This is a genomic window from Sedimentitalea sp., assembly GCF_039973035.1.
GTDB lineage: Bacteria > Pseudomonadota > Alphaproteobacteria > Rhodobacterales > Rhodobacteraceae > Sedimentitalea.
In genome coordinates this window covers 1-55,988 of the sequence record NZ_JBDWLR010000091.1, presented here as the reverse complement: position 1 = coordinate 55,988, position 55,988 = coordinate 1, and the positions used below count along the sequence as shown (strand labels likewise).

The 55,988-nt window shown below is 57.7% G+C and carries 57 protein-coding genes and 1 pseudogene (1 of these 58 running past the window's edge); 29 read left to right on the top strand and 29 right to left on the bottom strand.

The window, feature by feature from the left end; translation table 11 throughout:
- On the bottom strand, window positions 1-93 hold the beginning of the coding sequence (locus tag ABJO75_RS24455; RefSeq protein WP_348130716.1) for an NmrA family NAD(P)-binding protein. It extends 735 nt beyond the left edge of the window; 93 of the gene's 828 nt are visible here — the first part of the coding sequence; its start codon is at window positions 91-93; its stop codon lies off the left edge, out of view.
- Window positions 94-242: 149 nt separating this feature from the next.
- Between ABJO75_RS24455 and ABJO75_RS24450 the strand changes: the two genes are divergently transcribed.
- Window positions 243-1,238, top strand: a complete 996-nt coding sequence (locus ABJO75_RS24450) for an AraC family transcriptional regulator (RefSeq protein ID WP_348130713.1) — start codon at window positions 243-245, stop codon at window positions 1,236-1,238.
- A gap of 138 nt (window positions 1,239-1,376) precedes the next feature.
- Here the strand turns inward: ABJO75_RS24450 and ABJO75_RS24445 are convergent, their stop codons facing one another.
- Entirely contained in the window at window positions 1,377-1,709 is a 333-nt protein-coding gene (locus tag ABJO75_RS24445; protein ID WP_348130727.1) for a helix-turn-helix transcriptional regulator, read from the bottom strand.
- A gap of 72 nt (window positions 1,710-1,781) precedes the next feature.
- Window positions 1,782-2,330: pseudogene (locus ABJO75_RS24440) on the bottom strand (AraC family transcriptional regulator ligand-binding domain-containing protein); the annotation flags it as partial.
- A gap of 139 nt (window positions 2,331-2,469) precedes the next feature.
- Between ABJO75_RS24440 and ABJO75_RS24435 the strand changes: the two are divergent.
- The 3 genes from ABJO75_RS24435 to ABJO75_RS24425 are packed head-to-tail and all read left to right on the top strand — an operon-like array spanning window position 2,470 to window position 3,921.
- Window positions 2,470-2,634 (top strand): hypothetical protein, encoded by a 165-nt coding sequence (locus ABJO75_RS24435; protein ID WP_348130710.1) that lies wholly within the window; start codon window positions 2,470-2,472, stop codon window positions 2,632-2,634.
- 37 nt (window positions 2,635-2,671) lie between these two features.
- Window positions 2,672-3,547, top strand: coding sequence for an SDR family oxidoreductase (locus ABJO75_RS24430; RefSeq protein ID WP_348130708.1), 876 nt, complete (start codon window positions 2,672-2,674; stop codon window positions 3,545-3,547).
- Window positions 3,544-3,921, top strand: coding sequence for a hypothetical protein (locus ABJO75_RS24425; protein WP_348130705.1), 378 nt, complete (start codon window positions 3,544-3,546; stop codon window positions 3,919-3,921). The genes ABJO75_RS24430 and ABJO75_RS24425 overlap by 4 nt, the downstream gene beginning before the upstream one ends.
- 361 nt (window positions 3,922-4,282) lie before the next feature.
- On the opposite strand, the gene ABJO75_RS24420 is transcribed toward ABJO75_RS24425, so the two are convergent.
- Genes ABJO75_RS24420 through ABJO75_RS24405 form a run of 4 tightly spaced genes read right to left on the bottom strand, consistent with a single transcriptional unit; the run spans window position 4,283 to window position 6,867 of the window.
- The gene (locus ABJO75_RS24420; RefSeq protein ID WP_348130702.1) at window positions 4,283-4,924 is read right to left on the bottom strand and encodes a DUF1523 family protein; all 642 of its coding nucleotides are present in this window, start codon (window positions 4,922-4,924) and stop codon (window positions 4,283-4,285) included.
- Window positions 4,925-4,935: 11 nt separating this feature from the next.
- A complete protein-coding gene (locus ABJO75_RS24415) occupies window positions 4,936-5,202 on the bottom strand; it encodes a hypothetical protein (protein ID WP_348130699.1) in 267 nt (88 codons plus the stop codon).
- A 1-nt stretch (window position 5,203) separates the two neighbouring features.
- Window positions 5,204-6,553, bottom strand: coding sequence for a DUF6638 family protein (locus tag ABJO75_RS24410; RefSeq protein ID WP_348130696.1), 1,350 nt, complete (start codon window positions 6,551-6,553; stop codon window positions 5,204-5,206).
- Window positions 6,550-6,867, bottom strand: coding sequence for a hypothetical protein (locus ABJO75_RS24405; protein WP_348130693.1), 318 nt, complete (start codon window positions 6,865-6,867; stop codon window positions 6,550-6,552). Before ABJO75_RS24405 ends, ABJO75_RS24410 begins: the two co-directional genes overlap by 4 nt.
- A 260-nt stretch (window positions 6,868-7,127) precedes the next feature.
- Between ABJO75_RS24405 and dapE the strand changes: the two genes are divergently transcribed.
- From dapE to rnr, 3 genes are read left to right on the top strand one after another with little or no spacing between them, the layout of a single operon-like run.
- Window positions 7,128-8,273, top strand: a complete 1,146-nt coding sequence (dapE, locus tag ABJO75_RS24400) for a succinyl-diaminopimelate desuccinylase (protein WP_348130690.1) — start codon at window positions 7,128-7,130, stop codon at window positions 8,271-8,273.
- Window positions 8,274-8,279: 6 nt separating this feature from the next.
- Window positions 8,280-8,915 (top strand): TIGR04282 family arsenosugar biosynthesis glycosyltransferase, encoded by a 636-nt coding sequence (locus ABJO75_RS24395; RefSeq protein WP_348130687.1) that lies wholly within the window; start codon window positions 8,280-8,282, stop codon window positions 8,913-8,915.
- Window positions 8,912-11,164 (top strand): ribonuclease R, encoded by a 2,253-nt coding sequence (gene rnr, locus ABJO75_RS24390; protein WP_348130685.1) that lies wholly within the window; start codon window positions 8,912-8,914, stop codon window positions 11,162-11,164. The genes ABJO75_RS24395 and rnr overlap by 4 nt, the downstream gene beginning before the upstream one ends.
- On the opposite strand, the gene ABJO75_RS24385 is transcribed toward rnr, so the two are convergent.
- Together ABJO75_RS24385 and ABJO75_RS24380 are read right to left on the bottom strand one after the other, a co-directional pair.
- Window positions 11,161-11,559 carry a DUF1801 domain-containing protein gene (locus tag ABJO75_RS24385; RefSeq protein ID WP_348130682.1) on the bottom strand — a complete coding sequence of 133 codons (399 nt, stop codon included), beginning with the start codon at window positions 11,557-11,559 and terminating at the stop codon, window positions 11,161-11,163. The two genes, rnr and ABJO75_RS24385, sit on opposite strands and share 4 nt — an antisense overlap.
- Window positions 11,556-12,254 carry a glutathione S-transferase family protein gene (locus ABJO75_RS24380; RefSeq protein WP_348130680.1) on the bottom strand — a complete coding sequence of 233 codons (699 nt, stop codon included), beginning with the start codon at window positions 12,252-12,254 and terminating at the stop codon, window positions 11,556-11,558. Before ABJO75_RS24380 ends, ABJO75_RS24385 begins: the two co-directional genes overlap by 4 nt.
- 85 nt (window positions 12,255-12,339) lie before the next feature.
- Here ABJO75_RS24380 and ABJO75_RS24375 point away from each other — a divergent pair, with 85 nt between their 5' ends.
- Window positions 12,340-13,035 (top strand): YafY family protein, encoded by a 696-nt coding sequence (locus ABJO75_RS24375; protein ID WP_348130677.1) that lies wholly within the window; start codon window positions 12,340-12,342, stop codon window positions 13,033-13,035.
- Between the two features lie 100 nt (window positions 13,036-13,135).
- Window positions 13,136-14,461 carry a lytic murein transglycosylase gene (locus tag ABJO75_RS24370; RefSeq protein WP_348414022.1) on the top strand — a complete coding sequence of 442 codons (1,326 nt, stop codon included), beginning with the start codon at window positions 13,136-13,138 and terminating at the stop codon, window positions 14,459-14,461.
- A 6-nt stretch (window positions 14,462-14,467) separates the two neighbouring features.
- On the opposite strand, the gene ABJO75_RS24365 is transcribed toward ABJO75_RS24370, so the two are convergent.
- The 6 genes from ABJO75_RS24365 to ABJO75_RS24340 all read right to left on the bottom strand — a co-directional run bounded on the left by ABJO75_RS24365 (window position 14,468) and on the right by ABJO75_RS24340 (window position 20,387).
- A complete protein-coding gene (locus ABJO75_RS24365; RefSeq protein WP_348130672.1) occupies window positions 14,468-14,860 on the bottom strand; it encodes a lysozyme inhibitor LprI family protein in 393 nt (130 codons plus the stop codon).
- A 47-nt stretch (window positions 14,861-14,907) separates the two neighbouring features.
- A complete protein-coding gene (locus ABJO75_RS24360) occupies window positions 14,908-15,420 on the bottom strand; it encodes a DUF805 domain-containing protein (RefSeq protein ID WP_348130670.1) in 513 nt (170 codons plus the stop codon).
- Window positions 15,421-15,509: 89 nt separating this feature from the next.
- Window positions 15,510-16,688, bottom strand: coding sequence for an ABC transporter permease (locus tag ABJO75_RS24355; protein WP_348130667.1), 1,179 nt, complete (start codon window positions 16,686-16,688; stop codon window positions 15,510-15,512).
- 4 nt (window positions 16,689-16,692) lie between these two features.
- Window positions 16,693-17,967 carry an ABC transporter permease gene (locus ABJO75_RS24350; RefSeq protein WP_348130664.1) on the bottom strand — a complete coding sequence of 425 codons (1,275 nt, stop codon included), beginning with the start codon at window positions 17,965-17,967 and terminating at the stop codon, window positions 16,693-16,695.
- A 101-nt stretch (window positions 17,968-18,068) separates the two neighbouring features.
- Window positions 18,069-19,172 (bottom strand): extracellular solute-binding protein, encoded by a 1,104-nt coding sequence (locus tag ABJO75_RS24345; RefSeq protein ID WP_348130661.1) that lies wholly within the window; start codon window positions 19,170-19,172, stop codon window positions 18,069-18,071.
- Between the two features lie 114 nt (window positions 19,173-19,286).
- Entirely contained in the window at window positions 19,287-20,387 is a 1,101-nt protein-coding gene (locus ABJO75_RS24340) for an ABC transporter ATP-binding protein (protein WP_348130658.1), read from the bottom strand.
- A gap of 287 nt (window positions 20,388-20,674) precedes the next feature.
- Between ABJO75_RS24340 and argE the strand changes: the two genes are divergently transcribed.
- The gene (gene argE, locus ABJO75_RS24335; RefSeq protein ID WP_348130655.1) at window positions 20,675-21,853 is read left to right on the top strand and encodes an acetylornithine deacetylase; all 1,179 of its coding nucleotides are present in this window, start codon (window positions 20,675-20,677) and stop codon (window positions 21,851-21,853) included.
- Here argE and ABJO75_RS24330 read toward each other — a convergent pair.
- Complete coding sequence (locus tag ABJO75_RS24330) at window positions 21,850-23,247, bottom strand: aspartate aminotransferase family protein (protein WP_348130652.1); 1,398 nt, start codon at window positions 23,245-23,247, stop codon at window positions 21,850-21,852. The genes argE and ABJO75_RS24330 overlap by 4 nt on opposite strands.
- 64 nt (window positions 23,248-23,311) lie before the next feature.
- On the bottom strand, window positions 23,312-23,998 hold the full coding sequence (locus ABJO75_RS24325; protein ID WP_348130649.1) for a GntR family transcriptional regulator: 687 nt from the start codon (window positions 23,996-23,998) through the stop codon (window positions 23,312-23,314).
- A gap of 145 nt (window positions 23,999-24,143) precedes the next feature.
- Here ABJO75_RS24325 and ABJO75_RS24320 point away from each other — a divergent pair, with 145 nt between their 5' ends.
- The 6 genes from ABJO75_RS24320 to ABJO75_RS24295 all read left to right on the top strand — a co-directional run bounded on the left by ABJO75_RS24320 (window position 24,144) and on the right by ABJO75_RS24295 (window position 30,840).
- Entirely contained in the window at window positions 24,144-25,223 is a 1,080-nt protein-coding gene (locus ABJO75_RS24320; protein WP_348130724.1) for a polyamine ABC transporter substrate-binding protein, read from the top strand.
- A gap of 67 nt (window positions 25,224-25,290) precedes the next feature.
- Window positions 25,291-26,418, top strand: a complete 1,128-nt coding sequence (locus tag ABJO75_RS24315; RefSeq protein ID WP_348130646.1) for an ABC transporter ATP-binding protein — start codon at window positions 25,291-25,293, stop codon at window positions 26,416-26,418.
- Window positions 26,418-27,299: an ABC transporter permease subunit gene (locus ABJO75_RS24310; protein ID WP_348130644.1), complete on the top strand. Its 882-nt coding sequence runs from the start codon at window positions 26,418-26,420 to the stop codon at window positions 27,297-27,299. Before ABJO75_RS24315 ends, ABJO75_RS24310 begins: the two co-directional genes overlap by 1 nt.
- Window positions 27,296-28,114, top strand: coding sequence for an ABC transporter permease subunit (locus ABJO75_RS24305; protein ID WP_348130641.1), 819 nt, complete (start codon window positions 27,296-27,298; stop codon window positions 28,112-28,114). Before ABJO75_RS24310 ends, ABJO75_RS24305 begins: the two co-directional genes overlap by 4 nt.
- Window positions 28,111-29,439 carry an FAD-dependent oxidoreductase gene (locus ABJO75_RS24300; RefSeq protein WP_348130638.1) on the top strand — a complete coding sequence of 443 codons (1,329 nt, stop codon included), beginning with the start codon at window positions 28,111-28,113 and terminating at the stop codon, window positions 29,437-29,439. The genes ABJO75_RS24305 and ABJO75_RS24300 overlap by 4 nt, the downstream gene beginning before the upstream one ends.
- Window positions 29,440-29,514: 75 nt before the next feature.
- Entirely contained in the window at window positions 29,515-30,840 is a 1,326-nt protein-coding gene (locus ABJO75_RS24295; protein ID WP_348130635.1) for a UDP-glucose/GDP-mannose dehydrogenase family protein, read from the top strand.
- Window positions 30,841-30,863: 23 nt separating this feature from the next.
- On the opposite strand, the gene ABJO75_RS24290 is transcribed toward ABJO75_RS24295, so the two are convergent.
- Window positions 30,864-32,096, bottom strand: a complete 1,233-nt coding sequence (locus tag ABJO75_RS24290) for a YcaO-like family protein (RefSeq protein ID WP_348130633.1) — start codon at window positions 32,094-32,096, stop codon at window positions 30,864-30,866.
- Between ABJO75_RS24290 and ABJO75_RS24285 the strand changes: the two genes are divergently transcribed.
- Window positions 32,096-34,552, top strand: coding sequence for an adenylate/guanylate cyclase domain-containing protein (locus tag ABJO75_RS24285; RefSeq protein WP_348130630.1), 2,457 nt, complete (start codon window positions 32,096-32,098; stop codon window positions 34,550-34,552). The genes ABJO75_RS24290 and ABJO75_RS24285 overlap by 1 nt on opposite strands.
- Here ABJO75_RS24285 and ABJO75_RS24280 read toward each other — a convergent pair.
- The 4 genes from ABJO75_RS24280 to ABJO75_RS24265 all read right to left on the bottom strand — a co-directional run bounded on the left by ABJO75_RS24280 (window position 34,549) and on the right by ABJO75_RS24265 (window position 38,672).
- Window positions 34,549-35,019, bottom strand: a complete 471-nt coding sequence (locus ABJO75_RS24280) for a hypothetical protein (RefSeq protein ID WP_348414021.1) — start codon at window positions 35,017-35,019, stop codon at window positions 34,549-34,551. The genes ABJO75_RS24285 and ABJO75_RS24280 overlap by 4 nt on opposite strands.
- A 115-nt stretch (window positions 35,020-35,134) precedes the next feature.
- Window positions 35,135-36,457: a hypothetical protein gene (locus ABJO75_RS24275; protein ID WP_348130625.1), complete on the bottom strand. Its 1,323-nt coding sequence runs from the start codon at window positions 36,455-36,457 to the stop codon at window positions 35,135-35,137.
- Window positions 36,458-36,906: 449 nt separating this feature from the next.
- Window positions 36,907-37,707 (bottom strand): SDR family oxidoreductase, encoded by an 801-nt coding sequence (locus ABJO75_RS24270; protein WP_348130622.1) that lies wholly within the window; start codon window positions 37,705-37,707, stop codon window positions 36,907-36,909.
- A 107-nt stretch (window positions 37,708-37,814) separates the two neighbouring features.
- The gene (locus tag ABJO75_RS24265) at window positions 37,815-38,672 is read right to left on the bottom strand and encodes a sugar phosphate isomerase/epimerase (protein ID WP_348130620.1); all 858 of its coding nucleotides are present in this window, start codon (window positions 38,670-38,672) and stop codon (window positions 37,815-37,817) included.
- Window positions 38,673-38,944: 272 nt separating this feature from the next.
- Here ABJO75_RS24265 and ABJO75_RS24260 point away from each other — a divergent pair, with 272 nt between their 5' ends.
- The 4 genes from ABJO75_RS24260 to ABJO75_RS24245 are packed head-to-tail and all read left to right on the top strand — an operon-like array spanning window position 38,945 to window position 42,750.
- A complete protein-coding gene (locus tag ABJO75_RS24260) occupies window positions 38,945-39,832 on the top strand; it encodes a sugar phosphate isomerase/epimerase (protein WP_348130617.1) in 888 nt (295 codons plus the stop codon).
- A gap of 58 nt (window positions 39,833-39,890) precedes the next feature.
- Window positions 39,891-41,060 carry a mandelate racemase/muconate lactonizing enzyme family protein gene (locus tag ABJO75_RS24255; protein WP_348130614.1) on the top strand — a complete coding sequence of 390 codons (1,170 nt, stop codon included), beginning with the start codon at window positions 39,891-39,893 and terminating at the stop codon, window positions 41,058-41,060.
- A 1-nt stretch (window position 41,061) separates the two neighbouring features.
- Window positions 41,062-41,760 (top strand): FadR/GntR family transcriptional regulator, encoded by a 699-nt coding sequence (locus tag ABJO75_RS24250; RefSeq protein WP_348130611.1) that lies wholly within the window; start codon window positions 41,062-41,064, stop codon window positions 41,758-41,760.
- A 9-nt stretch (window positions 41,761-41,769) separates the two neighbouring features.
- Entirely contained in the window at window positions 41,770-42,750 is a 981-nt protein-coding gene (locus ABJO75_RS24245; RefSeq protein WP_348130608.1) for a hydroxyacid dehydrogenase, read from the top strand.
- Between the two features lie 45 nt (window positions 42,751-42,795).
- On the opposite strand, the gene ABJO75_RS24240 is transcribed toward ABJO75_RS24245, so the two are convergent.
- The 6 genes from ABJO75_RS24240 to ABJO75_RS24215 all read right to left on the bottom strand — a co-directional run bounded on the left by ABJO75_RS24240 (window position 42,796) and on the right by ABJO75_RS24215 (window position 48,502).
- Complete coding sequence (locus ABJO75_RS24240; RefSeq protein ID WP_348130605.1) at window positions 42,796-43,866, bottom strand: ABC transporter ATP-binding protein; 1,071 nt, start codon at window positions 43,864-43,866, stop codon at window positions 42,796-42,798.
- Window positions 43,866-44,954 carry an ABC transporter ATP-binding protein gene (locus tag ABJO75_RS24235; RefSeq protein WP_348130602.1) on the bottom strand — a complete coding sequence of 363 codons (1,089 nt, stop codon included), beginning with the start codon at window positions 44,952-44,954 and terminating at the stop codon, window positions 43,866-43,868. Before ABJO75_RS24235 ends, ABJO75_RS24240 begins: the two co-directional genes overlap by 1 nt.
- On the bottom strand, window positions 44,954-45,244 hold the full coding sequence (locus ABJO75_RS24230; protein WP_348130599.1) for a hypothetical protein: 291 nt from the start codon (window positions 45,242-45,244) through the stop codon (window positions 44,954-44,956). Before ABJO75_RS24230 ends, ABJO75_RS24235 begins: the two co-directional genes overlap by 1 nt.
- Window positions 45,241-46,203 carry a carbohydrate ABC transporter permease gene (locus ABJO75_RS24225; protein ID WP_348130596.1) on the bottom strand — a complete coding sequence of 321 codons (963 nt, stop codon included), beginning with the start codon at window positions 46,201-46,203 and terminating at the stop codon, window positions 45,241-45,243. The genes ABJO75_RS24230 and ABJO75_RS24225 overlap by 4 nt, the downstream gene beginning before the upstream one ends.
- Window position 46,204: 1 nt before the next feature.
- Window positions 46,205-47,110: a sugar ABC transporter permease gene (locus ABJO75_RS24220; RefSeq protein WP_348130593.1), complete on the bottom strand. Its 906-nt coding sequence runs from the start codon at window positions 47,108-47,110 to the stop codon at window positions 46,205-46,207.
- Window positions 47,111-47,191: 81 nt separating this feature from the next.
- A complete protein-coding gene (locus ABJO75_RS24215; protein ID WP_348130590.1) occupies window positions 47,192-48,502 on the bottom strand; it encodes an extracellular solute-binding protein in 1,311 nt (436 codons plus the stop codon).
- Between the two features lie 222 nt (window positions 48,503-48,724).
- On the opposite strand from ABJO75_RS24215, the gene ABJO75_RS24210 reads away from it, so the two are divergent.
- The 7 genes from ABJO75_RS24210 (at window position 48,725) to ABJO75_RS24180 (ending at window position 54,059) form a co-directional block, all read left to right on the top strand.
- Complete coding sequence (locus ABJO75_RS24210) at window positions 48,725-50,020, top strand: Tm-1-like ATP-binding domain-containing protein (protein ID WP_348130587.1); 1,296 nt, start codon at window positions 48,725-48,727, stop codon at window positions 50,018-50,020.
- Between the two features lie 8 nt (window positions 50,021-50,028).
- The gene (locus ABJO75_RS24205) at window positions 50,029-50,877 is read left to right on the top strand and encodes a phosphoenolpyruvate hydrolase family protein (protein ID WP_348130585.1); all 849 of its coding nucleotides are present in this window, start codon (window positions 50,029-50,031) and stop codon (window positions 50,875-50,877) included.
- A gap of 2 nt (window positions 50,878-50,879) precedes the next feature.
- Window positions 50,880-51,308, top strand: a complete 429-nt coding sequence (locus tag ABJO75_RS24200) for a cupin domain-containing protein (RefSeq protein WP_348130582.1) — start codon at window positions 50,880-50,882, stop codon at window positions 51,306-51,308.
- A 1-nt stretch (window position 51,309) separates the two neighbouring features.
- Window positions 51,310-52,473 (top strand): Xaa-Pro peptidase family protein, encoded by a 1,164-nt coding sequence (locus tag ABJO75_RS24195; protein WP_348130579.1) that lies wholly within the window; start codon window positions 51,310-51,312, stop codon window positions 52,471-52,473.
- A 270-nt stretch (window positions 52,474-52,743) separates the two neighbouring features.
- Window positions 52,744-53,073, top strand: coding sequence for an aldehyde dehydrogenase family protein (locus ABJO75_RS24190; RefSeq protein ID WP_348130576.1), 330 nt, complete (start codon window positions 52,744-52,746; stop codon window positions 53,071-53,073).
- A gap of 89 nt (window positions 53,074-53,162) precedes the next feature.
- Window positions 53,163-53,639 carry a hypothetical protein gene (locus tag ABJO75_RS24185; protein ID WP_348130573.1) on the top strand — a complete coding sequence of 159 codons (477 nt, stop codon included), beginning with the start codon at window positions 53,163-53,165 and terminating at the stop codon, window positions 53,637-53,639.
- Window positions 53,640-53,885: 246 nt separating this feature from the next.
- Window positions 53,886-54,059: a hypothetical protein gene (locus ABJO75_RS24180; RefSeq protein ID WP_348130570.1), complete on the top strand. Its 174-nt coding sequence runs from the start codon at window positions 53,886-53,888 to the stop codon at window positions 54,057-54,059.
- 27 nt (window positions 54,060-54,086) lie between these two features.
- Here the strand turns inward: ABJO75_RS24180 and ABJO75_RS24175 are convergent, their stop codons facing one another.
- Window positions 54,087-55,049 carry an IS1595 family transposase gene (locus ABJO75_RS24175; protein ID WP_348130567.1) on the bottom strand — a complete coding sequence of 321 codons (963 nt, stop codon included), beginning with the start codon at window positions 55,047-55,049 and terminating at the stop codon, window positions 54,087-54,089.
- A gap of 105 nt (window positions 55,050-55,154) precedes the next feature.
- On the opposite strand from ABJO75_RS24175, the gene ABJO75_RS24170 reads away from it, so the two are divergent.
- Window positions 55,155-55,364, top strand: a complete 210-nt coding sequence (locus tag ABJO75_RS24170) for a DUF6471 domain-containing protein (RefSeq protein WP_348130564.1) — start codon at window positions 55,155-55,157, stop codon at window positions 55,362-55,364.
- Window positions 55,365-55,988 lie beyond the last annotated feature (624 nt).

Sequence of the window (55,988 nt, the reverse complement as noted above, 5' to 3'; positions counted from 1 at the left end):
GCGTACAGGCAGCCCTCTTGCCTCAAGGCGGTTGGCGATACGGGCACCGGTTTTGCCGGTTGCGCCGAGGACGAGAATGGGTTGGTTGGTCATTAGTGGTCTCCTTGGGTCTGATCGGTTGTTCCGTCGATGACCTGTTGTTGCCTAGGTGTGCAGGACGAACCATTCCCATGCGTCCGAGTTTCTTGCTTAATCGTCCGAGCAAGCTGGACGGATGGCTCCTCTCACGTCACAGTTGCCCCATGACAGAGCCACATGTCCCGAATCCATCGCTCCTCGCGCAGCCCGTCGGTGATCCGCTGGGGGAAATTCTGCACCTGCTCAAGCTGACCGGTACATTCTACTGTCAGTCGCGGCTCAGCGCGCCGTGGGGCATCACCATCCCCGGCTTTCCCGAGGTGATGAGTTTTGCCGTGGTTATCGGTGGGCATGCGTGGCTGAGGGTTGGTGAGGACGCGCCTTTTGAGATCCGCAAAGGCGACCTCGTACTGATGACCAACAGCGCGCCGATCAACCTTTTCAGCGACCCCGGCGCCCAACTGATGACACTCGAAGACCTGCCGATCCGCAAGGTCACAGAACTCTACGAGACGGTGGAATTTGGCGGCGGCGGCGCGGCATGCAGCATCATGTATGGCCTTGCCCGGCTCGACCATGCGTCAAGCCCGATGCTGATGGCGCTGCTACCGGATGTGCTCAAGATCGACCCGTGGGAGGAGGATGCCGGAAGTTGGCTGCAAGGCACTCTACAGTTCATCGCAAGGGAGGCGCGCGAGTTGCGCCCTGGTGGCGAGACCGTCATTACGCGGTTGGCGGATGTGGTGGTGATCGAGGCGATCCGGCGCTGGTTGATCGGGTCGCCTGATGCTGACCGGGGTTGGCTGAAGGCCGCGCGCGATCCACAGATCGGGCGGGTCATCGTGGCCATACATCGCGATCCGGCGGCAGACTGGTCGGTCGAGGCGCTGGCACAGGTAGCGGGGATGTCCCGCTCGGCCTTTGCGGCTAGGTTCACCAGCCTCGTCGGCACCCCCGCGATGCAATACCTCGCAGAATGGCGGATGAATCTTGCGCGGCGGAGATTGCGGGAAACCGCGCTGCCTATCGCCACCATCGCCGCGGACCTTGGCTATCAGTCAGAGCCCGCCTTTAACCGCGCCTTCAAACGGGTTTTTGGCACGACACCGGGACAAGCGCGACGGACCGCAACGCTGCGGGAGAGCACCCCTTTGCCGTGACAGAGGATCAATTCCGGCAGCTCTCGAAACACTTCGCGTGACGTGACCATATCTAGCCACCGTGTTTCATATGTGCGTGGTCTCCACCTACAATCGGGACACAGCACACTCCCGGCCGAGCCGTTGGTGAACTTGCGTTCAGGTTGCCCGAAAGCGCGCTGGTGTCATGCCGGTCCAGCGCTTGAACGCCCGTACGAAAGACGATGGCTCGGAGAACCCGACAAGATAGGCCGTCTGGTTGACCGAGATCTTTCGCGCCCCGATGTAATCCGCCGCCATCCGGTGACGAAGAGCGTCAAGGATTTCTGCAAAGCTGACATCTTCGTCCCTGAGGCGTCGGTACATGGTCTGTCGGCTCATGCCCAATCCGGACGCGATGCTCTCTGCGGTGATGTCGCTGCGATGTAGCCGGGGCAGCAGAAGGCTCTCGACCCGTGCGCGCAGTGTTTTCTCTGCTTCCAGCGCCGCCATCAGCGCATCTTCCTTGTCGGCGAACACGCCAAACACATAGGCGTTGGTGTCCTCGAACTCTTGCGTCAACCACTCTGGATTGGTTTTCAGACCGTTCTTCGCAGCGCCAAAGCGGAGCGGCAAATCATAAATCTCCTGACAGAGTGCTGCGTGGGGCGGTTCAGGGTGCGTCACATCCATTGCCAGAGCGAATTTTCGATCCGGAAAATGACGCCGGAATTCGCCGACAAACCAGCAGAAGCTGGTTTCGGTCAGCTCGGGGAAGTCGTTTGGATTGGGTCGATTGTCGATGATCCAGACTTCGCCGTTGCCGTAGAGGTTCAATTGCGCAAAGGCATCCCGAACCTAAGCGCAAGAATGCACAATCAATCCAAAGATGGAAATCGTCTCGAACCGAGTTTGGGTGGCAAATCGCAACGGCAACGCCGGGTCAGCGGCTTGCACCTTGGCCCCACGGACAAGGCGTTTGTAGGCGGCAACGGGAATCCTTGCGTCCTGATCCACCAACCGGTCCCCGGTGACACCGGCATCTGCCAAGAGGCGATCGCGATCGGCATTACAGGACGCTGCAAAATCGACAAATCCTTGGGCCAGTCCAGCCGCGACGCTCGCTCTCTTCATCACACGTCCATCTTGTTCTTTGGCTCGGAAATACCGCCTGTGAAACCGCAAGCCAACAGGTTGATACGTCAGGTCATGGTTTGGTCTTGCGGGTGTCTCTGTCTGCTACGGACATCGAAAACGCACAGGACGGCAAGTCATGAAGCCGGCTAAACTACAATTGAAACACTCCATTGTTGCCGTCACCGGCATGCTCGGAGGGGCCGCAATTGGCGGTGCCGCAGGGGCGTCCGAAGCATCGCGCAAACGCGAAGAGATCGTTGTGGAATGCACGAAGCAGCGCGGGCATTGTGTGGTCGGTTGACCCATCTGAGCAGTGGCAGGCAGAAAAGGAGCGAGCCATGAAGACCGTCTTAATTGCAGGCGCCACCGGCTACCTTGGTCAGCATCTGGTTGCGACATATCTCAACCGGGGCTGGAAGGTTCTGGCGCTTGTGCGCGACCGCCAACGCGCACATGACATGGGGCTGGCCGCAGACAAGTTTATTGTGGCACCGGCAACGGACCCCGAGACGTTGCGCGGCAAGATGGCCGGTGTCGATCTTGTCATCAGCGCCGTCGGGATCACGCGGCAACGCGATGGACTTGATTACCGGGATGTCGACTATCAGGCTAACGTCAACCTCCTGCGCGAGGCCGTTGCTGCGGGTGTGTCTCGGTTCTGCTATATTCATCTGCTGAACGCCGAAGCGATGTTGCATGTTCCGTTGGTGGCCGCGAAGCAGGCCTTTGTAGAGACCTTGCGCGCGACATCGGTACAATCGACCGTGATCTGCCAAAGCGGTTATTTCTCTGACATGGAGGATTTCCTGTCTATGGCGCGGTCCGGGCGTGTCTGGCTGTTTGGTGATGGTGATCTGAAAATCAACCCGATCCATGGCGCCGATCTGGCCGATGCAACGGCAGAAGCTGTCGACGCCGGAATGGAAACGCGAGCCGTCGGTGGGCCCGATGTGCTCTGCCAGAAGGACCTCGCCCGGCTGGCTTTCCTTGCACTTGGGCGGCCTGCGTCCATTACTTGTCTGCCGGATTGGACCCGGCGGCCGGCGTTGCGGCTGCTCCCTTGGGTGACACCACGCTATATCCACGGACCGGCGCAGTTCTTCCTGACGGCAATGGGGCTGGACATGGTCGGCATACCCTATGGAAGCCACCATCTCGCCGATCACTTCCGGTCCATCGAAGGAACCACGGGTATCGGGAGGACCAGTTCATGATACCAGTGAAAACAGCGGGCTTCGCGGCAATCGGGGCCGCAGTGACCTATCTCGTGGGGTTTGTCGTGCTCTTGATGGTTCTTATCCCCGCCGGATACAATTTCGCGCCCGGCGCGGAAGTCGAAGCAATTGCCTTGCTAAGGCACCATGCTGGCATGATGACCGCTTGGAACAGCGTGGTCTACATTGCCAACGCGGTGCTTGTGGGCGTGCTTGTCATTGCGCTGTATGAAAAGTACGCGCCCTTGTCACTGCGATTGATGCGGGTCGCTTCGGCCTTCGGGCTTGCCACGCTGATCTGGTTTCTTGTTCTCAACTTGTTCCTGTTGCGCAGTGAGATCGATTGGGCCGCCCCCGACCTTGCGCAATCTTAACTCCGTACATTCACCAATAAGCTTAAACGCTCGGCCAACGGCGCTGTCGCGCAGTTGGGCTGGTGTGCCCGAATTATAGGAAAACCATGATGAACACTCTAAACCATCACAACCCGAAGGCACCCAGCAAAACGGTCGCAAACAGTTGACCAGCGACGGCTGCGCACCGGCTGCTCTGGTGGCGATCACCGATGAAAACTGATGGCCCGCCGGAGCCTGTTTGATGATCTGATGATCGTCTGAAAACCGAGCGGCGGCGGGCGTCGTGATGCCCGACGACTGCAAAAACCGCACAGAAATCTCCGCCACCTAAAGGCAGCCAGTGACAACGCCATCAAATTTCAGGTTTGAACGCGCCTTTTCAAGATCGCCAACTGTTCAGCCAGCGTCGAAATCGACCGCGCCCTTCGGTGATGTGCTCGCCCGCAGCATCCATGCTGTCACCGATATCTTCGAGCACGGGGTCAATCCGGGCCTGACGGAACCTGCGCCAACGCACCCAGATCGCCCAGAAGATCGCGGCGAGAAGAGTCAGGAAGACAATATTGAACCAGTTTATGACCCGATGATCCGGGCCTTCGACGGTTTTGATCGAAATTGCATTGGGAAAGGTCGACAAAAATTCGTTGCGCCATCCGTAATGCAGGATCGACACCCATTCCGGGTTGTCTTTGGTCGAAATTGCATCGTTGGCCTCGGTATAGAGGTTGGCGGTGTCGAACTTGAAATAGAAGGGCCAGCCCCAACCGGTGTCTTCGTTGCGATAGACGATGGGTTTGCCGTTTTCGCGCACGCCCTGGATGAACTGAACATCGCGGCCTGCCAGATTGGCGGCCTGATCGTCGGGGCTGGACCAGAAAATACGGGTCCAGTCGGTGAGATCCTGACGTTCCTCATAGGTGTTGACGATGCGCACAATGTCGTACTGGGGCAGCGCATAGTGCAGCACCCCGCCCAGGAGCAGCCAGAAGGTCAGTATGAACGCCCATTTGATATAGGCCATCTGTCAGGTCCTCACTTGAAATTCACAACATATATCAACACCGAAATGGCGATCCAGGGCACGATGTAAACCCCCAAGATCAGCTTTCGTCGGAGAGAGTTGTCATAGCGCGTCAATCCGCGCTGCACAAAGGTTTCCTGATCAACAGGCAGCGCCTTTTCCGCCCAACGCACCTTGAGTTTGCGCCGACGAAGGCTGCGCGAATAGAGCGACAGCCCGACATAGGCGATTGTCTGTAACACGAGCAGGATCAGTACAAGGCGCAGAAGTCCCAGCATATCAGACCCGCCCTACCGCGCCCCAAGGGCCAACCCTGCGGATCATATCGGCGGCCGGGGTCTCGGGGGTGTCACCGGTCATGTCGGGCTCATGGCCAAACAGCGCCGCGCGCGCGCCCGCCTTGTCGACCTGGTATTCGCGGCTGAGAAAGTAGGCAACATAGTCTTTCTTGGCATCAGACCACGTCATGTACCGGCGATAGAACACGGGCTTGTTGCAAATGAACAACTGGCGGATATCGAGCAGCGTCAGTTCTGCCAGCAACCGGTTCACCAGATCACGGTTGGGCGTATCCGCAGCGCGCAGGGTATAGAAATAGGCCGGATGATCTGAGGTGATGCGCGGCCAGGACCCGCCGTTCTCGGCCCAGTTCAACAAACCAGACAGCCCGTCATACTCTAGTGGAAGGCGGCTATGATGTTGTCTTGCCAACCGGCGCAGGTCGGCACGCGTCAGGCCGGTCAAATCCATACCGCCATCACTTGCCGTGTCGATCACGATGAAATCCATCTTTTGCTGCAAGATCGCGGCGGCATCCAGCCCAGGTGCCTTGATGATCGGCTCGACCAGATCGTTATAGTCCAGAAACTTGGCGATGCGATTGCGGTCGCTGAAATCGAAGACGTATTTGATCGGCAAGTCATCCAACCCGGACTTTTCCCCGGACGAGATCAGCGCGGGGTGCTCGACATCCTGAAACACGTAAAGACCGCCAAAATGGCTGGTCCAGAAGTTTCTTTGCTCAAACTCGGTTTCGGTGAGTTTGACGGGATTGCGGGTGATATCGCCGGACTTTCCCGCAAGGCTGATCATCCTCGCGATCAGAACATCGTCAAACCAAGCGTCTTCTTCGGTGCGGAACCTGTCAACAAGGCCGGTCAGTTCGGTTGCATGCCGCAAGGTGCCGCTGGTGGTGTCGGCCTCGATCCTGATGGTGCGAATGTCGAACAGGGCCTGCGGGTCGCCCATGTGCATGACCGAATTCACCAGTTCCCCGGCGACAGCGTCCACAGCCGTCAGTGCAAACAGCTGCGCCTCGTTTGCATCGATAAAGCGGCGCAGAATGTCGTGGTTTGTGGAAAACGTCGCGTTCAGCAGTGGTGCGCGTTTCTGGTCGGTTGTAAGCAGGATGAACTGACGGTTGACCCCGCTATGGTTAAGATAGAGATGATCGCCCAGTTCATCGCCAATTTCAGGCGAATAGCCCGAGATATCAATGTGGAAATCGGTCAGTTCGGTGTGCTTGCCGGTCAGATGTTCCAACGCCCGGTCATAGCGCTCTACCAGTGCTGGCGATGCCACGTGAACCAAGTTGCCGAACATCAATCCTCGTTCAATCAACCGCTTCATTTCGCGAGCCTCACGCGGCGCAGGCGGTTGAAAAGCGACAGGTACATTGGCAACCACAGCATTGCCGCCAGTCCGGTGATCGGCAGCGTTCGCATCAACCGGGGTATGGTTGCGTCAAGGCCCGAAACGGGGTCCGGGTCCAGAATGAACAACAGCGATGCCGCCAACGCGAAACATGCGGCCAGTCCCAACAGCCCGGTGGAGAATGGCCCCAACATTGCCAACATCGACGGCTGTGCTACGATCTCGGCAGCAAGGATGGCGCTGATGATGGACACCAGTGTGATGGCTGCAAAGAAAAAGAAAACAGTCACGCTACAGCCTCCGAAACCTTGGGCGCGCCGCACCGCTCCTGACGGATTTTCTTTTGTGAACAGTGCGCAGCGCCGACTTTAACAGGTGTAACCGGATTTCCCATAGCAAATAGATTGGCGCGTGCAGGGATCGAAACAAGACCCTTTCGCGGAATTGCATCGTCAGTTGAACTGTTGCACGGCCCGGAGGGGTTGGATTCAGGTGAATTTGCTTTCATGTGTGGGCTGACCCCGCAGACCACCGGACAAGGACCATTGTGATGACACATACCGACGCTGCCGACCTGACCGCCCGCCTGATCCAATGTCCGTCGGTGACACCAGAAGAAGGTGGAGCGCTGGTCTTGCTTGCTGAGGAACTGTCCGCAGCCGGGTTTCAATGTACACGTGCGGACCGGGGCGGGATCAGCAACCTGTTTGCGCGATGGGGCGACAAGGGACATCTCCGCAGCTTTGGGTTCAACGGCCATACGGACGTTGTGCCACTGGGCGATGAATCCGCATGGACGATGCCGCCTTTCGGGGCCGAAGTGAAGGGTGGTGTGATGTACGGGCGGGGGGCGACCGACATGAAATCGGGCGTGGCCGCCTTTGTTGCTGCGGCCATTGACCTCGTACAAGACACTCCGCCTGACGGGGCAATCCTCCTCGCCATTACCGGCGATGAAGAGGCCGATGCCGTCGATGGCACCACGGCATTGCTCGACCACATGGATCAATCCGGCGAGGCGATGAGCGTGTGTCTTGTGGGTGAACCGACCTGTCCTGAAAAAATGGGCGAAATGATCAAGATCGGTCGACGCGGTTCGATGAGCGCCTGGGTCTCGGTAACCGGTGTGCAGGGACATTCGGCCTATCCACATCGTGCGAAAAACCCGTTGCCCGCGATGGCGCGGTTGATGGATCGGCTGGCCAGTCACGAACTGGACAAGGGGACCGCGCATTTTGATGCTTCGACGCTCGCCGTGGTCACGATCGACACCGGCAACCCGGCGACCAATGTGATCCCTGCCGAGTGCCGCGCCACGGTCAATATCCGGTTCAACGACAGCCATAGCGGTGCGTCGCTGAGCGACTGGCTGCGATCCGAAGCCGCGTTGGTCGCAGCCGAGTTCGGCGTGGAAATCGACATGAAGATCAAGATTTCCGGCGAGAGCTTTGTGACCCCGCCGGGGGCGCTGTCAGAATTGGTGTCCAAGGCGGTCGAGGCGGAAACCGGTGTTGTGCCAGTGCTGTCCACCAGCGGTGGTACCTCGGACGCGCGGTTTGTCAAGAATCATTGCCCGGTGGTGGAGTTTGGCCTTGTCGGGCAAACCATGCATCAAGTCGATGAACGTGTGGAGGTTGCGCAGATTCATCAACTCAAACGCATCTACTCCCAGATTTTGCGCGACTATTTCGCCTGATCCGAGATGCGCAAAACCGTCATCGTGATGCTGAAAGAACCGCGCCCCGGCCGGGTCAAGACCCGGTTAGGGCGCGAGATCGGCATGGGGCCGGCAGCCCAGTGGTTCCGGCTGCAGGCGCTGGCGTTGCTCCGCCGCATTCGCGACCCGCGCTGGGATATCGTGCTCGCCGTCGCGCCGGATCGTGCGGGGTTGCAAAGCAGGGTTTGGCCAAATGATCTGCCGCGGATACCGCAAGGTCGTGGTGATCTTGGGGTCCGTATGGCGGTTGCGCTGCGCCGGTCGGCGCCTGGACCGGCCTGTGTGATCGGGGCCGACATACCGAGACTTGGCGCGTCACAGATTGCAGCGGCGTTTTCTGCGCTCGGGAATCATGACGCGGTGTTTGGCCCTGCGCCAGATGGCGGCTATTGGCTGGTCGGACTGAAGCACCCCGCGCAGGCCCCGAAAGGGTTGTTCCGGGGTGTGCGCTGGTCCAGCAGACACGCCTTGACGGATAGTCTGGCGACACTTGGCACCCTGTCTGTTGCGCAAATTCAGAGCTTGCAGGATGTGGATACGGCCGATGATCTGCACCGGGTTGGCGCGCAGCACCTTTTACCGATGACGGCACCGAAATGCCGTGTTAGGCCGAACACATGACGCGCATTCCTGACAAGGCCGAGATCCTCGACTGGATTTCTGCCAACCCGACCCAGAGCACCAAACGAGATATTGCCAAGGCTTTTGGCATCAAAGGCGCGGACCGGATCGATCTGAAACGCATTCTCAAGGAACTGGAAGCCGAAGGGCATTTGGAACGGCGCAAGCGGTCCTATAGCGATCCCGACCGGTTGCCACCGGTCAGCGTGTTGCAAATCAAAGCCCCCGATGCGGCCGGCGATCTGTTTGCGCGCCCGTTGGAGTGGCATGGCGAAGGTATCGAACCGGTTGTTCTGGTGGTACCACGGGCCAGCGATCCCGCACTTGGCGAAGGCGATCGCATTCTGGCGCGGCTGACGGTGGTGACAGAAAGTGATCATAACTACGAGGCACGGCTGATCCGCCGGATCGGTACCAATCCGAAACGTATTCTGGGCGTATTTCGCAAAGGCGCCGAAGGTGGCCGGATCGTTCCGATCGAAAAGGCGCAAAGCACGGAATGGACGGTTCCCGAAGCCAACCGGTTTGGCGCCAAGGACGGTGAACTGGTCGAGGCGGAACAGGCCGGACCGAAATCGCGCATGGGCCTGCCACGCGCGCGCATCGTGGCCCGGCTGGGCGATCCCTCATCCCCCCGTGCCGTGTCGCTGATCGCGATTCATCAGCACGGGATTCCGGATGATTTCCCCGATGCGGTGATCGCCGAAGCCGATGAAAAGAAACCACTGGGGCTGTCCGGGCGCAAAGATTTGCGGGACATGCCGCTGATCACCATCGACCCTGCTGATGCACGCGATCATGATGACGCCTGTTATGCACATGCCGATGATGACCCCAAGAACCCCGACGGCCATGTGGTCTGGGTCGCGATTGCCGATGTCGCTGCCTATGTGCGACCCGGTTCTGCGCTGGACAACGAGGCGCGCAAGCGCGGAAACTCGAGCTATTTCCCCGACCGGGTGGTGCCGATGTTGCCGGATCGTCTGTCCGGTGATCTGTGTTCCTTGCACGAAGGCGTGCCACGGGCCTGTCTCGCCGTCAGGATGCAACTGGACAAGGATGGCAAAAAGATCGGCCATACCTTTGTGCGTGGCCTGATGCGGTCGGCGGCGTCGCTGCATTACGCCGAGGTTCAGGAGGCCGTGGATGGTGCGCCCAACGACCGGACCGGTCCGCTGCTGGAGCCTGTCCTTGAACCACTTTATGCGGCCTACCGCGCGCTTGTAAGGGCGCGTGAAGATCGGCAACCGCTGGACCTTGATCTGCCAGAACGCAAGATTGAGCTGGCCGAAGATGGCACCGTGACGTCGGTCAACTTCCGTGAACGTCTGGATGCGCACCGGTTGATCGAGGAATTCATGGTGTTGGCCAATGTGGCGGCGGCGGAAACGCTGATCGCGAAACGCTCGCCTCTGCTGTTTCGAGTACACGAAGAGCCCGCACCGGAAAAGCTTGATGCCTTGCGCGAAGTGGCACAGGCGGCCGGGTATAATCTGGCCAAAGGGCAGGTCTTGCAGACCCGGCATCTGAACCAGTTGTTGCGCGCCGCCGAAGGCAGCGACAATGACGAATTGATCAACATTTCGACCCTGCGCTCGATGACCCAGGCCTATTACTCGCCAGAGAATTTCGGCCATTTCGGTCTTGCCCTGCAGCACTACGCACATTTCACGTCGCCGATCCGTCGTTATGCGGACCTGATCGTGCACCGGGCGCTGATTTCGGCACATGGCTGGGGCAAGGATGGGCTGTCGCCAGAAGAGATCGAACGGCTGGATCAGACAGCAACGCATATTTCCGATACCGAACGGCGGTCGATGATGGCCGAGCGCGATACAACCGACCGCTACCTGGCGGCGTTCCTGTCAGAGCGGGTCGGGAACGAGTTTGGCGGTCGGATCAGTGGAATCGCCAAGTTTGGCGCTTTTGTAAAATTGGATGAAACCGGTGCTGACGGGCTGATTCCTGTGCGGACATTGGGGCGCGAGTATTTCCATTTTGACCGCGAGGCGGGGACATTAATGGGGTCCGATACCGGCTTTACCATCGGTATCGGCCAACGGGTCACCGTGCGCCTAGCGCAGGCGACGCCGGTCACCGGTGGTCTGGAACTTGAATTGCTGACAGTCGAGGACAAAGCGCTGCCCAAGGGGCAAAGCCCTGCCGGTCGCAGCCCACGCCGCAAGGCCGTGCGCGGCAAGCGCAAGTCGGACAAGACCAAACGCAAGGTTGCCCGCAAGCGGCGTTAGAGGTGATAGGTCAGGGCCCTGCTGATTAGCCAGCCGTGGCGCATAGGATCAATCTCTGAAGGGTTGTCAAACAGCACGGCCCGTTTCCCGGCAGTGCGGTCCTGCCCGGGAAAGGCGGCTTTATAATCGGACATCAGTGTTGTCTGGCAATGCACAAAAAGGGCAAAGGGGGCCGATTTGTGGGCGGCAATGCGAATGGTCGTGCCGGATTTCGTCACAGGTGTCAGGTAGGCAGGCTGGCCCCAACGCAGGGCCTCTTCGATCTCGCCAACCCGGTTGTCAGACGCGGCCGTGTCAAGGATCAGATCACGCAGCGCCATCAGGCCGGGCCGCGCAGCATCATTAAACGCATCAAAAACACGTTCAACCTGAGCATTTGCAAAGGGGCGGGTCATGGCAGCGGCACCTTGTCTTCCAGTCTGTCGATATAGTCGGACAGTTGCGCATCCTCTGCAACCCGCCGTGATAGCGGGGTTTGCACGGGTGTCGAACGGATCGCAGCAAGCATTGGTCCAACGCTGAGGTCTGCCGACGTTGGTCTGTTGCCCATCAGAAATGGGCCTTGCCAGAGGCAGGTCTGGATCGCCTTCAGGTCTTGTTCGACCCGCATCATTCGTTCCTTGGCTGAAAACCGGGCGATGCCATGTGTCCCGAGACCGCGCATCAGCTTGCGGCGGAGGCCGTTGGCGACGGGCCGGCGCAAGAGTGCTGGAACCTTGGCGAAATAGATCTCGCGTATGGTCGGCCAGACCGCGTCATTGCCCCATCGATCTAACACCAGATTGAAGTAAAGATGTTCTTCGGCCATGCGGATCAGCGCGTGCGACTGAGCGCGTTGCATATCGGAGAGATCCGGATCAAACACCGCGCCTTGGCTTTCCAGATACTGGCGGATGTTGTGACTGTCGGGGATTAGCCGTTCCTCGGTATTCAGGACCGGCAACTTGGCCAATGGCATCTTGCGCGGGTCATCAAGGTCGCGTCGGGTCCAGTCCAGGCCGGACAGCTTTAGCAGCGCCGCTGCCTTGACGCAAAATGGGCTGAGGCTGAACTGATCAAACCCCCGCGGATAAGTGTAGAGCATAAGCATGTGATGTTCCTTTGAGAGCGTGTTGCCCATACCGTACTGAACACTAATGACAGTTTCTGGCATCAGGAGTATGTTAGACAACGCCATGTCCCGAACCGCCCGACTCTTTCAGTTGATGCAATGCCTGCGCAGTGGTGCGCCGCCGCATACGGCGCAGGCATTGGCGCAAGACCTCGATGTATCGCCACGCACGGTGCATCGTGACATCGATACGCTGCGCGGATTGGGGGCGGTGATCGACGGTGCCGCCGGATTCGGCTTTACCCTGATCGAAGACGCAACCCTGCCGCCGCTTGGATTTGAGAATGACGAGCTTGAGGCGCTGGTGCTGGGTTTGCGCGAAGTTGAGCAGATTGGTGATCCGGATCTGGCCGTGGCCGCGCGATCTGCGCTGAACAAGTTGCAGGCGCGGTTGCCTTCGCGGCAATCGCACCGGCTTGCCCATGCAGTCCTCACGGCGCGCCGCTTTACCCGCCCGGAAACACCGACGATTTCCGTCGCAAGGCTGCGGCAAGCCACATGGGATGAGATGGCGATTGATTTTGCCTATTCGGATGCGCAGGGCGCCCAAACCCAACGGCGGGTCGATCCACTAGGCATGTCCTATCTGGATCGATCGACGGTGTTGGTGGCGTGGTGCCACCTTCGGCAGGATTTCCGGGTGTTCCGGCTGGATCGGATGAGCGAACTTGTGGTGACGGATCAAAGCTTTCGTCCCAGACGGGTGCCCTTGTTACGTGCCGCGATGGCGCAGTTTCAGGCGCAAAACAAGAGCCGCTAGGCGGCCATTTCCCGCGGACACATGGATTGCCGTCTGTTCAGATGCGCGGATTCGGGGTACTATCTTGCGAGAGCAGAGCAAAAAAATCGGGATAACAACGATGTGCAACTGGAGGATAGCCGGGGGTCTTGCCTTGGCCATGGCAGGTAGTGTTCAAGCCGAAACGCAGGGCGATTCCGTTCGCCCGGAGGGTCGACCACAGGTCGAGGAAATACGGCTGGCAACTGCAAGCCTGACCTATTCGTTGCGCCCGACGGCGCGGCCCAAGACAATCAGCGTAAAGGAAAGCCCGGTGCAGAATGACGCTTCACACCAGGATTTTCAGACCTGGCTGGGCGGGTTTCGCACGCGGGCCATCACTCAGGGGATTTCACCCGGCGTTCTAAACGCGGCCTTTGACGGTGTGAGACCTGACGCGGATATCATACGCCGCGACCGTAACCAGTCGGAGTTTTCCAAGACAATATGGGAATATCTCGACAGCGCTGTATCAGATACGCGACTGCGCAACGGTAAATCCGCCCTGAGCCAGCATCGCGCAACGTTGGTGGCGATTGAGGAGCAATATGGGGTCGAGAAAGAAGTTGTCGTGGCCGTCTGGGGGCTTGAAAGCGCCTATGGCAGCTATCGGGGCAGTACCGATATCATCAGCGCGTTGGCGACGTTGGCGCATGACGGCCGCCGCAGTGCCTTTTTCGAAGAGCAGTTGATTGCGGCGCTGAAGATCCTGCAATCCGGTGCCACCAGCCCCCGCAACATGACCGGCAGCTGGGCGGGTGCGATGGGGCACACGCAATTCATGCCGACCTCTTATCTGGATTATGCGGTGGATTTTACCGGTGACGGCAAGCGCGACATCTGGTCGGATGATCCAACTGACGCGCTGGCCTCGACCGCCGCCTACCTCGCCCATTTCGGGTGGACCAAAGGGCAGCCATGGGGTGTAGAGGTCACGGTGCCAGAGGGGTTCGATTTCCGTCTGGCGGATCGCAAGATCAAGAAATCGGCCTCGGAATGGGCGGGCCTCGGCGTGACGGGCGTCAATGGTGCGGTTTCAGATCACGGACCGGCGGCGGTGCTGCTGCCTGCGGGCGGCCAAGGGGCTGCGTTTCTGATTTTTGACAACTTTGCGGTAATCGAGCGCTATAACACTGCGGATGCTTATGTGATTGGCGTTGGTCATCTGTCGGACCGTATCGCGGGGGCGCCGGCGATCAAGGCAAACTGGCCGCGCAGCGACCGCGCGCTGACTCTGAGTGAGCGTAAGGAAATGCAACAGCGGCTGACGGCCAAGGGCTTTGATACGCAAGGGATAGATGGACGGATCGGCCCGCTGACCATTGATGCCGTTCGCGCCTATCAGGTGGCTTCAGGGCTTACCGCAGATGGCTATGCGTCGATGAACCTGTTGAATGGGCTACGTTAGGGCGCTTTAGCGGGCGTAGGACAACAAGTCGCGCGCCCGTGCGCGGCCCAGTTCGATCCTACAGGATTGAATAGCTATGCCTGTGCCAGAGCCGCCGCCAAATGTTGCTCCGACGAATTCGCAATGGGTGTCGCGGTAAGCGGTCCACGCCGCTTGGGCCGCTTCGAGCGCAGGCACCGCCGCGCTGCGACCGGTTGCTTCGTCAAGTTCCCGCGCCGAGCCCAAGGCGAATCCGAGTGTGGTTTGAACAACACCGTCGACTGTCTTTTCCACCTGTGCGAGGCAGCTGCCGATCTCGACCTGACTTGGCCCACCACATTCCATGTCAGGACTGGCGATGGACAGGGACGGGAGCGCTGCAATCAAGAGGGCGACCGACGCCCGGAATTCAGATTTCATACGAGTGACTCCTCTGACAGGTTTAGGGCTACATGGCGAACAAAAAGTCAGACAGGTGGTCCGTATTCATTGGCGTCGGGCTGCGAAGGTCGTGTCAGCCAATAGACTAACAGGATCAGCAGGATGAACTGCACCACACCAGCAATCATCAACCCGCTCAGCCCGAGTATTGCTGCCGGTCCGCGCAGCGCATCGGGATCTGCGCCCGCAGTTTCCATCGCCCCAAATGCGAAAATGCCAAGAAAGAGGAACACATACATACCAATTGAAACGGCCAGGGGGAGCAAGAGATATCCGCCCGGTCGTCCTGTATCATGCATTCTGCGCCATGCCGCGGCCAGATAGGGCAGAAACATCGCGAGTTGGAAGATTGGTGCCAGAATTCCGACCTGTTCAGGCGCGTTGGGATCGGTCCCAAACAGCGCAGCATCGATCATGCTAAGCACAACCGCACCGCCAAAGAAAAAGGCCGCGAACCACCAGAATTCAGATCGGCCCGCGCGGCCCGAGAACGTCACATACTTGGAAAGACATGCCCTGACGGATTCTGTGAAGGTCATGATCTTTCTCCCTTGGGTTGATTGCAGCCTTTCAACCACGCTAGCCCAAGCGGTTCACAAATAAAGCCAGCTTGCGTGCGGTCGCAGTCTTAGCCCGGGCTCATCCCGCGCAGGCGTTCAGAGCGGCGGCGGAGCAGTTCAACTACAGTCAGCAGCGCAATGGAGACCACAACGAGGATCGTTGCGACGGCGAGGATTGTCGGACTGATCTGTTCGCGCAAACCGGTGAACATTTGCCACGGCAGGGTCTTTTGGCCTGCGGAGCCGACAAATAGCACGACCACGACTTCGTCAAACGAGGTGATGAAGGCGAACAGCGCACCCGAAATCACACCCGGCAGGATCAGCGGCATCTGCACACGGAAAAAGGTGGTGACAGGGTTGGCGCCCATATTGGCGGCAGCGCGCGTCAACGACCGGTCAAAGCCGACCAACGTTGCAGTCACGGTGATGATGACAAACGGGATGCCCAAGGCCGCGTGGGCGAGAACCACGCCGAGATAGGTGCCTTGCAGCCCGATGCGGGAGTAGAAGAAGTACATGCCCGCCGCCGAAATGATCAGCGGAACGATCATTGGCGAGATCAGAATTGCCATGATCGCCCGGCGAAACGGCACGTGCGGCTGGCTGAGGCCGATGGCAGCGAGTGTGCCAAAACTGACTGACAGGAAGGTCGCAACAGGCGCAATTAACAAGGAATTGCGCAGGGCGTTCTGCCAGTCGGAATTGGTCAGGAAGTCCTGATAATGCTTGAGCGAATAGCCAGCGGGGTCAAAGCGTAACATCTCGGGCGTGAAGGTAAAGAAATCCTCGGCATTAAAGCTGAGCGGCATCACCACGAGGATCGGGGTGATCAGGAACACAAAGATCGCACCACAGATCACGCGGAAGGTGAAATGCCAAAGGACTTGCCCAGGCGTCAGATAGGGCGCGATCTTGGCGCGATAGCGACCCTCGAACAGCCAGAAGGTGAACCAGCCAAAGAACCAGCCAAACAGCGCGCCAATCACCGCGCCGGGTATTCCGCCAAAGAGGAACCCCGCGATCAGCATGAGGCCGATCAATCCCCAACGGGATACCTTTTCGTTGCTCATCACCTGCGTCACGAGATAAGCGATCACCGCCATGACGACAGCACCGACAAAAACCCCAAACATCGAACTGCCCTGTGCAGTGCCGACTAGCAGTCCGGCAAAACCACCGGCGATTGCGACGACTGGCAGATAGAACGAAACGGGCGTGCGCGAAATTGGTGTCAATGCAGCCATGATCTCAGCCTCCCAGCTTGACGTTGTCGATGCCGACGATCTTGTCGTAGGCGTAGTAGAGCAGCAGGACCACCGCCAGCAGGATGGCCCCGAGCGCGGCCGCCAGACCCCAGTTCAGCGAGCTTGAGATGTGATAGGCAATCCGGTTCGAGATAAACGTACCAGTGTTGCCGCCGACAATCTCGGGCGTGATGTAATAGCCGATGGAAAGAATGAAGACGAGGATCGAGCCAGCGCCGATACCGGGCACCGACTGTGGGAAGTAAACCCGCCAGAACGCGGTCCAGTTGGTTGCACCCATGGACTTGGCCGCGCGCAGATAGGTCGGCTGGATGGTCTGCATAACCGAATACATCGGCAGGATCATGAACGGCAGCAGGATATGGGTCATCGCGACAATTGTGCCGAACTGGTTGTTGATCATCACAAGTCGCGCATCGTCCGCCACGAGGCCCAGCCAGACCAGCGTGTCGTTGATCACCCCCTGTTGTTGTAGCATCACCTTCCACGCCGAGGTGCGCACGAGCAATGATGTCCAGAAGGGTAGCAACACAAGGATCATCAACAGGTTGGATGTTCGCGTTGGTAAGTTGGCCAATATCCAAGCGACAGGATATCCGAGGACGATGCAGGAGATCGTGATCACCATGCTCATGAACAACGTGCGTCCGAACAGGATCATATAGATTTGCTGGTTTTCGGGCCGTGCCTCGGCGCCATCAGGGCCTTTCTGCATGTCCACGGCATTCAGGAAGTAGCCGTTGGTATAGTTGGGGGAATAGGTCTTGATGGTCTGCCAGATCGGAACCTCGCCCCAATCCTTGTCAATATCGACAAACGCTTCCTTGAGTGGCTCGCCGCTTTCGGTGTCCATTCTCTTGACCTGGCGCCCGGTCTTCCGAAACAACGAAGAAGCGCCAGTCAGTTCATAGTTCAGGCGCGATCCGAGCTTGGTATGAGTCTTGGCCTCAACCGCCACTTTAAGATCAGCAGCAAGCGCCTTGAACACAGGCTCGCCAGGAGCTTCGCCAGACGCCGGGTCCCAATCGGCCAATGCCGACACGGTTTGTGGCAGGGTTTCCGAAACAATCTGGTTTTCCACCGAGCGAAACAGCATGTCCGCAATCGGCGCGATAAAGGTGATAAGAACAAAGAGCAGCAGCGGAGCGACCAGTGCCAATGCCCGCAGTTTCTGGAGCCTCAGCGCCTTGGCGAGGCTGCGCTTGAGCGGGGTGCCGTCAGCGGCAAGTACCGGACCGGAAGTCGTTTGATCGCTCATGGTCATGTTCCTTACTTGGCAGCGGTCGATCTGTTGTCCGGGTCGATCCGGATCAATCCAGAGGCGGCGCACCGCCTCTGGATAGGTTTCAGGTCAGTGACTTACTTGGCCAGCCATGCCTGGAATTTCGCGTCGATGTCGTCGCGGTAGTCAGCCCAGAACTCGTAGTTGTACAGGAACGTGTTCTTGGCGTTCTCCGGGTCTGTCGGCATGTGCGGTGCCATGTCGATACCCAGCTCGGCGTGCTGGCCAACCAGCGGAGCCGATGATGCGCGTGCGGGACCATAGCTGATGTACTTGGCCTGATCCGCAAGACGCTGAGTGTCTGTCGCGAACATGATATAGTCCAGCGCACGGGCCTTGCGTTCTTCGGAGAGACCGGCGGGAATGATCCAGCCATCAAGGTCGAACACCTGCGCGTCCCACAGCATGGCAACCGGCTGATCCTGTTCTTCGATCACGCTGAACAGACGTCCGTTGTAGGTCGAGCCCATTACGACCTCGCCATCGGCGAGAAGCTGCGGTGTGTCGGCACCGGCGGACCACCAGATGGTCTGATCCTTGATGGTGTCCAGCTTGGCCAGCGCTTGTTCCTGACCTTCTGCGGTGGCCAGAACATCGTACACGTCTTCCTTGGCGACGCCGTCACAAAGCAGCGCCCATTCCATGTTGTTGATCGGGCGTTTTTCCAGCGCGCGCTTGCCGGGATAGGCTTCCAGATCAAAGACGGCGCAGATGTCGGTCGGTGCTGTGTCACCCACCAGGTCGGTACGGTAGCCAAAGGTCGTCGAATACACGATCTGAGGAATAAAGCACTCCGACACCAGCAAATCGCCAAAGTCGTCAGCAGCCGATGTGCCGTCTGGTGCAGGTGCCAGCATCGTGTCGGGGTCGATTTCCATCGCCAGACCTTCGTCGCACAGACGGATCGCGTCAGATGCCACAACGTCCACGACGTCCCAAGTCACGTTGCCGGCTTCGTTCATCGCGCGCAGCTTGGCAACCGCTTCGGCAGAGCTTTCGTCGTTGATGACCTTGACGCCGGTCTTTTCCATATATGGCTCGTGATAGGCCTTTTGCTGCGAGTTGGAATAGGCGCCGCCCCAGCTGACGATGGTCATTTCATCGGCCATGTCCTGGGCGTTCGCCATCCCGCCTGCAAAGGCCAGAGCGGTCGTTGCCATCAGTATTTTCGTAGATTTCATTTCGAAATTCTCCCTGTGGTTTTCGCGTTGTTTGGGTAAGTCGGGTCAGCACGACGGGCAATTGCCCGCCCCCCGTGTTCATCGACCGGATATCCCGGTCGACGGTTCTGTCCGCTACGCGTCAAGCGCACGACAATCCTGTGGCATCCAGCCGATTTCGATCTGGGCCCCAGGTTGCAGCCGGACTTGATCCGGTGCGTTGCGAGTCTTGATGATGAACTCATCATTTCCGGCAACCTTGAGCCGGGTCCGGAAGATATCACCCATATAGATGAACTCCATGACCTCGGCCTTGAGAGTATGAGCGCCTTCCTGAAGGCGTTCCTTGTTGTACTCGACACGCTCGGGGCGGATCGAGACGCGGGTCCGTTCTCCCGGTTGTGTGACATTGACGGGTTTGCAGTCGATCAACTCGCCATCATCAAGCCGGACGACAGCGACATCGCCATTGATTTCCTTGACGACGCCCTCAAGCGTGTTGTTTTCGCCAATGAACTGCGCAACGAAACTGTTTTCCGGCTCTTCATAGAGCTTGTCCGGCGGCGCCAGCTGTTGAATGCGGCCATCGTCGAACACGGCGACACGGTCCGACATGGTCAGCGCCTCGGTCTGGTCGTGGGTCACATAAACCACCGTGATCCCGAGGTTGTCTGCAATCCGCTTGATTTCAAACTGCATGTGTTCGCGCAATTGCTTGTCGAGCGCACCCAACGGTTCATCCATCAGAACCAGTTCGGCTTCGAACACTAGCGCGCGAGCCAAAGCAATCCGCTGCTGCTGACCACCCGAAAGCTGTGCGGGGCGTCGACCGCCAAAGGCTCCCATCTGCACCATGTCCAGCGCCCGCTTAACCTTTGCTTCTCGCTCAGACTTGCCGAGCTTGCGCACTTCCAGCGGAAAGCTCAGGTTCTCGGCGACGGTCATATGCGGGAACAGGGCATAGTTCTGAAACACCATGCCGATGCCGCGCTTGTGCGGCGGGATGTTGTTGATCGACACACCGTCTAGCCGGATGTCGCCATGCGTCGCGGTTTCGAACCCGGCGAGCATCATGAGACAGGTGGTCTTTCCGGAACCCGAGGGCCCGAGCATTGTCAGGAACTCACCCTTTGGCATGATCAGGTTCAGATCTTTGACAACAAGATTCTCGCCATCATAGCTCTTTTGGACGCGTTCAAACTCGACGAACGCGTCAGACGTTTGTGTATCAGCCAAATCGGCTCCCCTTGGACATTCCGCAGTTAGATCTGCTGTTTTGCTAGGAAAAGTTAAGCACAGAGCATGGTCGACATGCAACCATGTCGCTCAAGATTGCAAATTTGGGTCAACAATTCAGCGCCAAAGCCAGAACAACAGGCAGCGTTGGGCAGGACTTGCCCAGCAAATTGACTTGTTGTTCACATCTGTTTGGATAGGCTGAAATTCAGACCGGAGCACATGATCATGACAGACCTCTACAGAACGGCGGGTTGCCTGCCGCCAACCTCCTTGCCTGAATGCCCATGAACCAACATCTTGCGGAAACCGTCAGCTTTCTTGAACGGCTGGTGTCCTACCCCACTGTTTCTTCAGACAGCAATCGACTGATGATCGCGGATCTTGCCGCGCGGCTGGAAGATGCAGGCGCACGGGTCGAACTCTTTGAAACCCCGGATGGGAAAAAGGCCAATCTGTTTGCAACGCTTGGTCCCGATGTGCCGGGTGGCATCGTGCTGTCGGGCCATACCGATGTTGTTCCGGTTGCCGATCAGGATTGGAGCAGCGATCCGTTTACGATGCGAAGAGCAGATGAAAAACTGTTCGGGCGCGGCACCTGCGACATGAAGGGGTTCATTGCTGCAGCGACGGTGCTGGCGCCCGAATTCGCGAAACAACCGCTGCGCCGGCCGATCCATTTTGCTTTTACTTATGATGAAGAGGTGGGCTGCCTTGGCGCGCGGGCTCTTGTTCCGGCGTTGCAAGAGCGCGGCATTCGGCCATCAATAGCGATTATTGGTGAACCTACCGACATGCGGGTGATCGAGGGGCACAAGGGCTGTTGCGAATACACCGTCAATTTCACGGGTCTAGAAGGGCATGGATCATCGCCCCATCGCGGCGTCAATGCCGCCGAGTACGCGGTGCGGTACGTGACCGAATTGATGCAGCTGCGCGGAGAGTTGATGATGCGCGCGCCCCAGAACAGCAGGTTCGAGCCGCCTTGGACCACGATCAACGTCGGACGGATCAACGGCGGCGTCGCGCATAACGTGATCGCGGGAAAGGCCGAAGTGGAATGGGAGATGCGTCCAGTACAGGATGGCGACGCTGATTTGGTGAACTCGGCGATGCAAGAAGTCATTGATCGTGACCTGCTGCCAATGATGCGGGCGATCAGTGCAGATGCTGATATCGTGACCCACGTGATCGGTGAGGTTGTCGGGCTTGAGGTGATGGAAGAGAATGCGGCGCGCGACCTCGTCGCGTCGCTTTTAGGAGCGAACGGGGCCGATGTGGTGCCCTTTGGTACCGAGGCGGGCTTGTTTCAGCAGATGGGCATGTCGGTGACGGTCTGCGGCCCCGGATCGATAGATCAGGCCCACAAACCGGATGAGTTCGTGAGCCTGGAACAACTCAGTATTTGCCTTGATATGCTGGAGCGATTGGGCCGGTCTCCGGCCCTGATCGACGCGTCTGACTAGGAGGCGGCCTTGAGCAGCCCCTGCTTCTTTATCTCGGCATAGCATTCGTCAAGCGCCCTTGTGGCGCGGGCGATCATGGTGTCAATCTCATCCTTTCGGATGACCAGTGGCGGTGACATCACCATCCTGTCTCCGACGTGGCGCATCACCAGATTGTTGGCAAAGCACCGCTCGCGACAGATCAGCCCCACGGTTCCCTCGTCGCTGGCGAATTTCGCACGGCTTTCCTTGTGCGGGGTCAAGGCGATCGACCCCATCAGCCCGACTATCCGTGCCTCGCCAACCAGCGGATGATCTGCCAGCGACTCCCATTTCTCTTTCATATAGGGGCCAGTCACATCACGGACGTGATCGATGACGTTTTCCTCTTCAAGTATGCGCAGGTTTTCCAGCGCCACGGCAGAGGCGACAGGATGGCCGGAATAGGTATATCCGTGATTAAACTCCCCACTGCCAATGATCGCAGCCACTTCGTCGCTGACGATTGAGCCACCGATTGGCGCATAACCAGAGCTGAGCCCCTTGGCGATGGTCATGATGTCTGGCCGAATGCCCAGCGTCTGGCTTCCGAACCAGTTGCCGGTGCGTCCAAAGCCGCAAATCACCTCGTCCGCGATCAAAAGGATTTCGTACTTGTCGCAAATCCGTTGGATTTCGGGCCAGTAGGTTTCGGGTGGAATGATTACGCCGCCGGCGCCCTGAATCGGCTCGGCGATGAATGCAGCGACGCGGTCTTCGCCCAGTTCCTGAATGGCGGTTTCCAGTTCGCGGGCGCGGGCCAAGCCGAATTCTTCGGGTGTGGTATCGCCACCTTCGGACCACCAGTGCGGTTGATTAATGTGGTGAATGTCGGGAATCGGCATTCCGCCCTGTTCGTGCATGTAAGTCATGCCGCCCAGGCTGCCGCTCCCCATTGATGACCCGTGATAGGCATTCTTGCGGCTGATGATAATCGATTTGGACGGCTTGCCCTTCATCGCCCAATAGGTGCGCACCATGCGGATATTGGTGTCATTCGCCTCGGAACCGGATCCGGCAAAAAAGACATGGTTCAGATCTCCCGGCGCAAGCTCTGCCAGCTTGTTGGCGAGTGCGATGGCGGGAACATGGGTGGTCTGAAAGAAGGTGTTGTAATACGGAAGCTCGCGAATTTGCCGTGCTGCAACTTCGGCCAGTTCTTCGCGGCCATAACCGATGTTGACGCACCACAGCCCGGCCATCCCGTCTAGGATCTCGTTGCCTTCGCTATCGGTGAGGGTCACGCCCTTGGCCCGCGTGATAATGCGCGCGCCCTTTTCTGCCAGTTCGTCTCCGGTGGTGAACGGATGCATGTGATGCGCGGCGTCAAGCGCCTGCAGCTCGGCAGTGGGCAGGTGATTCGTGATGGCGGGCATGGCGCAGTCTCCGAAAAATGAGTTCGATGTCAAAATATGATCAAATTCTGCGCTGTCAATCGAATCAGTTTTCCTCGGCCAACACGGCCGCGACCTGTTCCATGCCCTGTTCGACATCCTGCACAAGCGCGCTCGCGGCTGCATCGGCATCACCCTTGCGGAGTGCGGTCAGGATATCCTTGTGTCGATCCGGAAGGCTTTGGGTGCCAAACCGTCCGCACACCACCCTTAGTGAGGGTCCAAAACGTAGCCAAAGCCGGTCCGCGATCTCGGCCAGAACGGGCGCATCTGCTTGGGCATAGAGCGTCGAATGAAACTGATAGTTGCCGTGCAGATAGCCGGGAACATCGCCGACCGAGATGGCACGATCAAGCACCGCATCAATCTCGGCCAACCGATCGATTTCGGCATTATTGATGCGCAGCGCAGCGCGTCTTGCTAGCTCTTTCTCAATTGTTTTTCTTAGATAAATGATCTGTTCAGCGTCTTCGCTACTCAATTTTGGAACGCTGACCCGACGGTTGCCCTGAAAAACGAGAGCGCCGTCGGAAATCAATCTGCGGATTGCTTCGCGTACCGGCGTCATGCCAGCCCCTAACGAGGCAGTCAGCCCTTGGATTGTTACGGCTTGACCCGGTGCCATCTCTCCAAACAGGATCTGTTCGCGCAATTGTTGATAGACGACTTCGTGCGCCGGCGTCTGAACAGGCCCGGACATCGTGCGCACTGCTGCATTTTTCACCATTGCCATCCGTCCGATCCTTTTGCGCGCCCGGCTTTCTTGCACCATGCGTCCGAGCATGAAAGCATATCTGTGATTGCCAAAGAAGGCAAAACTTGATCAAATATCGCAAGTCGGAGACAATCCGGCAGTCCAAGGGGAGAAATTTATGTTTATGCGAACGCTGACACTCACAGCGATTCTGGCACTCGGCGGCAGCGTCGTGATGGCCGACGAGGTCCGGGTTTACAACTGGTCCGACTATATCGACGAAGAGCTACTGACCAAGTTCGAGGAAGAAACCGGCCTCGAACTGATCTATGATGTCTTTGACAGCAACGAGGTTCTGGAAACCAAGATGCTTGCCGGTGGTTCCGGTTATGACGTTGTGGTTCCGTCCGGCACGTTCCTGCAGCGGCAGGTCACGGCAGGCGCGTTTCAAAAGCTGGATCCGGCAAAGCTTCCCAACCTTGAAAACATATGGGATGTGGTGTCGGAACGGACCGAACAATACGATCCCGAGAATGCCTATTCGATCAACTATATGTGGGGCACCACCGGCATCGGCGTGAATGTCGGCAAGGTCAAGGAATTGCTGGGCGAGGATGCCCCGATCGATTCATTGGAATTGGTGTTCAACCCGGAAAATATGGAAAAGCTGGCAGGATGCGGTGTGCATTTCCTCGATGCCCCGGCTGAAATGATCCCGATGGCCCTGAAATATCTGGGCGAGGATCCTGACAGCCACGACCCCGACGTGATCAAGCGCGCTGAAGAAGTGTTCATGCCGGTTCGGCCCTATATTCAGAAGTTTCACAGCTCTGAATACATCAATGCGCTGGCCAATGGTGACATCTGCGTCGCGGTCGGTTGGTCGGGTGACATCCTGCAATCCCGCGACCGGGCTGCCGAGGCCGATAACGGTGTCGAAATCGAATATCATGCCGCCAAGGAAGGCGCGCAGATGTGGTTTGACCAAATGGCGATTCCTGTGGATGCGCCCAACCCGGACGGTGCGCATGTATTCCTGAACTTCATTCTGGATGCCCAGAACATGGCTGCCGCGTCGAACTATGTCTATTACGCGAACGGCAACAAGGCGTCGCAGGAGTTTCTGGTCGAGGACGTGATCGGGGATCCGGCGATTTATCCGGACGAGGCGACGCTGGCGAACCTGTTCACCACCACGCCTTATCCCGCCAAGGTTCAGCGGGTGGCCACCCGCCTCTGGACCAAGATCAAGTCGGGCACCTGATCCGAAATCAGCAAGGCGGGTCATTTGACCCGCCTTTTTTGTGAAATCTCGATCCGGGGGCCCAACCTTGCAAGCCGTTGAATTTGCGCCGTGGAACGATCCGCAGCAGAAACCACTGATCCGCTTTCAGAACGTTACCAAACGCTTTGGCGACTTTACCGCCATCGACGATCTGTCGTTGGATATCTACGAGCAGGAGTTCTTTGCGCTGCTGGGTCCGTCTGGCTGTGGCAAGACGACGATGATGCGCATGCTGGGCGGATTCGAGACCCCGAGCGAAGGCCGCATTGAATTGGCCGGGCAGGATATCGGGCCAGTGCCGCCGAACAAGCGGGCGGTCAACATGATGTTCCAGTCCTATGCCTTGTTCCCGCATCTTTCGATCTGGGAAAACATCGCGTTTGGCCTGCGTCGAGACAAGAGATCGAAGGACGAGATCGAAAACCGGGTTGAAGAGATGCTGAAGCTGACCCGGCTGGAAAAATTTGCCCGCCGCAAACCGCATCAGATCTCGGGCGGGCAACGACAGCGGGTGGCGTTGGCTCGGTCACTGGCAAAGGCGCCCAAACTGTTGCTGCTGGATGAACCTCTGGGTGCTTTGGACAAGAAGCTGCGGCAAGATACGCAATTTGAACTGATGGATATTCAGGAAACAACCGGCACCACCTTTGTGATCGTGACCCACGATCAGGAAGAGGCGATGACCGTCGCAAGCCGGGTTGCGGTTATGGACGAAGGCCGGTTGATCCAGGTCGAAACGCCGGCGCGCATCTATGAAACACCTAACAGTGTCTATGTTGCGGATTTTATCGGCGACGTGAACATTATCGAAGGTCAAACAACCGCCGCCGGTCAGGATCGATACAGTATTCAGTGGTCAGACAGCTTGCCGCCCCTGAACGCATCATCGGAAACGTCGTTTTCGGATGGTCAGGCATGTCATCTGGCGATCCGCCCGGAAAAGGTGACGATCAGCACGGAGAAACCCGAAGACGCCGATAACGCGGTGCAAGGCAAAGTGCTCGACATCGCGTATCTGGGCAATCTCTCGACTTATCATGTGGAGCTGCCCACCGGAACGATCATCAAGGCGCAGACGGCCAATACCCGTCGGATTGCGCGGCGCAACATTACTTGGGAAGACCCGGTTTGGCTGTCGTGGACAGCCACGGCTGGCGTCATGTTGGCAGAATAATGCGCCGGTTCACCCTGATTGCGGTTCCGTATCTGTGGCTGCTGCTGCTGTTTCTGGTGCCGTTTGTCATTGTTCTGAAAATCTCGCTTTCTGACACGGCGCTTGCGATCCCGCCTTATACGCCGACGCTGGACTGGGCAGAGGGCATCGGGGCGTTCTTCAGCCAGCTGGATTTTGAAAATTTCATCTGGCTGACTGAGGATGATCTCTATTGGAAAGCCTACCTCAGCAGTCTGTGGATCGCGGTCATCTCGACGGCCTTTACCTTGCTCATCGGCTATCCCATGGCTTACGGCATGGCCCGCGCGCCCGAGGAATGGCGCCCGACCCTGATGATGCTGGTGATCCTGCCATTCTGGACCAGCTTTCTGATCCGGGTTTATGCGTGGATGGGCATCCTGAGCAACGAGGGGTTCCTGAACCAGTTCCTGCTCTGGACCGGCATCATCGATACGCCGCTGACGATCCTGAACACAAACACCGCCGTCTATATCGGCATTGTCTATACCTATCTGCCCTTCATGATCTTGCCGATCTATGCCGCGCTTGACCGGATGGATGGTTCGTTGATCGAGGCGGCCGAGGATCTGGGATGTTCCCGGCTATCCGCGTTCTGGTTGGTGACGATCCCCCTGTCGCGCAACGGTATCACCGCGGGCTGTTTCCTCGTGTTCATCCCCGCACTTGGTGAATTCGTCATCCCATCGCTTCTGGGCGGATCGGGCACGTTGATGATCGGCAAGGTTCTGTGGGAAGAGTTCTTCTCCAACCGCGACTGGCCCGTTGCCTCTGCAGTCGCGGTGGTTCTGCTTTTGATCCTCGTAGTGCCGATCGTGCTGTTTCAGCGCAACCAGCAGAAACAGGCGGAGGCGGATACATGATGCGCCTCAGCTGGTTCAACGTGGTGTCGCTGACACTGGGTTTTGTGTTTCTCTACCTGCCGATGGTCATCCTCGTGATCTTCAGCTTCAATGAAAGCAAGCTGGTCACGGTCTGGGCCGGGTTCTCGACCAAGTGGTACGGCGAGTTGATGCAGAACGAGGCATTTCTGGGCGCAGCCTGGGTTACGCTCAAGGTTGCGGTAATGTCGTCGACGCTGGCAACGGTTCTGGGGACGATGGCGGCCTATGTGCTGGTCCGGGGCGGCCGCTTTCTCGGGCGGACAGTGTTTTCGGGCATGATCTATGCGCCGTTGGTGATGCCCGAGGTGATCACCGGGCTGTCGTTGTTGTTGCTGTTCATCGGGATCGGGCTGGATCGCGGGGTTCTGACTATCGTTCTGGCGCATACAACGTTTTCAATGTGCTATGTTTCGGTGGTCGTATCCTCGCGTTTGGTCACGTTTGACCGGTCTCTGGAAGAGGCCGCGCTTGATCTTGGCTGCTCGCCCGCCGAGGCGTTTCGGCTGGTCACTCTACCGATCATCGCACCTGCGGTTATATCCGGTTGGCTGCTGGCGTTCACCCTCTCGCTAGACGATCTGGTGATTGCATCCTTTACCTCTGGACCGTCGGCCACCACCCTGCCGATCAAGATCTTCTCGGCAGTCCGGTTGGGGGTCAGCCCCGAGATCAACGCGCTGTCGACCTTGATGATCGGGATTGTCACGGTTGGTGTTATCGCCGCATCGCTGGTCTCCAAGCAAAACCTGATCCGGCAAAGGAAAGAAGAGCAGCAAGCCGTTCGCGCGCAATGAAACGGATCTTTCCGGAGTTTACCTATGGTCCGGGTCCTCGGATGGGGTGCTGGTGGGATGAAACCATCGCCGCGCCCGATTGGCCCGTTCTGGACCAGCCTGTTCAGACCGATGTCGCGATCATAGGCGGCGGGTTCACCGGTGTGTCCGCAGCGCTTCACTTGTCAGAACGCGGCTGCCGGGTCGCGTTGCTAGAAGCGCAAACCCCCGGTTGGGGCGCTTCCGGACGCAATGGCGGGTTTTGCTGCCTTGGCGGCGCCAAGACGTCGGATGCCGCACTGACGCGGGAATTCGGGCAAGAAGCCGCGCAAGACTACCGATTGTCAGAACGTGCAGCCGTAGATTTGGTGGACCAGCTTCTTGACCGGCTGAACATTGACGCGGATCGCCATTCAAAGGGCGAAACGATGCTGGCCCATCGTCCGCGCGACGCAGAACGCTTCAAAGATGAAGCGGAACAGATGGCGCGCAATGGCGAGCCGGAACCGACGCTGATCGAAGCCGCCGACCTTGCCGGTCACGGCATGAACGGCCCCTTTCACGGGGCGCTGACAACCCCGGCGGGCTTTGCCTTGAACCCGCGCAAGTATCTGTTCGGGTTGGCGCACGCCGCAATGGCGCAAGGCGCGCAGTTGTTTCAGCAGAGTCCCGCAACCACCCTGCAACGCAACGGTATGACGTGGCGGATTGATACCCCACGAGGTTCTGTTACTGCGGAAACTGTGATTGTCGCGACCAACGGCTATTCCAGCGAAGATGTTCCGGGCTGGATGGCAGGGCGATACCTGCCCAGCCAATCAAACGTGACGGTGACGCGACCCCTGACAGATGCAGAAATTGCGGCGCAGGGCTGGCACAGCGATCAGATGGCTTATGACACGCGCAATTTGCTTCACTATTTCCGCTTGATGCCGGACCGGCGGTTCCTGTTCGGATTGCGCGGGGGGCTTATGTCTTCGCCAGCCGCCGAAGCGCGGGCGCGTCGCCGCAACAGGCGCGATTTTGAACATATGTTTCCTGCATGGTGCGACGTTCCTTCGGAAAATCAATGGTCCGGACTGGTCTGCCTCTCCCGCCGCCGGGTACCATTTGTCGGACCAGTACCCGGGCAGCCGGGCCTGTTCGCGGGCTTTGCCTATCATGGGAACGGTGTCGCAATGGGGAGCTATTCCGGGAGGCTCCTTGCTGATCTGGCCCTATCGATCAATCCGCATCTGCCGTATTCCAAAGCGATGTCCACCTTGCCGCCAAGGTTCCCGCTGGGTCGTTTGCGTCGGCTTCTTATGCCAGCGGCTTATCTATATTACGGTATTCGCGATCTCTGAGGCGGCACTCAGCTTTGTTGACAGGACAGCGCAGAGCCTCCATGACCCGCATAACATCTGAGCGAGGCGAGACCCATGAAAATTGCGATGGTCGGAACGGGATATGTCGGGCTGGTTTCCGGAGTCTGCCTGTCTGACTTTGGACACGAGGTTGTTTGCGTCGACAAGGATCCGAAAAAGGTCGCTATGCTCAATCGGGGCGAAGTTCCGATTTATGAACCGGGGCTCGCCGAACTCATGGCCAAGAATGTTGCAGCAGGGCGGCTATTCTTTACCGATGACCTTGCCAACGCGATCGACGGGGCGGCGGCGGTCTTTATCGCGGTCGGAACTCCCACACGTCGCGGCGATGGCCACGCCGATCTGCGCTATGTCATGGACGCGGCGCAGGAAATTGCCGCTGCACTAACCAGTTATGCCGTCGTGGTGACGAAATCGACTGTGCCCGTGGGTACCAACCGACAGGTCAAACAGACCATCGCCAAGGCGAATCCGAATGCCGAATTTGACGTCGCATCAAACCCAGAGTTCCTGCGCGAAGGAGCGGCGATCGATGATTTCATGCGCCCGGACCGCGTTGTTGTCGGTGTTCAGCATGATCGCGCCGCAGAGGTTATGGCCGACGTTTACCGGCCGCTTTACTTGCGTGATTTTCCGATCCTGACGACCGATCTGGAAAGCGCTGAAATGATCAAATACGCGGCGAACGCGTTTCTTGCGACAAAGATCACCTTTATTAATGAGATCGCGGCACTCTGCGAGCGAACCGGTGCGGATATCAAGCATGTCAGCCAGGGCATGGGGCTGGACGGTCGCATCGGGGCCAAGTTCCTGCATGCCGGGCCGGGCTTTGGCGGGTCCTGTTTTCCCAAGGATACCAAGGCGCTTGCCCGGATCGGGCAAGACCATGGTTTGGCGATGCAGATCACCGAAACCGTAATCAAGGTGAACGATGAACTGCGCCGACGTATGGTCGACAAAATCGTGGATATGCTGGATGGGGCAGTCGCGGGCAAGACCATCGCGGTGTTGGGCGTGACGTTCAAGCCCAACACCGACGACATGCGCGACGCACCTGCGCTGACGGTTGTTCCGGCATTGATCGGCGCGGGGGCAAAGTTGCGCGTGGTGGATCCACATGGCCGGCGTGAAGGCGAAGACCTGTTGCCCGGAGTTCATTGGATCGAAGACGCATACAAGGCCGCGCGGAATGCCGATGCTGTCGTGATACTGACAGAATGGAATGAGTTCCGAGCCTTGGACCTGAAGCGGATCGCGAAGCATATGAAAGTTCCAGCAATGGCCGATCTGCGAAATATCTACTCCGCACAGGATGCAAAGCGCGCAGGGTTCCAGAGGTATGTCTCGGTCGGGCGCGCTGATTTTGAGCTATCGGAGTGATCTGACTCCGGGTCGGACGTGCCTCAGACGAGGAGCGGCAACATGTTCTGGGGGGCCGAAACACCCGCTCGTTCAAAGCCGGCAAAGCGTGGCTTGTCCGACCACATTTCCGGCATGATGGCGCGAAACACATGCAGTCCAAAGCCCTTGCGGGAGAGATCGACAAACGCGCAGGTCTTACCGTGCTGTGCCAAACGGGTGACGAGGTTATTGCAGTCGCAGGATGGCATGACCGTCATCGTTTCCACTGTGCCTGAAATTGTCAGGCTGTCGCGCGTTGCCTCGCGCATCCAGACCTCGGCCAGCGGATCGTTTTGCCGTCTGCGCTGGTCAAGCCCGATTTCGGTTTGAAACAACTCAACCACCGCTGAACGACCGGCAGACGCCGGGCTGAGATTGCACCCGAACCCCAGGGCCAGTTCCCGACCGTTGGGTTGGAAAGACAGAGCGGCCACGACCGGAACGCCCAGTTCAGTCGTCAGATCCAGCGCCATGGTTTTACGCGTCCGGTCCTCAATGTAACGGGATATCGCCGCGGGCAAATCCAGCGAATTCAGAGGTATTTCGGGGCGCGGAGCCTGCCGATACCACCATTGCCCGACGGCATCCCGTTCGATCACTTCCAGCAATGCGCGTTGGCGTGCTGCGTCGGGCGTCGCCGCAGAAGCGCAGCCCGAGGTGGTCGCAATCGAAACCGCACTTGGGTCACCCGGCTCTCGGCGGCCAACAAGAACAAGATCTGCCGGGACGAAACAGGTCTCTCCCGAAGCGGTAGAGGCCTGCAGCCAGTCAATGGGGCGGGATGCGTCAAAGGGGGGAGGGCGCCAGTCTACTGCAGCGAAGGGTGAGGCATTCCAAGCTTCGCGGTCTTTCATCTGGCGGGATGAAAAGCCGTTCATAAGGTCTGGCGATATCGCCTTGGTGCCAAGTTCATTCACCGTCGCCCGGATCAGAGGTTCATCGCCCCATTCACAGGCGCTGGCCAGTTCGATGGCCTCTCCGATCGCGCTCGCGTTGCATTGCGCTGCGCTAGCGCCTCGGCCCGCTGCTGCGCGCCCGGAATCGGGACGCGCGGCCCGCGGGTAACCCGGCCATCGCGCATAAGCCTTTTGATTGGGTATGCAAAAGGCAAAGTGGCAGGGATCGTGATCTCGCCTGACGGGTATGACATCGAAATGCTCAATCAATTCACAGTAGGTCAAATTGCGTGTCCATGCTAGGTATCCAAGGATCAGGGACGGGATAAGCAGTTGCAATGATTGGCGCCTTAGACAAGCGCGATTCACCGAAGGTGAGTGTTGCGCCACAGCGGCGAACGATTCTGTTCGCCGATCTGGTCTCTTACAGCCACCATGTCGCCGAAGACGAAGTCGAGACCTTGCGCTTTATGCAAAGATGTTTTGAGCTCTTTGGTGCCTGCAGTGAACGACATGACGGGCGCGTGGTGAAAACAACCGGCGATGGCATTCTGGCGCTCTTTGGCGAGTCGCAGGACGCTGTTGATTTCGCGTTGGAAGTTCAGTCGAGCATCGAAGCCATGGGGAACGACCACGCCTTTCGTATCGGGATAAACACGGGCTCGGTGGATGTGACAAATGGCGATGTGTTCGGCCATGCAGTCAACGTCGCTGCCCGGCTCGAACCGCTTGCGCGACCCGGTGGTATTTGCATATCGCGCGATGTGATTGTCGAAACCTCTGAAGCGACACAGCAAAAATTCGATTCACTTGGTCCGCAACGGCTGTACAATCTTCCCGGCACTTATGAACCCTTTCAGTTTGACGGCGGCTCTGATGCGCCCGGCAGAGGTGGATCGCGCGACGTATTGCATCTTGCCGTGATTGGCGGGCTGGCGTTGCATTCGGGCGGTGCCTCACGCGCCCTGCCAGAAACACAGGATGCTCGGGTTCTGTTGGCCTATCTGGCGATGGCACCAAGCCATTCCGAAGCGGTCGGGCGTCTAAGCGCGCTTCTCCGACCGGATGCCGCGCCGAACGCGGCGCGAGAGGCGACGTATCGCGCGCTCATAAATTTGCAGGACACCATCGGAAACAGCCTTGTGTTGAACGATGAAGTTGCCTCGCTCATACCCGGTCTCGTGCAGACGGATGTGGGCCGGATCATTCGAAATGCTGCGCGTGGTCGCCTGGATGATCTGCTGATGCTCGAGGGGGATTGGGTGCCGCGGATACTGTCCAGCATCGGCGAAGTGAATTCGGCGGTGACCTCGTGGTTGGCGGTCGTCCGCAGCGACGTGCGCGAGCAACTGGTGTTTGTGCTGGAAACCGAGATGCAAAGGAACAACGCGGAGAATGACCCGGCCATTCGTGGAATTGCGCAATCCATTCTCAATATAGAGCCGTGCCATGAAGGCGCGGCGCAGCGTCTCATGCGTCTTCTGAGTGGCGGCGGCAATGTCGCGACAGCCATTCGAGTCTATGATCGTCTCGCTCAGAACCTATCCACCCGCTATGGCCTGTCACCACGACCTGAAACCCTTGCGGCAGCCAGAGGAGAACCGCTCGCCGCGCCAAGAGTGCGCAACCATCTTGCGCCTCTTCGAATTCAGGTCCGTGATTTCGAAGGTCAGTCCGAGGCTCTGCATGCCAGACTTGCTTCGTTCCGGTCCGAGATCATTTCAGGGCTCTCCCGTTTTCGCAGTTGGTCCGTTGTCGAAGGCGATCAGGGCGATCTGCCGGAAGTCAGTTCCGACTATCTTTTGACGGCGCAGCAATCGACCGGGCGCGCCTGCGCGACGCTCACGCTCTGTGCTGCCGAAACCGGACGCATCGTCTGGAGCGAGGATCTGGATATCGGGGCCGAGCAGATGTCAAAGTCTCGGCAGCAAGCGGTCAGCCGGATTGCTGCGATGTTCGAAATGTATGTTCCGACGGATCGGGCGGGCAAGGCGGGGACAGGCGCACATCATGCCATTGTCGATGACTGGCTAAAAGGCGAGAGGTTGTTGACGAAATGGACAAAAGTTGCGTTTGAGCAAGGCATCAACAGTTTTCAGGACATTATCGAACGCGCCCCGGAATTTGCCCCGGCCCATGCGAGCCTCGCCAGTGCTTTGAACGTGTTGCACGTGGTTCGACCGGGGCTGTGCCGCGACCCGTCCATGGCCAAACGTGCGTTGGATGCCAGCAATATCGCGGTTGAACTTGACCCGTTAGACGCGCGCAATCGGCTTGCATTAGCGTGGTCTGCGGCGCTCAAGGGCAATTTCGACCGGGCTGCGCTTAACATGGATATGGCGGAGCGCCTCAATCCGCACAGCCCGCGAACGCTTGCGTCTTGCGCGTTGGGGTTCAGCTTTTTCGGAGAGCATGAGCGCGCCGCGCGGGTACTGGAGCATTGCCTGAACTGCGCCCCGGTCCTGCTGGATTATCAATGGTGCTATGCTGCGTCTGTACGCTTTATGGGTGGCGATGATGTTGGTGCATTAAAGGCTGCGGCGCGGTCCGATGACCGCATCATTGATAATCCCGGCTGGGCCGCCGCAGCCCTTGCAAGGCTTGGAAGGCACGCCGAGGCGCAAACGGCGTTTAACAAACTAGTCCACGACGTCAGCGCGGTTTGGGATGGTGAAACGCCGCCCACCCCGGCTGACGTCCGGGACTGGTTCGTCAACGCATACCCCATCTGGCACGCCGCAGAGCGTGCGGCGCTTGCCGAGGCCCTGAACGCCGCCATGCAGGGCGAAGGTTAGAGACAGCGCCTGAAGGTGAGCGACGACAGCAAATATGGCACGTCTTCGGTTGTTGTCAGGGTTTCGATATCGTCAGTCATATCTTGCAAATACTGATCCTGGAACGTCGCGAAATCACTTGGGATAACGACGTTCATCTTCTTGTCATTTTTCTTGTTGGGCTTGCTGTCCAACTGTACACGCAGTTTGAATTTTTTCGGCGACCCAACCCTTTCGATCGGCGTGCCGACGACCGCAGGCTTTATCTCGGAAATGAACAACTTTACGGTCATAGTGCCAAAGGCCCGCAGACTCTCGGCTTCCTCATTCAATGCCTCATCGTTGAAATCTTCGAGGATCGCAAAGCTTTCGGCCAGAGCGCCGTCAAACCGCAGCCAGATCGTATAACCTCCATCTAAACATTCCTGTATCGTCGAGCGTACGATCGCTTCTTCGTCCGTGCCGGGGACGCTGAAATTTTCGAGCATTTTCTGGCCCATAAAAACCTGCCCGGCTTGTCGTTTGGATGGAACGCCCCAATCCCCAAATCTAGGTCCATCTTCGTTTTTTGTGGTCAATAGCGATGGCATAACAGTCTTCCTTTCAAGTTTCTGGCTTCCAATGGGTCTGCACGACTTCGTGCAGGTCTTTCAGGCCGAACTTGCCGCGCTCGTCGGAAAAGTCCGGTTTGAAATTGCTTAGCAATATTCCGTCGGCGTCGCTGCGGATCGCGCGAAAGATCGTCTCCATGGTGATGCGACTGGCAAGCGGGCCAAAATGTTGACCGGATGCGTGGATGTCCGCCTCGCGCAAGAAATAGAACCAAAGGGGGGTATCGGTTCGCAAGGACGCAGCACTGTCAGAGACCAGAAAGTCGCTTAGGCTGTGCGACCGGGTTTGCGACAGCCGTACCGTGGGCAACCGTCTGGGTAATCTGGCACCTCCCGCTTCTCTGAGGCGGGCATCAGAGAATTCGCAAAGCGATTGAGCGCTGCCGAGGCACAGCCGATTTCCACGAACAAGAGTATGCTCCGCCAGATTGAAAGTGCCGTATTCTATCCCATCGGGTTCAGGGGCGGATGCCAGACAGTCGCCGATCGAGTCGGGCAGCGCGAACATATCCAAAGCAAGGTTTTCATCTATGGCCGCGGACAGGCTCGACTGCATGCTTTCCCCCTCGCTAGGCAATAAAAAGGACCAGCCTGCGGTCCAGTCATCTGGCAGCCTGCGTTCGCCCGCCACATCCACAAAGCGCGAGGCGGCGCTGTGGTGGGTGAACCGCAACAAATCCTTCAGGCTTGCGCCACCGCCGCCTTCACGCCAATGCGGATACCGATAGCGCACCATGGCGTGCCCCAGCCGGAAGCTCGCCGCCGAAAACTCGATGGGGATCAGGCCCGCACCCTCACCTAGCAAGGGCCATGCTTGAGACTGCATCACGTCGCCATAGACAATCGGGTCAATCACGCGGGGAAGGTAGTCGTAAAGGACGATCCACTGCATATGACGGCGCGCGTCGAGATGGGCTTGCGTCTTGTCTGCAGTGCGCGCGGCAAACACTTGGTAGAACTTGGTGACCAGCACAACAAGCTGCGACAGGGTCAGGGTCTGATCGTTGCGCGTGTCAGCCAAAACAGGTGCCCCGCACGGGCTGCGCGGCAGATCCCCCTGCCGACCGGCGCTTGTACAGCCAAGCGCAAGCCCGCCATTGTCGCAGACAGAAGGCAGCGGAGAGAGATCGGTAGCCCGTTCAAAGATCGACTTGAAATCAAGGGTTGCGCATCGAAACCGGACAGAGGAATCGGTTGTCGTTGCCTCATTCCAGGTCAGGTCATGCGCAATCAATTGACCCAAGTATGTATAGGCCGCAGGAATGCCGGTGGCGTCAAATCGATACTTTCCCCACCGCGCAGGCCATTCCGCCATCTTGGACGCCAGTTCCGAGAGCAGGGATTCGTCATGCAGAGGTTGAACCGTCTCTCGGTGAACCCGGTCGTATGGCGTGAATCCGACGCTAGCCGAATGGCATTCACCATTGGTTCGAAAGGTGATGGATTTATCATTGACGGTGGCATCCAACTGCGGCCGGAAAGGCGAATGTGGTTGCCCGTCGAAACTTTCATAGATGCGTAGAGAAGAATCCAGTTTACCGAGCCGCTTGGCCTCAACAACCCTTATTCCGTTGTTCTTCAGTATGTTGAAAATCCCTAGATGAAACTATCCGGAAGCAATGGCAATGCGCGCATATATTATCATAGGTTGAGTTGATTTGATATGGTTCGGATCGCGACTGGGTTGATTGGCGGACTGCCCATACGGACCAAGGGCCCTTTCTTCAGGCGAAGGCACTAGCCGGCGAGGAGATGGAAACGCTGCTATCCGCGCGCGACAAAGCCGCCGTCAACGATGAGGGTTTGACCTGTAATCATTCGGCTTGCGGCAGAAGCCAGGAACAGGACCGATCCGACAATATCTTCGGGAACAAGAGCCTGGGGAAGGCATTGGTTTTCGAGTTGCTGCGCAATGCTGTCGTCTGTCAGCCAAAGCTCCATCTGGCGCGGTGTAACGACCATGCCCGGTGCAAGGGCGTTCACGCGAATCCCATCGCGGCCAAACTCTCGGGCGAGGCTTTGGCTCAGGGAAACGATTGCCGCGTTGGATGATGTATAGGCGGGGAATCCCTTCATGCCCGCCATGTAGGAGACAGACGAAAAGTTGATGATTGCGCCGCCGCCGTTCTGCTTCATCTGCGCAATCGCAGCCTGTGCCGCGAAGAAATACGATTTGAGGTTGATCGCCATGGACCAATCCCAAAAGGCTTCGTCCACATCTTCGGTGTTGTGTCGCTGATCGTTGGCCGCATTGTTCACCAGCACATTGATGGGGCCGTGCCGTTCCGCCGCTCGGCCCATCGCGTCTTTTAGCGCGGGCGTATCGGTGGTGTCGCAGGGCAGAAACAGAGGGACTACGCCGTACTGTTCCTCAACCTTTCGGCAAAACGCGGTGGCATCAGAGCGTTGCACAAAAGCGACCTTGGCACCCTGCGCGACAAACCCCTTTGTGACCGCAGCACCGATCCCAGACCCGCCGCCAGTGACAAAGACTGACTTCCCTTTCAGATCAGAATATTGCCCGCAGTCTGCCGATCGCTGCGCGATGTCCGACGGCAGGCTCACAACGCATTGACAAGTTCAAAAACCGGAATTTCCGCACAGGGGGCAAGACGTCTTGCGCTTTGCATTGTGTATCCTCCGGTCGTTGTGGTTTCTGCTAATCGTTGAGTTTATGCAAAACCTGCGTTGTGCATGGACTGCTGGATATGCGCAAATCCTTCACGATACACGGCTTCGGGACTTTCGGAAAAGTCACGCCAGACCTTGGTGGCGGCCGCCAGATCGGGCAGGCCACGACCGAACGCCTCGATCGTCAGCCAATCATCATAGCCGATTTGCCGGATCGCGGCGTACGTTTCCTGCCAAGGTATGTTGCCGCGTCCGGGTACGCCGCGGTCGTTCTCTGAGATGTGGATGTGTTTTACAATGCCCTTGTTCCGAACCAAGGCGCCAATCGGGTCGGTTTCCTCGATATTGGCGTGAAAGGTATCATACATTGCTTGGATATTGGGGTGCCCGATGGTGCGAATGTGGTCTGCCAAGGAGTCTATCGTGTTCAACAGATAGCACTCAAAACGGTTCACCGCTTCCAGGCAGACAGTCACCCCTGATTTGGATGCAAGCTCACCAGCCTGACGCAGGCTGTCGATTGAGCGTTCGAACTCTTCGCGTGTTGGCCCTGATCCGGAAAAATGGCCGAGGGTCGAATGCAGAGGCCCGTTAACCCGATCCGCGCCCAATGCTGCAGTGCAGTCCAAGACCCAATTCATATGATCCAGACCTGCGGCGCGGTGTGATGGATTCTCGGAGATCAGGTTCTGCTCTGGGTTCCCGTTCGCAGCGGCGGCGGTGCGTGCAAGACCTAGTTCGTCCAACATGCGCCCGGTTGCGGCAAAATCCTCAACTGTTCCTTCAAAGACGGGAACTTCTACTCCGTCAAAGCCGGTCTCGCGGATGTCGGCGAGCAAAGCTTTGTGTTCGGGACCGATATTCGTCGTCCAGAGAAACATGCACATGCCAATTTTCACTGGGATCCCTTTATCTCCTGCTCTCACTTTGCTATCTGGTCTTACCAGAAAGGCATCTTTCGTCAATGGTAATGTTGGCTAATGTACGCGTCGTAGGTCTCGCGATGCTCGGATATGCCCTATAAAGTATGAATATGCCGGGGGCCAAAAGGAGGTTTGTCGAATTCTCCCACTTGACCCAAATTTGTTTCAAATGCTAACTGGTCGAACCAATTTGGATTTCGGTAAGTGCGCCGGTTCGACAGGGACTTTCTAAGGGAAGAGGAAAAACCATGCATCTTTCAACTCACAACTGGATGCGGGCCGAACCGCTCGAGACGACGGTTCGCCGGATCAAGAAAATGGGATATGAAAGCATCGAGATTTCGGGCGAACCGGATCAGTATGACACCAAGGAAACGTTGGCGCTGCTGAAAGAAAACAGCATGCGTTGCTGGGGGGCGGTGACCTTGACGTTGGGCGAGCGCAACCTTGCTGCCAAGGATCAGGGGCAGCGTGAACGCTCGGTTGATTATGTAAAGAGCGTGCTGACCATGGTCAGCGAGCTTGAGGGCGAGATCATAACACTGGTGCCTGCAACGGTTGGCAAGGTGGTGCCGGATGGTACGCCCGAAGAAGAATGGGGTTGGGTTGTTGATGCGACCAAGGAATGTTTTCATCACGCCCAGAAGGTGGGTGTGCGCATCGCGGTAGAGCCGTTGAACCGGTTCGAGACCTATCTTTTCAATCGGGGTGCTCAGGCGCTGGCGCTTGCCGATGCGGTCAGCCCAGACGTGGGCGTTTGTCTTGATGCGTTCCATCTGAATATCGAAGAAGAGGACATGTTTCAGACCATCCGCGATATGGGGGACCGGTTGTTTGATTTTCATGTTGCGGACAACAATCGCTTTGCCGCCGGGTTGGGTCATATCGACTGGCCCAAGGTGATCCAAACGCTCAAGGACATCAGTTATGATGGGGGGATCACGAATGAATTTGTGGCACCTGTCGACCGCACTCCTGCCGCGCCCTATCCTGATATGGTGGACATAAGTCCCACTGACATTTCACCAGAGCAGCTGAAATTCATTCAGGACCATGGATCAAGCGTTCTGACCGAAGAGTTCTACGCGCAACAAATGCAAATCACGGCGGACACGATCCTGCCGCTCATCAAGTAAGTGGCGACATTCTTCGGGGCGCCCATTCCGGGCGCCCTTGAAGATCAAGGGAGTTGCAATGCGAATATCCTCTGCCCGGGCTTGGTGGCTTCAGATCCCGATTGAAGCAGACAAACAGCATGTCAGCGATTTTGGCAGGTTGCGCACGTTTGATGCCGCGATCTTGCGGCTGGAGACAGACGATGGGCTTGTCGGATGGGGCGAGGCCAAGAATGCCGCCGGCAGTGCCGGCACCTATGGCACCCTCGTTCATCTGCTGAACCATGAATTCGGTCCCGCCGTCATCGGTCGTGATCCGGCGGATATCACCTGGATTTGGGAAGATTTGTATAACGGTGTTCGCGCCGAAAAGGCCCGTACGTCTGGTCAGGGGATGCCAGAACTGGCGCGGCGCGGGATGACCATCGCCGCCATTAGCGCAATCGACATCGCCCTTTGGGACATTCTGGGAAAATCCGATGGCAAACCCGTATGGCAACTTCTGGGCGGTCGCAAAGCGGATCGATTGCGGGCCTATGCATCCGGCGGCTGGGCGGACAAGGACAACATTGGTGACCAGTTGCTAAGCTATGTCACCAAGGGTGGATTTGACGGGGTCAAGATGCGTGTCGGGGCAATGGATGGAACGCCGCATCGCTCTGCCGAACGGGTGATTGCGGCGCGGCGCGCGTTGGGGCCAGATATCGATCTGATGGTCGATGCCCATGGGACGTTCTCGGTGGCGGATGCGAAACGTTTTGCCTATTTGGTGCGGGATTGTGATCTGGCATGGTTCGAAGAACCGGTGACAGGCGATGACAAGACGGGCATGGCCGAAGTGCGCGCAGCGACACATGTGCCGATTTCGGCGGGAGAGTCCGAGGCGACACGTTTTGATTTCCGCGATCTGATCGTCGGGCGTTGCGCGGACATCCTGCAACCTGACCCAGCCTGCTGTGGCGGCATCTCGGAGCTCATGCGGATCGGTACATTGGCGTCGAGTTTCAACCTGCGACTGGCACCGCACCTCTGGGCGGGTGCGCCATGCTTTTTTGCAGGGCTACACACCTGTGCGGCGTCTCCGGCCAGCTTTACGGTCGAGTTTTCATTAGGCGCAAACCCGATGATCCACGACCTGTCGAGGAATAAGGTCGCAGTCAGCGATGGTATGATTGCAATTCCGGAGACACCGGGTATAGGCCTCGACATGAACATTGAAACCATCGAAAAATTCGCGAAACATGGGTGATATGGAGGATACCGACTTCCTCCCGTCACTGGCGTCGTATCTTATTGCCACGGCCGAAGCGAAGGCGGGAAAGGCTCCGTCAGAGCGCGAGCTGGCCGAACATTTCACCGTGAGCCGCGGACAGGTGCGCGAGGCGCTTGCCATTCTCGAAGCGATGCAGGTGATCGAACGCCGCGCGAAATCAGGCATCTACCTGCGCAAGGATCACCGTGGCATCGAACAGCTTGCGTTCTTTGCACGGGCGGGATTGCCGCTGGATCCGCGTCAGATCTACGAAGCGGTCGAGGTACGGAAAATCCACGAGATCAAGGCCGCTGAACTGGCCGCCGAGCGGGCAACAGAAGAGAACTTTGCCCGGCTCGAAGGCATTCTGGAAGAATCCGAACGGCGGATCGCGGTAGGCGAGGCGCTTTCTAAGCTGGACCATGATTTTCATCTGGAAATCGTGCGCGCCACGCAGAACGATGTGTTCTATAACTTGTGCACGACATTCTATGTCCTCAGTGAAAAGCGCCTTGCGGTGTATTTTCGAGATAGCAGCCGCAATCTCAAATCCCATCAGGAACATCGCCAAATCTATGAGGCGTTACGACGGCGTGACGGGGCGCTTTCGATGGCCTTGATGAACTCGCATCTGCGCGGGGCGATGAGCTATTGGTTCGAGTTGCTCGAGGACGACGAGGCCGAAACCCTGCAGTAAGAGGCACCTATGACCGGCTCAAAGGTTATCTTTTCAACGCACGCCCTCCATCCCGACGTCACCCGCGACCTGCAGAGCCTTGGGGACTACCGTGTTTCATCGGCACCCACGCCTGATGCCATCCTGAAGGAAAGCGCAGGTGCTGAAATCATTGTGGTACGGGCCAAGATCGCCCCGGAGATCATAACCCGCGAGAAGGGCCTTATCGCGTTTGTCCGGCATGGTGCAGGGCTTGACATGATCCCGATGGATGCGGCCACACAGGCGGGTGTGGTTGTGGCGAACGTGCCAGGCGCCAATGCCACGACGGTGGCCGAACACGTGATCTGGTCGGCACTGGCGCTATTGCGCAAGTATCCGGCGGTCAATGCGGACCTGCGGGGCAGTGGCTGGGAAGCGGGCCGCGTGCATTCGCCTGCGGTTCGTGAATTGTCGGGGCGGACGATTGGCATTTTGGGTGCTGGCAACATCGGGCGCAGAGTGGCCCATATGGCGCGTCACGGGTTTGGTTGTAATGTCATTGCGCAAACGCGGACTCCGGCGGACCTGCCCGATGGGATCGAAGGCGTGTCATTTGATCAGCTGCTGGCGCGGTCAGATATTCTGGCGCTGACCTGCCCGCTGACCCGCGAGACACGAGGCATCATTGATCGCGCGGCCATCGCAAAGATGAAACCGGGTGCGATCCTGATCAATGTCTCGCGCGGGCCGGTGACAGATGAAACCGCGCTTGCCGAGGCACTGGCATCGGGCCACCTCGGCGGCGCGGCGATTGATGTGTTCAGTCAGCAACCCTTGCCGTCCGATCATCCGTTTCTCGCTCTGAAGAATGTGATCCTGACGCCGCATATGGCCGGAATTACCGAGGAAAGCATGTTGCGAATGGGGCAGGGCGTTGTGGCCGAAACACGGCGTATTCTGGTGGGAGAGAAGCCGCAGAATTTCTGCAATCCTGAGGTTTGGGAGCAGAACCGGAAAAGGTTCGGCTAGTCGCCTCAGCCTCGCGGCCCTGATCCGGTGACCGTTGCCATGTTGCTACGCCAAGGCCAGATTGCGCCCGGTTTCAGGATCAAAGAACAGCACCTTTTCGGGCTTCCAGCCAAATCGCACAGAATCATTGATCGCGATCTGGGTTCGCGCAGACACGGTTGCGTGGATATGCAGCGCATCTAAGTCGATGGTGAGGATTTTCATCACGCCATGGTTTTCGATGTCAAAAACAGTTCCCGACGCCGGACCATCCGCAGCGATCACGATGTTTTCTGGGCGTATGCCAAAGCGCAATCTCTGCCCGTCTTTGTCGTGGGAATTTGATACGGGTATCGCGTGGCCGCCCGCATCAAGAATTGCGGTTCCGTCCTTCAGTACGCCATCAAGCAGGTTCATGGGGGGCGTGCCGACAGAACGTGCCACAAAGGTGTTGAGTGGTCTGGAATAGATTTCTTCCGGCGTGCCCACCTGAACGAGCCTGCCTTTGTTCAGCACGCCGATCTTGTCGCCCATCGACATGGCCTCGACCTGATCATGGGTCACAAAAACAAAGGTTGCACCAAGTTCGTGATGCAGTTTTTTCAGCTCAACCCGCAGAACATCGCGCAGGTTTGCATCCAGCGCTGACAGCGGTTCGTCCATCAGGAACACACGGGGTTGCCGCACGATTGCTCGTCCGATCGACACGCGTTGCATTTCGCCACCCGAGAGCTTTTCCACCTTGCGGTCCAGCAGACGGGTGATTTGCAGGGTCTCGGCGGCGCGTTCGACCCGTTCAGTGATTTCGGCGGGCGTAAAGTTTTGGGTTCTCGATTTCAGCGGGAACTCCAGATTGCCGCGCACGGTCAGACGCGGGTAAAGTGAATATTGCTGCAACACCAGCGCGACATCCCGCTCCGCGGTGTTCCATTGCGTTGCATCCTGTCCTTCGATCATGACCTTGCCTGCGTCGGGTTTCTCAAGTCCGGCGATCACCCGCAGAGTCGTCGTCTTGCCCGCGCCTGTCTGGCCCAGCAGCACAAAGAACTCACCGTCCTTGATGTCGAGGTCCACGCCGCGAAGGGCAGTATTGGGGCCAAACTTCTTGTTGATGCCCTCAAGCGCAATATCAGCCATCAGGCAGCTCCTGCCAGGTTCAGTTCGGTTTGCTTGTCAAAGAAATGCGCCTGTTCCGGATCAAGGCTGACCCAGACCTTCTGGCCTTCGCCCTTGACGAAACCGCTTTCGGTGCGGGCGCGCAGTGTGGTGCCGCCCAGCCGGACATCGACGATATCGTGACTGCCAAGAGGTTCGATATTGGTGGCCTCTGCCTCGGAATATCCGTCCGCTTGCTCGTGTTTCAACAGCACCGCCTCGGACCGAATGCCAAGGGTGACGCCCCCGCCGGTGTTGCGCAGCCGGGCCAGTGTATCTTCTTCAAAACGGAACCCACTCTCTGCACCCGCGATCGAAATGCTTGTGCCGTTTATCTTTGCATCGGCGATATTGATTACCGGGGAGCCGACGAATTTCGCCACAAACAGGTTGGTAGGTTTCAGATAGACCACATCCGGTGCCCCGACCATCTGCAGGATACCGTCATGAAGGATGACGATGCGGTCCGCGAGGCTCATCGCTTCGATCTGGTCATGGGTCACATAGACCGAGGTCGAACCACGCGCGATGTGCAGCCGTTTGATTTCGGTGCGCATCTGTTCGCGCAGTTTTGCGTCGAGCACACCCAGGGGCTCGTCCATCAGCAACGCCTGCGGGCGGCGTACCAGCGCACGACCAATGGCGACCCGCTGCATGTCTCCGCCGGACAGGGCTGAGGGTTTGCGATCCAGGTGCTGCGAGATCTGCAAGGTTTCGGCGACTTCCTTGATTGCGCGATCTCGTTCGGACGTGTCCATCCGAACCGCGCGCAGAGGAAAGGCGATGTTTTCACGTACCGTCATGTGCGGGTAGAGCGAGAATGACTGGAACACGAACGCGATGTCGCGGTCTGCGGCCTTACGATCCTGAACTTCGGTGCCGTCGATCAGGATTTTTCCGTCGGTCACGGTTTCCAGTCCAGCAATTGCCCGCAAGGCGGTGGTCTTGCCGCCACCGGACTGGCCGAGCATCACGACGAACTCGCCGTCTTTGATTGTCAGATTGAGGTCTTTGAGGACCTGATTGGTGCCAAAAAACTTTTGCACATTGCGCATCTCGATCTGCGCCATCAAACGATGCCCCCATCTTTGTTGGTTTCAGAGGTGCGCCTTGTTGCAGATGCCGCGCCGGCTGAACCGATCTGTGTGTCGAACATCTCGTCTTCATGTTCCTCTTCGGGTTCCGGATCGGGCGCGATCTTGGAGGTCACCAAAAAGGCGATCAGCCCCACAAGCGTCAGGGTAACACCGTATTTGTGCAGGAACAGGCTCCACGGTTGGCAAAGCGCGATAATGCCAAAGATCATCAGGCTTTGCGCTCCGGGGGCGAGAAAGCGCTGGTTGAAGCTGCGGAAACTCATTTGCGGATCGCTCCGAATGACATGCCGCGCAAAAGGTGGTTGCGCAGAAGGAAGGTAAAGATCGCAACCGGGATCAGGAACAGCAGGGTACCCGCCGCAATGACGGTCCAGTCCGGCAGGCCAGAGCCGACCTGGCTGGGAATATAGGGTGGCGCAGTCTGCGCGTTGCGGTTGGTCATGATCAGGGCGAACGCATATTCGTTCCACGCGGTGATGAAACAGAACACCGCAGTTGCCGCCATGCCGGTTAGGGCCTCGGGGACGACGACCTTGAAGAAAGCCTGCATCCTTGTGTAGCCATCAACCAGCGCGGCCTCTTCGTATTCTTTCGGGATTTCGTCGATAAAGCCTTTCATGATCCACACCGCAAAACTGAGGTTGAAAGCGGTGTATAGGATGATCAGCCCCATATGCGTGTCATTCAGCCCGACGACCCGATACATCAGGAACATTGGGATCGCGACAACCACCGGGGGTAACATTCGGGTGGACAGGATGAAGAAAAGCCAGTCATCTTCGCCCTTCACCTTGAACCGGCTGAACCCATAGGCCGTCAGCGTACCCATCGAAACCGCCAAAACGGTCGAGACAATCGAGACGATCAGCGAGTTCTTGAACCGGTCGCCGTAGCCCGAGGAACGGACTTCGCCGGATTTGCGGTTGCGGACGACCTTCTCACCTCCATCAAACACCATTTGCTCCCACCAGGGCGCGGCGTCGTACTCTTCCTGTGTCGGTTGTTCGCGCAGTTGCGACCGCTTGGTAAACAGTTTGACGAAAGGTGAAACTTCGGGCGTGAACACCACGGTGGGCGGGATCGTCGTCGCGAGATTGCGAGGTTTAAAGGCCGTTGCTGCAATCCAGTAGATCGGCGTCAACATGATGAGCAGCGCAACGAACACGGCGGCAATTGCGACGCGGTTGGTCCACTTTTCGCGGGGCGTACGTACTCCGGCCATGTTAGCGCGCCTTCACTTTGTTGAGATATTTTACATAGATATTGGTGATCGCCACGACCATGATCAGCACGATGTAGGCAAAGGCCGAAGACATCCCGGTCTGCCACTCTTGAAACGCCATCTTGTAGAGGCGGATGGCGATCAACTCCGTTGTGGGCTGCGATGACAGGACATAGGCCAGATCAAATGTCTTAAAGGCCTCCATCGTGCGAAAGATGATCGCGATCATCAGTATCGGCGCGACCAGCGGGAGCGTAATGCGAAAGAACGTATAGAGGCTGCCAGCGCGATCAATCTCTGCGGCTTCGTACAGGTGTTTTGGCACCGCTGAGAGGCCGGCCAAGGACAGCAGCATCACAAACGGCGACCACATCCAGATATCGACGATTGCGATAGCCCAGAGCGCCATGTCGGGATCGGCCAGCCATTCGAATTTTCCGAGCCCGAGGAAATAGTTGATGATGCCGAAATTGGGATCATAGAGCAGTTTCCAGAACAGCCCGACAACGGCCATCGACAACATCATCGGCAGCAAGAGCAGCGTGGTGATCAACCCCTTGGCCGGAATTGCACGGTTCAGCAGCATGGCAAGCCCGAACCCGACGATCACCTGCCCGGTGACAGAGATCAGCACGTATTTGGCGGTAATTGAAAAGTTCTTCCAGATGAACGGATCGCTCAGCAGTTCGCGATAATTTTGCAGGCCCACGAACTTTGCCGGGGCATTGGTTGAGGCTCGGAAATCGGTGAACGAATAGCCAAGCGAATAGAGCAGTGGGAAAATGTTGAAGATGATCAGAAATGCGATGGTCGGAATGATAAAAAGATTTCGGATGGTCAGATCACTTAGCCCCTTGGCCGCCGCGCGGGAATTGGGGTCCAATCTGGTCATTACTTCAGTGGCCACTGGAGAGCATCCTTGCGTGTCAGAGCGCATGAAAGGAAGGGGCGCCGCAGCGCCCCTGTGAAGAGTTGACGATTATGCGGGTTACTGCCCGCGATCGTATTTCTCAAACGTGGCCTTCCAGTCGGCGGCCAGCGCGTCCAGCGTTTCAGCCGCAGTGCCTTCGTCGCCCACGATGTAGGGATAGAGGCGCTGATTGGCCGCTGTCAAAAGCTCGGCAAACTCGGGAACCGCCCAGAAGTCCTTGACGGTGAACATCGTCTGATAGAACGCTTCGTTATAAGGCGTCGCCTGGCGGAACTCATCGGATTCCAGTGTTTCGGCGTGCGCGGTATAGCCACCCAGTTCTGCCCAGCGTTGCTGAACCTCTGGCTGAATGAACCATTCGAGGAACGCCATTGATGCGTCCTGATTGTCTGAATAGCTCACAACCGAAATGCCCTGACCGCCAAGTGCCGCGTGCTTGGCACCACCCGGACCGGCCGGATTGGAAAAGAAGCCGGTGTTGGCCGCGTGCGGGTTGGTTGCCTCGTTCAACAGCGCCGGGAAGAAGGCGAAGTAGTTCATCGACATGGCCACAAGGCCTTCGGTGATCGCCTGATTGTTCTCGACAAAGAAAGTCTTGGCCCAGCCCGGAGGGGTGTAGCTGTAGAGCTTCTTGTAATTCTCAAGGGCTGCAACCGCCTCTGGACCGTTTACGATACCTTCGACTTCGTAGGTCTCAAAGTCGCCCAGTTCCGCGCCGTAGGAGAAAATCGCGTTTTCAACGCCCATGACCAGCGCATCATAGCTGTTGTCAGTATAGATCGCGATGCCATAGCGGTCTTCGTCAGGGCGATGAAAGAACTCGGCAATGTCTGTCATCTGCTCCCATGTTTCGGGCGGGGCGAGATCATAGCCGTACTTGGCCTGGAACGCCTCCATCTCGGCGGGGTCTTCGAACCAATCCTTACGATAGGACCAGCCGACCGCGTCACCCTCTGCCGGGATGGCCCAGAATTTGCCCGAGTTACCGGGGTATTCCGCATAATACTTGACCGTGGCAGGGGCCATAATTTCGCCGATGTTATGTTCGGCAAAGAAATCCGTGAGGTCGACGTAATGGCCGCCTTCGGACGCGGCACCAAGCCATTGGCTGTCGCCCACGATCATGTCATAGGCGCTACCGCGTGCGTTGAATTCGGTGAAGGCCTTGGTTTGAAAGTCGGCCCAGGGCGTGGTTTCCACGGTCACGGAGATTCCGGTGTCTTCTTCGTATTCGTTGACCAGTTCCTGCAGATAATTTGCCGGATCCCATTCAGCCCAGAAGATCACCAGATCTTCGGCCCAGACAGACGACGCGGAAAGCGCACCAAGTGCCACCCCCGCCAGCATCCCGTTCATTTTGGTTTTCATTTCCATCCTCCCAGAATTGTTCGAACCGTGTTGCCTGGTTTCTTGTTTGCCCAGGCTCACGAACACGGCTGCAGGGAACGACGGCTTCGAAACCTGCTTCTATTTTGGTATTACCAGATGAAATGCTCTGTCAAGACATTGTTTGATGTATGAGTGCGCGCTCAGCATCCTTAACATATGTTGAAAAACTAGTGTATCGGCGAATATTGTTGTGTTAGCGTGATGCCTGAGCCTGTGAATTTCATGGAAATGGCGGCGCGTGAGAAGCAAAAAACATCGTCAACTGGCCGGACCAGATTCCAAATCAAAGGGGGCGAGCGTGAGACTTTGATCTATCTGGTGGGCACGTCCGATACGAAAGCAGAGGAAATCATCTATCTGAGCAACCTGCTGGCGCGCCCCGGGGTCGAGGTTTGCTCGGTGGACGTCGGAACGCGCGGTCTTGGATGCAAGATGGATGTCCCCCCGGCGGTCGTCGCTGGCCACCATCCGGATGGCGCCGATGCGGTGCTCGGCTCAGACGATCGCGGGAAATCGGTGGCCGCGATGGCGGGGGCCTTTGCCGCGTTCTGCGGGACGCATGCGACCCAAATAGATGCGATTATCGGGGTGGGTGGCGGTGGTGGCACGTCGATCATCTCCCAAGGGATGCGCGAACTGCCCTATGGCGTGCCAAAGGTCATGGTCTCGACACTCGCATCAGGCGATGTTTCGGCGTTCATCGACACCAGCGACATAATCATGATGCCGTCCGTGACCGATATTGCCGGGCTCAACCGGATCAGCCGACATATCCTGCACAACGCCGCACAGTCTGTTCTTGGCATGGCGACGCACCCTTATGTTGCGCAAAACGACATGAAGCCAAGCGTGGGCTTGAGCATGTTTGGTGTCACGACACCCTGCGTGACGCAAATCAGCGCAAGCCTTGAGGACCAGTTTGATTGTGTGGTGTTCCACGCCACCGGCACCGGCGGGCGCAGCATGGAAAAACTGCTGGGTGAAGGAATGCTGGGCGGTCTGATCGACATGACGACAACCGAAATCGCTGACGAAATCGTGGGCGGCGTCCTGTCCGCGGGCGCAGCACGTCTGGACGCGGTGATCACTAGCGGTAAGCCTTATGTCGGGTCTGTTGGCGCATTGGACATGGTCAATTTTTGGGCGCCAGACACGGCGCCGGATGCGTTCAAGGACCGGCTGTTCTATCATCATAATGCCAACGTGACCCTGATGCGCACGACCGCCGAAGAATGCGCGCGGATCGGCACTTGGATCGCGGACAAGCTGAACAGGGCAGCCGGGCAGGTTGTGATGTTGCTCCCGGAAAAGGGTATTTCGGCGCTGGATATCGATGACGGACCCTTTTGGGATCCAGATGCTCAGGCGGCGCTGTTCGGGGCCATCGAGCAGAACCTGCGTGCAACCGACACGCACCAGATCAGACGACTCCCATTTCATATCAACGATCCTGCCTTTTCCGCCGCTGCGGCAGAGGCCTACCTGAGCATTTCATAGGACACACCATGCCAGCCATCGCGCGCGCGACGATTCTCAAGTACCTCAATGCCCTGATCGATGCGGGACGTCCCATTGTTGGCGGCGGTGCCGGGACCGGGCTTTCAGCAAAATCCGAAGAAGCCGGCGGTATTGACCTGATCGTGATCTACAATTCTGGTCGCTATCGTATGGCCGGGCGCGGTTCCTCTGCGGGGCTGCTGGCCTATGGCAACGCCAACGAGATCGTCAAGGAAATGGCGGTCGAGGTCTTGCCGGTCGTGAAACATACCCCGGTTCTGGCCGGGGTAAACGGCACTGACCCGTTCATCCTGATGCCCCAATTTCTGGGCGAGCTGAAGGCGATGGGCTTTTCCGGAGTCCAGAATTTCCCGACCATCGGCCTATTTGACGGGACCATGCGGCAGAGTTTTGAAGAGACCGGAATGGGCTATGGGCTTGAGGTCGACATGATTGCCGAGGCGCACGCGCTTGACCTGCTGACCACACCCTATGTGTTCAACCCCGAAGAGGCTGTGGCCATGACCAAGGCGGGCGCGGATGTCGTGGTAGCCCATATGGGGGTCACAACAGGCGGCACCATTGGGGCAACCTCGGCCAAGAGCCTCGCTGACTGCGTGGCAGAGATCGATGCCATATCGGTCGCGGCAAGGTCGGTGCGTGACGATGTGATCGTGATCTGCCACGGCGGACCGATCGCAATGCCCGAGGACGCCGCATTTGTTCTGCAGCACTGCGACCGGTGCCACGGGTTCTACGGGGCCAGCAGCGCCGAACGATTGCCGACCGAAATCGCAATCCGCGATCAGATCGGGCGTTTCAAGGACATGGATATGACCGTCAAAAAGGGGGAGTAAGCATGACTGCTATGAACAAGTACTTTGTATATCCGCATGATGTGGACAATTTCGGGTTTGACTGGGGGCGGCTGGCGTTGACCTGCGCGCCAGAAGTCAACGGCGCTGCGCAGTTTTCGGCGGGCGTGGTATTCGTCCCACCTGGTCAGGGGCACAGCCGCCACAATCATCCGGGCGCGGAAGAAATCATTTTTATCGTCAAGGGAACCGGCGAGCAAATGATCGAAGATGAAAACGGCATCCCCGAAACGCGCAGCGTTGGCCCCGGTTGCACAGTCTTCATTCCCGAGAGCAGATTTCACGCGACCCAGAATACCGGGTCAGAGCCGATGGAGATCTTTGTGGTCTACTCTCCTGTCGGCCCGGAAAAGGCGTTGCGCGAAGCACCCGATTTCCACGTGATACCGGCCAGCGAAATGAGCGGAGCCTGACATGACCGATCTAAGTTACGATTTTGATCACCTCGACAGTCTGATGGACGAAGCGGGACTGGACGCGCTGTTGGTCACGTCCAAACACAACGTTCGCTACCTGTTAGGCGGGTATTCGTTCATCTTCTTTTCCGCGATGGATGCGATCGGGCATGGCCGCTATCTGCCGATCATCGTCTATGTGAAGGGGGATCGCGACAAGACTGCCTATATCGCCAACCCGATGGAGAAGGGTGAAAACGAGAATTCGCCATTCTGGGTGCCGCATTTCTATCCCATGGCATGGGGCAGCGTCGACAGTGTCAATCAGGCCATCGCGCATCTCGAAAAGGTCGGCTTCAGCACCGGGCGGGTTGGCGTTGAACCATCGTTCCTACCGTCAAATTCGCAGGATTTGTTGCGGGACGCCTTGCCGAATTCTGCATTTCTTGACGCCACATCGGTGCTGGAGAACCTCCGCGCGGTAAAATCCCCTGCGGAACTGGCGCTCTTGCGCAAAGCCTCAGAGAAAATCACCGACTCAATGCGCGCAACCATCGCCGCTTCAGGTGCCGGTAGCACCAAGCGCGAGATTATCGAACGTTTGCGGCTGGAAGAGACGAAACGCGGGTTGCATTTCGAATATTGTTTGTTGACTCTGGGTTCCAGCCACAACCGCGCGGGTTCGGCTCAGGCTTGGGCAAATGGCGAGGTGCTGTCGATTGATTCAGGCGGTAACCTGCATGGCTACATCGGTGATATCTGCCGGATGGGAGTGCTGGGCGAACCGGATGCTGAACTTGTCGACTTGCTGGGCGAGATAGAGGAAATCCAGCAGGCAGCCTTTGCCGAAGTCAGAGCCGGCGCGCCGGGAGCCGCCGCAATCGCTGCGGGTCAGGCGGCTTTGGAACGGCAACCCAACAAACAATACACCGACTTTTTTGGTCATGGCATGGGGCTGGTCAGCCACGAGGCACCGTTCCTTTTGACCAACCATCCCGTCGCCTACGAAGGGCGCGACGCTGACAAGCCGCTCAAGACGGGTATGGTTCTTTCCATCGAGACGCATATGCAACACCCGACGCGCGGTTTCATCAAGCTGGAAGACACCTTGACGGTAACCGATAGCGGTTACGAGATGTTCGGAACCGAAGGTCGGGGCTGGAACCTCGGCGGCACGGGGTAAGGCGTATTGAGCGCCGGTTTTGGCGGGGGAGTGCTCCAGGATCTGAATCAGGCTGGCTCACAAGATAAACCTTCAGGAGGGGTGGGCTGATTGGTCTATCACCCCTAAAAATCCCATAATGCCTCGCTGCTGTGTTGATGCGACCCGACGGATCCTGCCATGACCGATGCCACAATTTCCGACCATATCACTGGCCTCTTGATAGATGGCGCGTGGGTGACACCCGCGACGGGTCAGTAGTTTGATACCACCGCACCAGCGGATGGCCGGGTGTTTGGCCGCATCGCCAGCGCAGGCGCGGCAGATGTGGACCGGGCCGTTGCGTCGGCCCGACAGGCGTTGCAGGGAGATTGGGGACGGCTGAACGCGGCAGAGCGCGGGCGGCTGTTGCTGCGGGCAGGTCAGATTGTGGTGGACCGGGCCGAGGAACTGGCCAGCTTGAGGCGCGCGACACCGGCAAACCCATTGCACAGGCTCGCGCAGGCATCACGGCCTGCGCGCGCTATTTCGAGTATTATGCCCGTGCCGCTGACAAGGTTCACGGCTAAACGATCCCGGTCCAGAATGGCAATGATGATTTGGGCTTCACGCAGCGAGTAAAAAATCTCACCGTTCAGCAGCTCGGCCTTATGTATCAAACGCACCAACAATCTAGCTGATTTTCCGGCCCATGTGAATCACAATGAGGCATGGAACTTGTCATACAAACACTGACCCGCAAGCGCGCTGAAATCATCGGCGCAATCAAGAAACACGAGGCGCAGATTGCACAGGCCAAGCATGACCTGGCGCACGTCAACGCGACCCTAAAGATACTGGACGGATCAAACAGCGGGAACCGGGCGTACATCGTATCGCAGGGGTTCTTTGCCAAGGGCGAGATTGCCACCATCTGCCAGCGCCACCTTGCGGATGGTCCGTTAAATACGCGGGAACTGGCGGAGCGTGTCATGGGCGAAAAGGGTTTGGACATATCGGACACGCCGCTGCGTAACTCTGTCGTCTACAAGGTCGTACAGGCGCTCAGACACGCGGCAAGGCGCAATGCGGTGCAGATGGTTGAGAAGCGTGGCGGGTTGTGTGTTTGGGGTCTTTCGGTGAGAACATTACGAGACCCTGCGGAAAAATTGCCCGTACAAGCCCTTAAAGTACCTCAAGCACCCTAGACAGCCAAAATCTCCTAATGGCCAGAAATCGAGCGTCTCACGGCCTCTCATGGCCGCTTTAGTAATTTGTGGGTTGCCGAATCTATATTCGGTGGGTACAACGGAAAAAGCCACAAGACCTTGCCGGGTCTTGTGGCTCACATCAACCGCCGTCAGAGGGCGAATTGACTATTTCCGTATGGGTGTTTTCACACCAAATCCACATACAGTCAAGCTTTCTGGCGGCATTTTCTCGAAGGAAATGCCATGAGAAACGACAATAGAAGACCAAGCAGACGACTTACCGAAGATGATGCGAAAATCATCAAAAAGCGTTTGTATGCGGGGGACATGCAAAGCCGCATTGCCGCAGACTTTGACGTGAACATTGGCCGTATCAGCGAAATAAATACGGGTAAGAAATTCGCGCACGTGCAATAGAATTGGGGGCTTCGGCCCCCTTTTCGTTTACGCTGCGCGCTGCCAGTATCCTTTCCAGTTCCGGCTAACCGGCGCGTCCATCGCGTTGCTGACGACAATCTTTGCCATCGTGCCGTTGTCGGTGCGGCGGTTATCTTCCAGCCATGCGGAGTGGTTCGCATACTGGTGCAGGTACTTGGGTGATACGCCGTGGTGCTGACCTTCAACCATGTTGCGCAGGCGGGAAAAGAAGCTTTCAACCATGTTGGTGTGCTTCCCGTGGTCGCTGTAGACTTCGCTGTGGTTAACGCGGTCAACGTCAAAGCCCTTGTGCAGCAAGTCCCAATGGCTCGCTTCATCGGCTGACATGGTGGACAGGCGCGACACGTTCTCGTTCGCCAGTGTAACACCCTCGGCCTCAGACATGCCCACGAACGGCAGGGTGCGGCCTTCACGCTCACGCATGGCGATAACAACACGGCGCTTGCCGGTCTGGTGTTCTTTCTTGCGACGATCAACGCGGTTGATTTTCTCGTTGGCGGGGCGGATGTGACCGCCAAAATACGCACCATCAATTTCAACGTGACCTTCCAGAACTTCGCCGGTCTGGATTTCTTGTGCCATCGCTTCGCGCAGTTTGTGCGCCAGAACGAAGGCTGTCTTGTACTGGCAATCCAGATCGCGCGACAATTGAACCATGCTCATGCCCTTGGAAGCATTCACGATGAGGCAGATCGCGGCCAACAGGTCAACGAAGTCCATCTTGCGGCTGGCAAAGATTGTGCCGCTGGTCACGCTGAACTGGTGGCCGCAACCCTTACACTTGAACTTGCGGCGGGTGGTGATGTTGTAGGTTTCACAGCATCCGCAACGAGGGCAAACGGCTTCGCCTTCTGTCTCAGGCCAGCGCATCTCACAAAACACTTTGTAAGCGGCATCCTCACCAGCCTTGTAAATGCTACGAAGGCTGAGAGTGCGGGAAGCTGCTGAAAGAAGAAATTGCTGTGCCATTGTATCTACCGTGATTACCTATATCACGTATATAGTACGTATAGGTATGGTTTACAATGGCAAATATCACATATATGATGCCTTTATCATTTATGGAGCGACGACATGCCAGACCAGAGCGATTGGGAAGCCAAAGCGGCAAACATCTTGAAGGCAGAACTAAAGCGCCAAGGCGTTACCTATGCGCAGTTGGCTGACTTGATTGGTGACAAGGAGCCGAACGTGCGCAATAAGCTGTCACGCGGTAAATTTTCAGCGGCTTACTTCTTGCAATGTCTAAGCTCTGTTAACGTGGATCGGCTTCATCTAAGTTAGTGGAAGCCCCAAGAACTCGATGGAGCCCGAGCTTGTATCGTCTCTTATTTGCCGAGCTAAGTTGGGCGGTATCACAAAAGTAACGCTATCAAACTCACAGTTGTGAAAAGTCGTATTCGAAAACGCAACCACACCTTTTAGATATCCATCCCCAACAACGATGAAGTTGCAGTCACTCATAGTCGGGTTGTGAACAGACACATTGTTTCCAAACGCCATGACCATAGGGCCAGTGAAGCGGCACGCTCGAAAGGATTTGTTAAACAGGTGTTGGTGAAAATATGAGAATATATCCGCCACAGCAATTACTTCTTTATTGAAGTCATCCTGTAGAGGGTTAATTCTGGTGGATTTCTCTGCCCTCTTTCTCGCTAGCGCCGCTTTGGCCATCTGATGCCTTCCGACTCCAATACCAAGCCAGATTAGCGAAAATACTAACGCCCCGGAAAAACCACAAAACACCCAACCTATGGGGCCATAATGGTTAGGGTCTGGACCCATTGATTTCAGGCGAGCATCATGATTCACCGCCGGAAAACTGAGCGGTGATATGTCTGATCTTTTCTGGTTGAGCGACGCGCAGATGGCGCGTTTGAAGCCCTATTTTCCGAAGTCGCACGGCAA

Coding starts and splice junctions, on each gene's coding strand:
- ABJO75_RS24260 (WP_348130617.1), top strand. CDS start 38,945: ATGCATCTTTCAACTCACAACTGGATGCGGGCCGAACCGCTCGAGACG.
- ABJO75_RS24245 (WP_348130608.1), top strand. CDS start 41,770: ATGACCGGCTCAAAGGTTATCTTTTCAACGCACGCCCTCCATCCCGAC.
- ABJO75_RS24180 (WP_348130570.1), top strand. CDS start 53,886: ATGAGAAACGACAATAGAAGACCAAGCAGACGACTTACCGAAGATGAT.
- ABJO75_RS24235 (WP_348130602.1), bottom strand. CDS start 44,954: ATGGCGCAGATCGAGATGCGCAATGTGCAAAAGTTTTTTGGCACCAAT.
- ABJO75_RS24435 (WP_348130710.1), top strand. CDS start 2,470: ATGAAGCCGGCTAAACTACAATTGAAACACTCCATTGTTGCCGTCACC.
- ABJO75_RS24205 (WP_348130585.1), top strand. CDS start 50,029: ATGCCAGCCATCGCGCGCGCGACGATTCTCAAGTACCTCAATGCCCTG.
- ABJO75_RS24275 (WP_348130625.1), bottom strand. CDS start 36,457: ATGGCGGAATGGCCTGCGCGGTGGGGAAAGTATCGATTTGACGCCACC.
- ABJO75_RS24350 (WP_348130664.1), bottom strand. CDS start 17,967: ATGAGCGATCAAACGACTTCCGGTCCGGTACTTGCCGCTGACGGCACC.
- ABJO75_RS24415 (WP_348130699.1), bottom strand. CDS start 5,202: ATGCTGGGACTTCTGCGCCTTGTACTGATCCTGCTCGTGTTACAGACA.
- dapE (WP_348130690.1), top strand. CDS start 7,128: ATGACACATACCGACGCTGCCGACCTGACCGCCCGCCTGATCCAATGT.
- ABJO75_RS24170 (WP_348130564.1), top strand. CDS start 55,155: ATGCCAGACCAGAGCGATTGGGAAGCCAAAGCGGCAAACATCTTGAAG.
- ABJO75_RS24195 (WP_348130579.1), top strand. CDS start 51,310: ATGACCGATCTAAGTTACGATTTTGATCACCTCGACAGTCTGATGGAC.
- ABJO75_RS24380 (WP_348130680.1), bottom strand. CDS start 12,254: ATGCTTATGCTCTACACTTATCCGCGGGGGTTTGATCAGTTCAGCCTC.
- ABJO75_RS24445 (WP_348130727.1), bottom strand. CDS start 1,709: ATGGCGGCGCTGGAAGCAGAGAAAACACTGCGCGCACGGGTCGAGAGC.
- ABJO75_RS24230 (WP_348130599.1), bottom strand. CDS start 45,244: ATGAGTTTCCGCAGCTTCAACCAGCGCTTTCTCGCCCCCGGAGCGCAA.
- ABJO75_RS24345 (WP_348130661.1), bottom strand. CDS start 19,172: ATGAAATCTACGAAAATACTGATGGCAACGACCGCTCTGGCCTTTGCA.
- ABJO75_RS24325 (WP_348130649.1), bottom strand. CDS start 23,998: ATGGCAATGGTGAAAAATGCAGCAGTGCGCACGATGTCCGGGCCTGTT.
- rnr (WP_348130685.1), top strand. CDS start 8,912: ATGACGCGCATTCCTGACAAGGCCGAGATCCTCGACTGGATTTCTGCC.
- ABJO75_RS24280 (WP_348414021.1), bottom strand. CDS start 35,019: ATGCTCGAAAATTTCAGCGTCCCCGGCACGGACGAAGAAGCGATCGTA.
- ABJO75_RS24365 (WP_348130672.1), bottom strand. CDS start 14,860: ATGAAATCTGAATTCCGGGCGTCGGTCGCCCTCTTGATTGCAGCGCTC.
- ABJO75_RS24360 (WP_348130670.1), bottom strand. CDS start 15,420: ATGACCTTCACAGAATCCGTCAGGGCATGTCTTTCCAAGTATGTGACG.
- ABJO75_RS24430 (WP_348130708.1), top strand. CDS start 2,672: ATGAAGACCGTCTTAATTGCAGGCGCCACCGGCTACCTTGGTCAGCAT.
- ABJO75_RS24225 (WP_348130596.1), bottom strand. CDS start 46,203: ATGGCCGGAGTACGTACGCCCCGCGAAAAGTGGACCAACCGCGTCGCA.
- ABJO75_RS24240 (WP_348130605.1), bottom strand. CDS start 43,866: ATGGCTGATATTGCGCTTGAGGGCATCAACAAGAAGTTTGGCCCCAAT.
- ABJO75_RS24385 (WP_348130682.1), bottom strand. CDS start 11,559: ATGACCCGCCCCTTTGCAAATGCTCAGGTTGAACGTGTTTTTGATGCG.
- ABJO75_RS24425 (WP_348130705.1), top strand. CDS start 3,544: ATGATACCAGTGAAAACAGCGGGCTTCGCGGCAATCGGGGCCGCAGTG.
- ABJO75_RS24210 (WP_348130587.1), top strand. CDS start 48,725: ATGCCTGAGCCTGTGAATTTCATGGAAATGGCGGCGCGTGAGAAGCAA.
- ABJO75_RS24375 (WP_348130677.1), top strand. CDS start 12,340: ATGTCCCGAACCGCCCGACTCTTTCAGTTGATGCAATGCCTGCGCAGT.
- ABJO75_RS24175 (WP_348130567.1), bottom strand. CDS start 55,049: ATGGCACAGCAATTTCTTCTTTCAGCAGCTTCCCGCACTCTCAGCCTT.
- ABJO75_RS24285 (WP_348130630.1), top strand. CDS start 32,096: ATGATTGGCGCCTTAGACAAGCGCGATTCACCGAAGGTGAGTGTTGCG.
- ABJO75_RS24395 (WP_348130687.1), top strand. CDS start 8,280: ATGCGCAAAACCGTCATCGTGATGCTGAAAGAACCGCGCCCCGGCCGG.
- ABJO75_RS24185 (WP_348130573.1), top strand. CDS start 53,163: ATGGAACTTGTCATACAAACACTGACCCGCAAGCGCGCTGAAATCATC.
- ABJO75_RS24250 (WP_348130611.1), top strand. CDS start 41,062: ATGGAGGATACCGACTTCCTCCCGTCACTGGCGTCGTATCTTATTGCC.
- ABJO75_RS24330 (WP_348130652.1), bottom strand. CDS start 23,247: ATGCCCGCCATCACGAATCACCTGCCCACTGCCGAGCTGCAGGCGCTT.
- ABJO75_RS24215 (WP_348130590.1), bottom strand. CDS start 48,502: ATGAAAACCAAAATGAACGGGATGCTGGCGGGGGTGGCACTTGGTGCG.
- ABJO75_RS24320 (WP_348130724.1), top strand. CDS start 24,144: ATGCGAACGCTGACACTCACAGCGATTCTGGCACTCGGCGGCAGCGTC.
- ABJO75_RS24410 (WP_348130696.1), bottom strand. CDS start 6,553: ATGAAGCGGTTGATTGAACGAGGATTGATGTTCGGCAACTTGGTTCAC.
- ABJO75_RS24310 (WP_348130644.1), top strand. CDS start 26,418: ATGCGCCGGTTCACCCTGATTGCGGTTCCGTATCTGTGGCTGCTGCTG.
- argE (WP_348130655.1), top strand. CDS start 20,675: ATGAACCAACATCTTGCGGAAACCGTCAGCTTTCTTGAACGGCTGGTG.
- ABJO75_RS24420 (WP_348130702.1), bottom strand. CDS start 4,924: ATGGCCTATATCAAATGGGCGTTCATACTGACCTTCTGGCTGCTCCTG.
- ABJO75_RS24295 (WP_348130635.1), top strand. CDS start 29,515: ATGAAAATTGCGATGGTCGGAACGGGATATGTCGGGCTGGTTTCCGGA.
- ABJO75_RS24200 (WP_348130582.1), top strand. CDS start 50,880: ATGACTGCTATGAACAAGTACTTTGTATATCCGCATGATGTGGACAAT.
- ABJO75_RS24355 (WP_348130667.1), bottom strand. CDS start 16,688: ATGGCTGCATTGACACCAATTTCGCGCACGCCCGTTTCGTTCTATCTG.
- ABJO75_RS24255 (WP_348130614.1), top strand. CDS start 39,891: ATGCGAATATCCTCTGCCCGGGCTTGGTGGCTTCAGATCCCGATTGAA.
- ABJO75_RS24450 (WP_348130713.1), top strand. CDS start 243: ATGACAGAGCCACATGTCCCGAATCCATCGCTCCTCGCGCAGCCCGTC.
- ABJO75_RS24305 (WP_348130641.1), top strand. CDS start 27,296: ATGATGCGCCTCAGCTGGTTCAACGTGGTGTCGCTGACACTGGGTTTT.
- ABJO75_RS24300 (WP_348130638.1), top strand. CDS start 28,111: ATGAAACGGATCTTTCCGGAGTTTACCTATGGTCCGGGTCCTCGGATG.
- ABJO75_RS24370 (WP_348414022.1), top strand. CDS start 13,136: ATGTGCAACTGGAGGATAGCCGGGGGTCTTGCCTTGGCCATGGCAGGT.